At 72.0% G+C, this 57299-nt stretch carries 49 protein-coding genes and 1 tRNA gene (1 of these 50 running past the window's edge); 25 read left to right on the forward strand and 25 right to left on the reverse strand.

The features are described 5' to 3' along the window. Positions 1 to 7: 7 nt before the first annotated feature. On the reverse strand, positions 8 to 1189 hold the full coding sequence (locus ASF23_RS00005) for an IS30 family transposase (protein WP_055948935.1): 1182 nt from the start codon (positions 1187 to 1189) through the stop codon (positions 8 to 10). Positions 1190 to 1475: 286 nt separating this feature from the next. Further along, the gene (locus tag ASF23_RS00010; protein WP_055947235.1) at positions 1476 to 2174 is read right to left on the reverse strand and encodes a YceI family protein; all 699 of its coding nucleotides are present in this window, start codon (positions 2172 to 2174) and stop codon (positions 1476 to 1478) included. A 109-nt stretch (positions 2175 to 2283) separates the two neighbouring features. Here ASF23_RS00010 and ASF23_RS00015 point away from each other — a divergent pair, with 109 nt between their 5' ends. The 4 genes from ASF23_RS00015 (at position 2284) to ASF23_RS00030 (ending at position 5947) form a co-directional block, all read left to right on the forward strand. Beyond that, positions 2284 to 3552: a glycosyltransferase 87 family protein gene (locus tag ASF23_RS00015; protein WP_055948938.1), complete on the forward strand. Its 1269-nt coding sequence runs from the start codon at positions 2284 to 2286 to the stop codon at positions 3550 to 3552. 140 nt (positions 3553 to 3692) lie between these two features. Then, positions 3693 to 4001, forward strand: a complete 309-nt coding sequence (locus tag ASF23_RS00020; protein ID WP_055948941.1) for a thiamine-binding protein — start codon at positions 3693 to 3695, stop codon at positions 3999 to 4001. A gap of 129 nt (positions 4002 to 4130) precedes the next feature. Next, a complete protein-coding gene (locus ASF23_RS00025) occupies positions 4131 to 4325 on the forward strand; it encodes a hypothetical protein (protein WP_055947240.1) in 195 nt (64 codons plus the stop codon). A gap of 317 nt (positions 4326 to 4642) precedes the next feature. Continuing rightward, positions 4643 to 5947, forward strand: coding sequence for an MFS transporter (locus ASF23_RS00030; protein WP_055947242.1), 1305 nt, complete (start codon positions 4643 to 4645; stop codon positions 5945 to 5947). 486 nt (positions 5948 to 6433) lie between these two features. Here ASF23_RS00030 and ASF23_RS00035 read toward each other — a convergent pair whose 3' ends face one another. The 5 genes from ASF23_RS00035 to ASF23_RS00055 all read right to left on the reverse strand — a co-directional run bounded on the left by ASF23_RS00035 (position 6434) and on the right by ASF23_RS00055 (position 12592). Continuing rightward, positions 6434 to 7105, reverse strand: coding sequence for a response regulator (locus ASF23_RS00035; protein WP_082473652.1), 672 nt, complete (start codon positions 7103 to 7105; stop codon positions 6434 to 6436). Positions 7106 to 7203: 98 nt separating this feature from the next. Beyond that, positions 7204 to 8529 carry a hypothetical protein gene (locus ASF23_RS00040; RefSeq protein WP_055947245.1) on the reverse strand — a complete coding sequence of 442 codons (1326 nt, stop codon included), beginning with the start codon at positions 8527 to 8529 and terminating at the stop codon, positions 7204 to 7206. Beyond that, positions 8526 to 9683 (reverse strand): sensor histidine kinase, encoded by a 1158-nt coding sequence (locus tag ASF23_RS00045; protein WP_055947247.1) that lies wholly within the window; start codon positions 9681 to 9683, stop codon positions 8526 to 8528. Before ASF23_RS00045 ends, ASF23_RS00040 begins: the two co-directional genes overlap by 4 nt. Positions 9684 to 9909: 226 nt before the next feature. After that, complete coding sequence (metX, locus tag ASF23_RS00050) at positions 9910 to 11130, reverse strand: homoserine O-acetyltransferase MetX (RefSeq protein WP_055947251.1); 1221 nt, start codon at positions 11128 to 11130, stop codon at positions 9910 to 9912. A 133-nt stretch (positions 11131 to 11263) separates the two neighbouring features. Continuing rightward, entirely contained in the window at positions 11264 to 12592 is a 1329-nt protein-coding gene (locus ASF23_RS00055) for a bifunctional o-acetylhomoserine/o-acetylserine sulfhydrylase (protein ID WP_055948946.1), read from the reverse strand. 248 nt (positions 12593 to 12840) lie between these two features. Here ASF23_RS00055 and ASF23_RS00060 point away from each other — a divergent pair, with 248 nt between their 5' ends. From ASF23_RS00060 to ASF23_RS00085, 6 genes are all read left to right on the forward strand, one after another. Next, entirely contained in the window at positions 12841 to 13617 is a 777-nt protein-coding gene (locus tag ASF23_RS00060; protein WP_055947254.1) for an SDR family oxidoreductase, read from the forward strand. Between the two features lie 42 nt (positions 13618 to 13659). Further along, complete coding sequence (locus ASF23_RS00065) at positions 13660 to 14208, forward strand: phosphoribosyltransferase (protein WP_055947257.1); 549 nt, start codon at positions 13660 to 13662, stop codon at positions 14206 to 14208. Continuing rightward, complete coding sequence (locus ASF23_RS00070; protein ID WP_055947260.1) at positions 14205 to 14930, forward strand: Type 1 glutamine amidotransferase-like domain-containing protein; 726 nt, start codon at positions 14205 to 14207, stop codon at positions 14928 to 14930. The genes ASF23_RS00065 and ASF23_RS00070 overlap by 4 nt, the downstream gene beginning before the upstream one ends. Beyond that, on the forward strand, positions 14927 to 15631 hold the full coding sequence (locus ASF23_RS00075) for a uracil-DNA glycosylase (RefSeq protein WP_055947263.1): 705 nt from the start codon (positions 14927 to 14929) through the stop codon (positions 15629 to 15631). The genes ASF23_RS00070 and ASF23_RS00075 overlap by 4 nt, the downstream gene beginning before the upstream one ends. A gap of 105 nt (positions 15632 to 15736) precedes the next feature. Beyond that, positions 15737 to 16336: a GNAT family N-acetyltransferase gene (locus ASF23_RS00080; RefSeq protein WP_055947266.1), complete on the forward strand. Its 600-nt coding sequence runs from the start codon at positions 15737 to 15739 to the stop codon at positions 16334 to 16336. 11 nt (positions 16337 to 16347) lie between these two features. Then, positions 16348 to 17898 carry an amidase gene (locus ASF23_RS00085; RefSeq protein WP_055947269.1) on the forward strand — a complete coding sequence of 517 codons (1551 nt, stop codon included), beginning with the start codon at positions 16348 to 16350 and terminating at the stop codon, positions 17896 to 17898. A 228-nt stretch (positions 17899 to 18126) separates the two neighbouring features. Here ASF23_RS00085 and ASF23_RS00090 read toward each other — a convergent pair whose 3' ends face one another. From ASF23_RS00090 to ASF23_RS00115, 6 genes are all read right to left on the reverse strand, one after another. Next, complete coding sequence (locus tag ASF23_RS00090) at positions 18127 to 18918, reverse strand: ABC transporter ATP-binding protein (RefSeq protein WP_055947272.1); 792 nt, start codon at positions 18916 to 18918, stop codon at positions 18127 to 18129. Beyond that, positions 18915 to 19775 (reverse strand): ABC transporter ATP-binding protein, encoded by an 861-nt coding sequence (locus ASF23_RS00095; RefSeq protein WP_055947275.1) that lies wholly within the window; start codon positions 19773 to 19775, stop codon positions 18915 to 18917. Before ASF23_RS00095 ends, ASF23_RS00090 begins: the two co-directional genes overlap by 4 nt. Beyond that, the gene (locus ASF23_RS00100) at positions 19772 to 20845 is read right to left on the reverse strand and encodes an ABC transporter permease (protein ID WP_326998982.1); all 1074 of its coding nucleotides are present in this window, start codon (positions 20843 to 20845) and stop codon (positions 19772 to 19774) included. Before ASF23_RS00100 ends, ASF23_RS00095 begins: the two co-directional genes overlap by 4 nt. After that, positions 20842 to 21795 carry an ABC transporter permease gene (locus ASF23_RS00105; protein WP_055947278.1) on the reverse strand — a complete coding sequence of 318 codons (954 nt, stop codon included), beginning with the start codon at positions 21793 to 21795 and terminating at the stop codon, positions 20842 to 20844. The genes ASF23_RS00100 and ASF23_RS00105 overlap by 4 nt, the downstream gene beginning before the upstream one ends. 40 nt (positions 21796 to 21835) lie before the next feature. Then, complete coding sequence (locus tag ASF23_RS00110) at positions 21836 to 23362, reverse strand: ABC transporter substrate-binding protein (protein WP_055947281.1); 1527 nt, start codon at positions 23360 to 23362, stop codon at positions 21836 to 21838. A 108-nt stretch (positions 23363 to 23470) separates the two neighbouring features. Then, positions 23471 to 24454: an alpha/beta fold hydrolase gene (locus tag ASF23_RS00115; protein WP_055947284.1), complete on the reverse strand. Its 984-nt coding sequence runs from the start codon at positions 24452 to 24454 to the stop codon at positions 23471 to 23473. A 58-nt stretch (positions 24455 to 24512) separates the two neighbouring features. Here ASF23_RS00115 and ASF23_RS00120 point away from each other — a divergent pair, with 58 nt between their 5' ends. Further along, positions 24513 to 25355: an ABC transporter ATP-binding protein gene (locus tag ASF23_RS00120; protein ID WP_200919274.1), complete on the forward strand. Its 843-nt coding sequence runs from the start codon at positions 24513 to 24515 to the stop codon at positions 25353 to 25355. A gap of 162 nt (positions 25356 to 25517) precedes the next feature. On the opposite strand, the gene ASF23_RS00125 is transcribed toward ASF23_RS00120, so the two are convergent. The 6 genes from ASF23_RS00125 to ASF23_RS18915 all read right to left on the reverse strand — a co-directional run bounded on the left by ASF23_RS00125 (position 25518) and on the right by ASF23_RS18915 (position 32209). Further along, positions 25518 to 26372: an SDR family NAD(P)-dependent oxidoreductase gene (locus ASF23_RS00125; RefSeq protein ID WP_055947287.1), complete on the reverse strand. Its 855-nt coding sequence runs from the start codon at positions 26370 to 26372 to the stop codon at positions 25518 to 25520. Beyond that, complete coding sequence (locus ASF23_RS00130) at positions 26369 to 26698, reverse strand: hypothetical protein (RefSeq protein ID WP_055947291.1); 330 nt, start codon at positions 26696 to 26698, stop codon at positions 26369 to 26371. Before ASF23_RS00130 ends, ASF23_RS00125 begins: the two co-directional genes overlap by 4 nt. A gap of 101 nt (positions 26699 to 26799) precedes the next feature. Continuing rightward, positions 26800 to 28200: a dihydrolipoyl dehydrogenase family protein gene (locus ASF23_RS00135; RefSeq protein WP_055947294.1), complete on the reverse strand. Its 1401-nt coding sequence runs from the start codon at positions 28198 to 28200 to the stop codon at positions 26800 to 26802. Between the two features lie 133 nt (positions 28201 to 28333). Next, entirely contained in the window at positions 28334 to 29155 is an 822-nt protein-coding gene (locus ASF23_RS00140; protein WP_156364019.1) for an arginase family protein, read from the reverse strand. Between the two features lie 165 nt (positions 29156 to 29320). Continuing rightward, positions 29321 to 30034, reverse strand: a complete 714-nt coding sequence (locus ASF23_RS00145; RefSeq protein WP_055947300.1) for a PspA/IM30 family protein — start codon at positions 30032 to 30034, stop codon at positions 29321 to 29323. Positions 30035 to 30136: 102 nt separating this feature from the next. After that, on the reverse strand, positions 30137 to 32209 hold the full coding sequence (locus ASF23_RS18915; protein ID WP_055947303.1) for a TPM domain-containing protein: 2073 nt from the start codon (positions 32207 to 32209) through the stop codon (positions 30137 to 30139). 642 nt (positions 32210 to 32851) lie between these two features. Here ASF23_RS18915 and ASF23_RS18050 point away from each other — a divergent pair. After that, a complete protein-coding gene (locus ASF23_RS18050) occupies positions 32852 to 33631 on the forward strand; it encodes a 4'-phosphopantetheinyl transferase family protein (RefSeq protein ID WP_055947308.1) in 780 nt (259 codons plus the stop codon). A gap of 126 nt (positions 33632 to 33757) precedes the next feature. Here ASF23_RS18050 and ASF23_RS00165 read toward each other — a convergent pair whose 3' ends face one another. From ASF23_RS00165 to ASF23_RS00180, 4 genes are all read right to left on the reverse strand, one after another. Next, positions 33758 to 35074, reverse strand: a complete 1317-nt coding sequence (locus ASF23_RS00165) for a M1 family metallopeptidase (RefSeq protein ID WP_235510720.1) — start codon at positions 35072 to 35074, stop codon at positions 33758 to 33760. 76 nt (positions 35075 to 35150) lie between these two features. Beyond that, positions 35151 to 39086 (reverse strand): Pls/PosA family non-ribosomal peptide synthetase, encoded by a 3936-nt coding sequence (locus ASF23_RS00170; RefSeq protein ID WP_055947313.1) that lies wholly within the window; start codon positions 39084 to 39086, stop codon positions 35151 to 35153. Positions 39087 to 39168: 82 nt separating this feature from the next. After that, the gene (locus ASF23_RS00175) at positions 39169 to 40200 is read right to left on the reverse strand and encodes a Gfo/Idh/MocA family protein (RefSeq protein ID WP_055947315.1); all 1032 of its coding nucleotides are present in this window, start codon (positions 40198 to 40200) and stop codon (positions 39169 to 39171) included. Between the two features lie 21 nt (positions 40201 to 40221). Continuing rightward, positions 40222 to 40296 (reverse strand) — tRNA-Arg (locus ASF23_RS00180). 81 nt (positions 40297 to 40377) lie between these two features. On the opposite strand from ASF23_RS00180, the gene ASF23_RS00185 reads away from it, so the two are divergent. Continuing rightward, the gene (locus tag ASF23_RS00185) at positions 40378 to 41109 is read left to right on the forward strand and encodes a gamma-glutamyl-gamma-aminobutyrate hydrolase family protein (RefSeq protein WP_055947318.1); all 732 of its coding nucleotides are present in this window, start codon (positions 40378 to 40380) and stop codon (positions 41107 to 41109) included. 56 nt (positions 41110 to 41165) lie between these two features. On the opposite strand, the gene ASF23_RS00190 is transcribed toward ASF23_RS00185, so the two are convergent. Continuing rightward, positions 41166 to 41777: a hypothetical protein gene (locus ASF23_RS00190; RefSeq protein ID WP_055947325.1), complete on the reverse strand. Its 612-nt coding sequence runs from the start codon at positions 41775 to 41777 to the stop codon at positions 41166 to 41168. An 84-nt stretch (positions 41778 to 41861) separates the two neighbouring features. On the opposite strand from ASF23_RS00190, the gene argS reads away from it, so the two are divergent. From argS to prmC, 9 genes are all read left to right on the forward strand, one after another. Continuing rightward, positions 41862 to 43535: an arginine--tRNA ligase gene (gene argS / locus ASF23_RS00195; protein ID WP_055947328.1), complete on the forward strand. Its 1674-nt coding sequence runs from the start codon at positions 41862 to 41864 to the stop codon at positions 43533 to 43535. 91 nt (positions 43536 to 43626) lie between these two features. After that, on the forward strand, positions 43627 to 44403 hold the full coding sequence (locus ASF23_RS00200) for an LmeA family phospholipid-binding protein (RefSeq protein ID WP_055947333.1): 777 nt from the start codon (positions 43627 to 43629) through the stop codon (positions 44401 to 44403). Positions 44404 to 44511: 108 nt separating this feature from the next. Then, the gene (lysA, locus tag ASF23_RS00205; RefSeq protein ID WP_055947336.1) at positions 44512 to 45954 is read left to right on the forward strand and encodes a diaminopimelate decarboxylase; all 1443 of its coding nucleotides are present in this window, start codon (positions 44512 to 44514) and stop codon (positions 45952 to 45954) included. A 33-nt stretch (positions 45955 to 45987) separates the two neighbouring features. Beyond that, positions 45988 to 47307: a homoserine dehydrogenase gene (locus ASF23_RS00210; RefSeq protein WP_055947339.1), complete on the forward strand. Its 1320-nt coding sequence runs from the start codon at positions 45988 to 45990 to the stop codon at positions 47305 to 47307. Then, the gene (gene thrC / locus ASF23_RS00215) at positions 47307 to 48413 is read left to right on the forward strand and encodes a threonine synthase (protein ID WP_055947341.1); all 1107 of its coding nucleotides are present in this window, start codon (positions 47307 to 47309) and stop codon (positions 48411 to 48413) included. The genes ASF23_RS00210 and thrC overlap by 1 nt, the downstream gene beginning before the upstream one ends. Before the next feature lie 14 nt (positions 48414 to 48427). Continuing rightward, on the forward strand, positions 48428 to 49435 hold the full coding sequence (gene thrB / locus ASF23_RS00220; protein ID WP_055948951.1) for a homoserine kinase: 1008 nt from the start codon (positions 48428 to 48430) through the stop codon (positions 49433 to 49435). Between the two features lie 234 nt (positions 49436 to 49669). After that, positions 49670 to 52048, forward strand: coding sequence for a transcription termination factor Rho (gene rho, locus ASF23_RS00225; RefSeq protein WP_055947345.1), 2379 nt, complete (start codon positions 49670 to 49672; stop codon positions 52046 to 52048). Positions 52049 to 52051: 3 nt separating this feature from the next. Continuing rightward, positions 52052 to 53134 (forward strand): peptide chain release factor 1, encoded by a 1083-nt coding sequence (gene prfA / locus ASF23_RS00230; RefSeq protein ID WP_055947348.1) that lies wholly within the window; start codon positions 52052 to 52054, stop codon positions 53132 to 53134. Positions 53135 to 53238: 104 nt separating this feature from the next. Next, entirely contained in the window at positions 53239 to 54072 is an 834-nt protein-coding gene (prmC, locus tag ASF23_RS00235; RefSeq protein ID WP_055948954.1) for a peptide chain release factor N(5)-glutamine methyltransferase, read from the forward strand. Between the two features lie 137 nt (positions 54073 to 54209). Here the strand turns inward: prmC and ASF23_RS00240 are convergent, their stop codons facing one another. Further along, complete coding sequence (locus ASF23_RS00240; protein ID WP_235510721.1) at positions 54210 to 54944, reverse strand: HAD-IA family hydrolase; 735 nt, start codon at positions 54942 to 54944, stop codon at positions 54210 to 54212. Between the two features lie 36 nt (positions 54945 to 54980). Here ASF23_RS00240 and ASF23_RS00245 point away from each other — a divergent pair, with 36 nt between their 5' ends. The 3 genes in view from ASF23_RS00245 to ASF23_RS18615 are tightly spaced (each overlapping or abutting the next) and all read left to right on the forward strand, a layout consistent with a single transcriptional unit that may run on beyond the window. Further along, the gene (locus ASF23_RS00245) at positions 54981 to 55655 is read left to right on the forward strand and encodes an L-threonylcarbamoyladenylate synthase (protein ID WP_055947351.1); all 675 of its coding nucleotides are present in this window, start codon (positions 54981 to 54983) and stop codon (positions 55653 to 55655) included. Then, positions 55652 to 56965: an MraY family glycosyltransferase gene (locus tag ASF23_RS00250; protein ID WP_055947354.1), complete on the forward strand. Its 1314-nt coding sequence runs from the start codon at positions 55652 to 55654 to the stop codon at positions 56963 to 56965. Before ASF23_RS00245 ends, ASF23_RS00250 begins: the two co-directional genes overlap by 4 nt. Beyond that, on the forward strand, positions 56965 to 57299 hold the 5' portion of the coding sequence (locus ASF23_RS18615; protein ID WP_055947357.1) for a hypothetical protein. The gene runs 328 nt beyond the window's last position; 335 of the gene's 663 nt are visible here — the first part of the coding sequence; its start codon is at positions 56965 to 56967; its stop codon lies beyond the right edge, outside the window. Before ASF23_RS00250 ends, ASF23_RS18615 begins: the two co-directional genes overlap by 1 nt.

Below are 57299 nucleotides of genomic sequence, written 5' to 3' on the forward strand. Positions count from 1 at the left end.
GGCGGATTCAAGGGGTCGTTGCAACGGGTGGTTGTTTTGGGTCCGAGAGTAGCTGCTCGAATGATTCTGCCGGGGTGCGGTAGTCCAGTGTCTTGCGGGGTCGGCCGTTGAGTTCAGCAGCGACTTCGAGGAGCCGTTCCGGGCTGTGGACGCTGAGGTCGGTGGACTTCGGGAAGTACTGGCGGAGCAGGCCGTTGGTGTTTTCGTTGGAACCGCGCTGCCAGGGCTTGTGGGGGTCGCAGAAGTAGATCGCGAGGTCCGTGGCGAGGGTGATGTCCTTGTGCCGGGCAAGCTCCGTGCCCTGATCCCACGTCAACGACCGACGGAGATGCACGGGCAGGGTCTGGATGGTGGGGATCATCGCGTCGCGAACCGCGTCGGCGCTGTGCCCATCAGGCAGGTGCAGCAGCATCACGTACCGGCTCGTGCGCTCGACGAGAGTGCCGATTGCACTGCGCGCGTTCGTGCCGACGATCAGGTCCCCTTCCCAGTGGCCGGGCACGGCGCGATCGTCAGCCTCGGCGGGGCGTTCACTGATCAGGATCATGTCGCGGATCTTCGACCACGACGCCCGCCTGGGCTCACCACGATGCCGGCGGATGGCGCGACCGGTCCGAAGGTGTTTGTGCAAGTCAGCGCGCAGGTGCCCGCGGCCCTGCACGAACAGGGACTGGTAGATCGTCTCGTGGGACACGTGCATCTCCGGCCGGTTCGGGAAGGACCTGGCCAGGTCATCACGGATCTGCTCCGGGGACCAGTTCCGCACCAACCGCAGCTCAACCTGCAGAGCCAGCTCGACCCTGTCCAGCTTCCGCGGTTTGGGCCGGCGCGCTCGGACGCGGCACCGCTTCTCAGCCGCGTATGGCCGGTAATCGCCGCTACGGGAGCTGTTCCGGGCGAGCTCTCGACTGATCGTCGATGGCGCCCGCCCGAGCTCAGCTGCGATCTGGCGAATACCGACGCCAGCCAGGCGCAGGTCAGCGATCCGGAGCCGTTCCTCCTCGCTCAAGTACCGGCCAGAACGAGGCGCTCGCTCGAACGGGTTCTTCCCGCGAGCAGCTTTGAACCATCGGTATCCCTGACGTGGATGCACCCCGACAGCATCGCAAGCAGCGGGCCTGCTCACGCCCTGTCCGAGAAGCTCCCAGAATCGCGCCTCCCGGGCACGCTGCTCCAGCCTCGATCCCATCTGCAACACTCCAAATCACGGTGGTGTTGCAACGACCAGCTGAACCCAAGGATCCGCTACCGGGCGCTTGACTTCGAGTTCTCGCTGCAGCACCAGTCGAGCCACCAGCTGTCGACCCCGTCGGCCTTCGATGAGCCGATCGTCAGCACCGGACACCGCGGCGACCGGACCCTCGGTGAGCTCCCAGAATCGCGCCTCCCGGGCACGCTGCTCCAGCCTCGATCCCATCTGCAACACTCCAAATCACGGTGGTGTTGCAACGACCAGCTGAACCCAAGGTTCCCGGTCAGGACTTCGGGGTGGCGTGCACCAGGAACTCGACGGACCCGGTCTTCTCGACCTTGACGAACCCGAGGCTCGGCGCCGTCACCCCGTAGTCCGCGAAGGTGATCGGGATCGACCCCGTGACGTCGGCGCCGTCCCCGGAGAGGCCCGAGGTGATCGTCGCCGTGACGGTCTTCGTGACACCGTGCAGGGTGAGCTTGCCGGTGACCTCCTGCTTCGTCGTCGCCGAGTCGCTCGATGGAACGGCATCGGCGATCGACTCGGTCGTCGTGAACGTCGCCGTCGGGAACGCCTGGGCGTCCATCGCCGAGTCCCGGAAGTAAGCGTCGCGGTTCCCGGAGTCGGTGGCGATGCTCGCGACGTCGACCGTGATGGTCGCCGCGGTGATGTCCGACCCCTCGACGGTGGCGGTGCCCGTCACCTTCTTGGTGCGACCCGTGACGGTGACGGGGGAGCCGTTCAGGACCTCGTCGACGCGGTAGCCGGCGTAGGACCCGGAGCCGACCGTCCAGTCGCCGGACAGCTGCGCGGCATCGAGCGTGGACGCCTCGCGGGTCGCGGCGATCGAGGGCGCCGCGTCGGCTTCGCCCGCGATGCTGTTGCGGTAGATGGCGGGTCCGGCGATGGCGGCGGTGCCGCCGACCACCACGACCACGGCTGCGACGGTGATCCAGAGGGTGCGCTTGCGTCGGCGTTCCATGCCGGAACGGTGACACGTCACTATGCGCGGGTGCTGGGAGCAGGCCATGAGCCGGCCGGGTGCCACCGCCGTCCCGCGGGAGACCGCATCCGCCCGGTACGCTCTCCGGGTGACGAGGAACGGGACCGCGCGGGACATCGAGCGCGCGGGCCTCGTGCTCGCCTTCGCCGCGGTGCACGCACTCCTGTGGTGGACCGGCACGACCGGCCCGAACCTGCCCTTCGGTGACGTGACCATCGCCTACCGCCAGTGGATGGACCAGGGCGGGCTCTCCGGCGGCTGGGTCGGCATCGACAAGCCCTGGGTCTACCCGGTCGTCGCGCTCGTGCCGATGCTGCTCGCCTCCGTCGGCGGCACGGGGTCGATCGAGCTCGGGTGGCTCGTCATGGTCACGGTGCTCGACGGCATCGTCCTCGCGCTGCTCTGGCGACAGCGCGTCGGGCGGGTCCGGGTCGCATGGTGGTGGACGGTGTTCCTGCTCGCCCTCGGGCCGATCGCGCTCGGACGCATCGACACCGTCGCCACCGCGGTCGCCCTCGCCGGGGTTGTCTGGATCGCTCGTCGTCCGGCCGTCGCCTCCGCGCTCTTCACGGTGGCCGCCTGGATCAAGGTGTGGCCGGCCGCGCTGGTCGGAGTGCTCCTGCTGCTCCGTCGCGGCCTGCGGACGCGAGTGCTCCTCGGCGCAGCGATCGTGACGGCCGTCGTGGTGCTGCTCGACCTGCTCGTCGGCGGGGGTGCCCATCTGCTCTCGTTCGTCGGCCAGCAGACGGGGAGGGGCCTCCAGATCGAGGCGCCGCTCGCCACCCCGTTCCTGTGGCGCGCGTCCGCGGGCGTGCACGGCACGTTCGTCTACTACGACGCGCAGATCCTGACCTTCCAGGTCGCCGGGGCGGGGACGTCGATCGCATCGGCGATCTCGACGCAGCTGATGGCGCTCGTCGTCCTGGTCGGCGCACTGCTCGCGCTCTGGGCAGCTGCGTCCGGAGCCCGTCGCACGGAACTCGCACCGGTGCTCGCGCTGCTGTTCGTCGGGGCGCTCATCGCGACGAACAAGGTCGGCTCGCCGCAGTACATCGGCTGGTTGGCCGTGCCCGTCGTGTGGGGACTCCTCGCAGGGCGGCGGAGTGCGCGGCGGTTCGCGCTGCCCGCCGTGCTCGCACTCGTGACGGCGTTCGCGACCCAGCTGATCTACCCCGACTACTACGACCGGGTGCTCGCGCTGCAGCCGCTGCTGCTCGGGGTGCTCACCGTCCGGAACGCGCTCGAGGTGGTGCTGCTCGTCTGGAGCGTCGTCGCGCTGGTCCGGATGGGCAGGGCGGCGCGCATCGCCGCTGCGCACGGCCGGGAGGCACGGCCCGCCCCCGCCGTGCAGGCCTGACCCCGGCGAACGGCCGGGCCGGGTGCGGGCCAGACCCCGGCGAACCGCCGGCCTGGTGCGGCCCGACCGGGCCGGGTGCGGGCCTGGCGGATCGTGGCTCGTCACCCCGTCGTGCGGGATCGAGTGGCAGCATGGGCGACATGATCGTCGCCTTCTCGCTCAGCCCGTCCGGTGGTCCCTCCGAAGCGTCCGACGGGTCGGTGCACGACGCCGTCGCCGCCGCGGTGCGGATCGTCCGGGAGTCCGGGCTGCCCAACCGGACCTCGTCGATGTTCACCGAGGTCGAGGGGGAGTGGGACGAGGTGATGGACGTCGTCAAGCGCGCGACGGAGGCGGTCGGGGAGTTCGGCACCCGGGTCTCGCTGGTGCTGAAGGCCGACATCCGACCGGGCCGGTCCGGCGAGCTCGACGGCAAGCTCGAGCGGCTCGAGGCGGCGCTCGGGTCCTGACACGCCGGCCGGCGTCGCTCGACGACCGTCGCGGCGCGCCTCCCGCGGATGTCGGTGGCCGGGTGTGTGCTGGGTGTCATCGGCAGGAGTCGATGCCAGGAACCACGACCGAGACCTCAGGAGGACCGGATGATCCACGACGGATGGTGCGACGACTGCGACGACCGGACCGTTGTGATCGATGGCGAGTCCGAGTGGGCCACGTGCACGGAGTGTGGGACCGGGTGGGTCTGGCGTGACGACATCGCCGAGCGGGCGGAAGTCGCGGGGTCCCGAGCTCTCCGCGTGTCGTCCGAGGTCGTCCAGGAGCGTCGCGCGGCCTGATCGCCCCGCTCCGCGACGAACCGGGTGGACCCGATCCGGGCTTCCGGTGCCGCGCCGGCGCGGTCTAGCATGGGACTCCCGGCCGGCTCTCGATGATCCGGTCGGCCTCGCTCATCGTCGAGCAGCATCGACGCTTCGGCTCCGATGAGCGAGCACGTGCCCTGCGTGCAGAGTTCCCGCTTGCAGTCCGAGCGAGCAACGCGTCCGTTCTGATCCTGATGCGGTGGATCCGAGCCGGGTGGATGGACGCCCAGCCACGTCGATGACGTCCGTCGCCCTGCCACCGCACACCGTTCCTCCCGTTCGAGAGTCCAGTCATGACCAGCCCACGCCCGTACTCGCCCACCGGGCGTCTGCACGCACTCGGCGGGCTCACGCCGCGTCGCCGTACGGCGGCTCTCCTCGCGCTCGCGCTCGGCGGGTTCGCGATCGGCACGACCGAGTTCGTGGCGATGGGGCTGCTGCCGAACATCGCTGCGGCCCTGCTGCCCGGTCAGTACGCGGCGAACCCGGAGACGGGCATCGCGCAGGCCGGGTGGCTCGTCAGCGCCTACGCGCTCGGGGTCGTCGTCGGGGCGCCGACCATCGCGGCCGCGTCCGCGCGGTTCCCGCGCAAGAAGCTGCTCCTCGTGCTCCTCGTCGGGTTCACCCTCGCCACGATCGCGAGCGCGGTGCTGCCGACGTTCGGGCTCGTGGTCCTCGCGCGGTTCGTCGCCGGGCTGCCCCACGGAGCGTACTTCGGCATCGCGTCGATCGTCGCCGCCGACATCATGGGGCCGGGCAACCGGGGCAAGGGCATCGCGATGGTGATGAGCGGGCTCACCGTCGCGAACATCATCGGTGTCCCCGCCGTGACCTTCATCGGGCAGCTCGCTAACTGGCGAGTCGCCTACGTCGTCGTCGCGCTCCTCTTCGCGGCGACCTTCGTCTCCGTCTTCGCGCTGGTGCCCCCGCAACCCGCCGACGAGACCGCCTCGATCCGGCGTGAACTCCGGGTCTTCACGGTCCCGCAGGCCTGGATCACCATGGGGCTCGGCGCCGTCGGGTTCGGCGGGTTCTTCGCGGTGTACTCGTACATCTCCCCGATCGTCGTGCAGGTCACACACCTGCCCGAGACGACGGTGCCGCTCGTGCTCGTGGTGGTCGGACTCGGCATGACCCTCGGCAACGTCGTCGGCGGTCACCTGGTCGACCGGAGCGTCAAGCGCACGATCTACCTCGGACTCCTGGCGCTCATCGGCGCGCTGCTGCTCATGGTGTTCCTGGCCTCGAACCCGGTCGGGGTGTTCGTCGCGGCGTTCTTCGTCGGGGCGACGTCGTCGGCGATCCCGCCCGCGGTGCAGATCCGGCTGATGGACGTGGCTGGGGAGTCGCGGACGATCGCTGCGGCGCTCAACCACTCGGCGTTCAACATCGGCAACAGCATGGGGGCGTACCTCGGCGGTGCGGCGATCGCGGCCGGGTTCGGGTACCTCGCGCCGGGGTGGATCGGCATCGTGCTCGCGGCGCTCGGTGTCGGCATCACCGGCATCAGCTACGGGGTGCAGCGGCGGAGCGATCGTCGGCACGCGGTGCTCGCCACGTCGACCGGGCCGATCACCGCTCCGGTGCCGACGGCCTGAGGCGGGGCTGGCGGACGGGTCCGGCGCGCGGGCCCGCCGCGCGAGGCGCGCGAGCCCGGCGCGCGAGGCGCGCGAGCCCGCCCGGCTGCCGCGTCGACCGCTCCATCCTCGGCCACTGTCGTGAGACGTGCCCAAGTGTCGGGTCGGAGCACGCAGGCGACAGTTGGGCACGTCTCATCGGGTCGCGCGATGCAGGGCCGAGGCCCGACGCCCGGGCGGACCGGCGCCGGGCGACGCGGCTGCGTCCGGCAGCAGCGCCCGGCTGCAGCGGTCCTGCGCCCGGCTGCCTGCGGTGAGACGTGCCCAAGTGTCGAGTCGGAGCACGCACCCGACAGTTGGGCACGTCTCACCGGGTCGTGCGTCTCACCCGGTCACGCACCGGTCGCGCGGGGCAGAGCCGAGGCCCAGGCCGGCCGCGCCGGGCAGGGCCGGGGCCCAGGCCGGTCGCGGCCGAAGGCGGAGGCCCTGCCCGAGAGCCCGCTCGCGCTACAGCCCGTGCGGCGCGTCCGTCTGGATGATGATGCCGTCGGTGATCGCGCGCTTCCGCAGGGCGACCTTGGTGCCGACGTCGAACCCCGCCACGCGGTACTTCTCGCGGATGCGCTTGAGGTAGCTCTTGGCGGTCTCCTCCGAGATGCCGAGCTGGTACGCCACGCTCTTCACGGGCTCGCCACCGCCGTACAGGGCCATCACACGACGCTCCTGGGCGCTCAGCTTCGGCACACCACCGACGTCCCCGGCGTTCAGCGCGAGGTCGAGCTCCGCTGAGATGTACGGCTCGCCGCGGTGCGCGGACCGGATCGCCTCGACGATCATCTCCGCGCCCTCGCTCTTGACGAGGTACCCCATCGCCCCGGACGCCAGCGCCTCGCGCACGACGTTCGGCTCGGAGTACGTGCTCATCACGACGGTGGTGACCCCGGCGGTCTTCAGCGTCGAGATCTTCAGGGAGATCGGGATGGAGTCCTTGAGGTCGAGGTCGAGGAGCACGACGTCGACCGGGAACTCCGGGTTGGTCAGCAGCTCTGGCCACGTGGTGACGGCTGCGACGAGCGTGATGTCGTCGGCGGCACCGCGGATCCACTCCGTCAGGGCTCCGAGGAGCATGCGGTGGTCGTCGACGAGTGCGAGACGGATACGTTCCTCGGGAGCTGCCACGAGCGGCGTCCTTTCTACGGGGTTCCGGGCCGATCCTAGGTGGATCGGCGGCGGTGGAGGATCAGGCGGTCAGGGTGTCGGGGATGAGTTCGGGTCGGTCACATCGACGGGTGCCGGTCGACGACGCAGTGCACCACGACGTGCAGGACGCCCTCGTGCACCGTGTCGGTGTACGGACCGACCCGCTGGAGCGCGTCCCACGCAGCGGGGCCGAGTCGGCGCCGGGCGACGCCACGCGACTCGATGACGACCGGCACGTCCATGCGGTCGTCGGAGACCGGGTGGCCGGCTGCGCCGACCGGCCCGAGGGTGACCGCGACCGTCGCTGTGCCGTCCGGCGTGACGATGCGGCCGTCGCCGACCATCTGCCAGACGGCCTGGAGGAGCCCGTCGCGCTGGGCGGGGGACAGGTGCCCTGCGAGCGCGGCCGGGTCCGCCACGCTGACCGCGCGGCCGAGGTGGTCCGACTCGGTGATCGCGTGGTACAGCCAGGTCTCGCGGCGCCCCTCGATGAGGTGCAGACGGAGTTCGGTGGCGAGCGAGGCGGCGACCGACGAGGAGTTCTGCGACAGGGGGAGCGGGTCCGATCCGTTCGCGACGGCATCGAGGAGCTTCTCGGCCGCGAGGTCGAGGCGGGCCAGCTCGTCCGAGGCGAGCATGCCGACGGCGAACTGCGGTGCGGTGACGGTGCTCTGCACGAGGACCCGGTCGAGCTCGCGCTGCACGAGCTGTCGGAACCGGTGCACGATGAACAGGCCGACCGACGGCGGCACACCGACGAGCGCGAGCATCGACACCTGCGCGGGGAGCGTCTCCGTCGTGATCGGTGTCGAGAGCAGCGTGACGACGACGAACGCCGCGATGAGCCCCGCGATCGCGATGGCGACCTCTCGAGCGGGGCGGAGCGTCGTCATCGGGAGCAGGGCGAAGGACGCCGCGATCGAGGCCGTCGCGGTGTGCGCGATGTCGTGCTCCGGCCAGATCGCGATGAAGTCGAGGGCGACGACACACGCGAGCACCAGGCAGATGAGTGTGAAGGCCGCCCCGGTGAGCCGCTCGCCGTAGGTGAGGACGGTCGCGGTGACGCCGACGGCCGCGACGATGTACAGCAGCCACGCGGCGGCGGCGGCGTAGGGATCGGTGTAGTCGGGCCAGTGGAACAGGAAGAACGTGATGCCGAAGACCGCCTGCAGGCCGGTGAGCACCGCGGCGCCGAGCCCCAGGTGACCGGTGCCGAGCGACGGCCCCGGCTGTGCCGCCTGGCGGAGGGACCGTGCACCGGTCGACGTCGACGGCAGGCCGCGTGCCTGCCGTCGGTCCGTGCCCCTCGCACGCTCACGGGCTTCGCGTCGGGTGCGCGGGGCGGCGTTCACGGACCTGCCGCTGACCGCATCGCGACCGATGGTGTCTTCGGGGATGTTCATCGGGGAGCCTCCAGCACGACGGTGGTGCCGGCTCCCGGTGCCGAGAACAGACGGGCTTCGCCGCCGACCTCGCGGAGCCGGTTCACGACACTCTCCTTGAAGCCGAGGCGCTCCTCGGAGATCGCACCGATCTCGAAGCCGACACCGGAGTCGGTGACCATCGCGCGCACCATGTCCGCGTCGTGGACGATCGTGACGTGGGCCTCCTCGACGCCCGCGTGCCGACGGACGTTCTCGAGACATTCGGCGAGGGCGAGCAGGAAGGCGTCGAGCACATGGGACGGCAGCAGGACCTGGCCGGTGCCGTGCCAGCTGACCTCGAGGCCCATCCGGCCGAAGCGCTGCTTGACCGATTCGAGCGTCTGCCCGAGCGGCGACTCCTCGGTCTGGGTGAGCGAGTAGCCGTTCGACTCCTGCGGCTGGGGGGTGGCGCCGAGACGGAGGTGGCGGAGGAGCCTGGCGTCCTCGGCGGCCTGTTCGCGCATTGCCTGTTCGCTGACGCCGACGCCGGAGTGCGCGAGGAGCGTCAGCGTCGCGAGGACGGTGTCGTGCAGGAGCCGGGCGCCCTGTCGACGCTGCGCCTCGGTCTCGCTCGCCTGCCGCTCGGCACGGTGCGCGTTGCCGATCGCGAAGATGCGCCTCGCGACGCGCGGGATCGAGAGGGAGACCCAGTAGGTGATGACGCACGTGAGCACCCAGCCGAGGACGACACCGCCGACGGGGCCGGCGACGATCGAGCGGCACGTCCAGACCATCAGCACGAGTGCGGCGGCACCGGCGATCGCGACGAGGGCGAGCATCACCGGCCGCCCGCGCTGCGACATGACGAGGGACGAGAGCGACCCGGCGGCGAGCGGGACGACCGCACTGGCGAGCACGAGTCGGTCGGCGCCGTGCACGGACTGGGTGAACGCCGCGAGCGCACCGAGACCACCGACGATGGCGAGGACGGTCCACACCCGCGCGCCGTTGGCTCCGTGTGCCACCAGTGCGCCGACGAGCACAGCGATCCCGACGAGGCCGGCCAGGAGCCAGAGCCCGGGGACGGCCGCAGCGCAGAGGACCGCCACGACGGTCACGAGCGCGCAGGCGATGCCGACGACGCGCGTCGTCGATCGCAGCAAGCGGTCGCGTTCTTGCGCGATGAGTTCCATCGAGTTCCTGCGTACGGGGCGTGGGATGCGCGGGGTGGTTCCTCCGCGCTGGCTCCATGTTTGCACAGGCGGCACCCGTTCGAGGGGAAGTTCGGATGCCCGTTCCACCCCCCGCGACCGAATCGTTACCGTGTCGCTCCGCCGGTGCCCCCCGAACGGTGGACACCAGGTGTACCCGCGCCAGGCTGCGGAAGTGCGGATCGCAACATGCGGTCCGCCGGGGGTGTCACGCGTCCCGCAGGAGCCGGGTGAGGTGTCCTCCGACCGCCGCGGCCTCGATGAGGAACCCGTCGTGTCCGAACTCGCTGTCGATCACCGTGGCCGCACCACCGTCGAGGGTGTCCGGCACGGAGGCCGCGATCCGGTCCTGGTCCTCGAGGGGGAACAGCCGGTCGCTCGTGATCCCGACGACCAGCGTGCGTGCCGTGATCGTCGCGAGGGCCGCCGCGACGCCGCCGCGTCCGGTCCCGACGTCGTGGGAGTCCATGGCGTGCAGGAGCGTCAGGTAGGAGTCGGCGTCGAAGCGCCTGGTGAACTTGTTGCCGTGGAAGTCGAGGTAGCTCTCCACCGAGAACCGGCCGTCGTCCCCGAGCGGTGAGACCTCGCTCTGCCAGCTCCGCGCGAACCGGCTGTTGAGCTCCGCCGACGCCCGGTAGGTGAGGAGCGCCATCCGCCGGGCGAGCGCGAGACCACGGTGCGGACCATCCCCCGGACCGGCGTCGAAGTAGTCGCCCCCGGCGAACCCGGTGTCCATCTGGATCGCGGCGCGCTGCAGGGAGTTCGCGGCGATCTGGTCCGCCGTGGTCTGCGCCGGCGCGGACAGCACGGCGAGCCGCTCGACCCGTTCCGGCGCTGCGAGCGCGAACTCGAGGGCGTGCATGCCGCCCATCGACCCGCCGATCACGGCCGCGAACCGGTCGAGTCCGAGCTGGTCCATGAGTGCCGTCTGTGCTGCGACCTGGTCCCGCACTGTGACGAACGGGAACCGGGAGCCCCACTCGACGCCGTCCCCGCTCATCGACGACGGACCGGTCGTGCCCTGGCAGCCGCCGAGCATGTTCGGGGCGATGACGAACCAGCGGTCGGTGTCCAGGGGTCGCCCCGGTCCGACGATCTCGCTCCACCAGCCGGCCGTCCGGTGTCCCGGTCCGGCGTCCCCCGTGACGTGGGAGTCCCCGGTCAGCGCGTGGAACACCAGCACGGCGTTCGAGCGGTCGTCGGCGAGCGTCCCCCAGGTCTCGTACGCGACCCGGAGGTCGGGGATGCGGCCGCCACGGACGTCCAGTGGTCCGAGGGAGGCGAACCGCCTGGCGCCGGGGTCGTCACCCGGCCGCCATGCCCCGGTGACCGGCGGCTTGCCGACGATGCCGAGCGCGCCGCCGGGCATCGCGGACCCGGGGACCAGCGTCGACGGGACGGAGTCCTCGGGAGTCGTCTGCCAGTCCATGGTGCGTCCATTCTCCCGTCCCGCGCGCGCGGACCGCGCCATGTTACGGCCGAACGCGTTCTGCCCCAGGGGGCGTCTTCTGCCCCAGGGAGTCCCTCGGCCAGTTGACGCTCCCTGGAGCAGAACGGGGTTCCTAGGCGCGCGCGGCCTCGGAGACCGCCCGTGCGGCGGTGAGGCCCGCCTCGAGGTCGGCCAACAGGTCCTCGACGTTCTCGATGCCGACCGACAGACGGACGAGCCCGGGGGTGACCCCCGTCGTCAGCTGCTGCTCCGGCGTGAGCTGCGAGTGCGTCGTCGACGCCGGGTGGATCACGAGCGAGCGGACGTCCCCGATGTTCGCGAGGTGGCTGAACAGCGTCAGGCTGTCCACGAGGGCGCGGCCGGCGTCGACACCGCCCTTGAGCTCGAACGACAGCACGGCGCCGACGCCCCTCGGCGCGTACTTCGCGGCAGCCGCGAACCAGGGGCTCGTCGGGAGCCCCGCGTAGTACACGGCTGCGACGTCCGGGTGCCGGTCGAGCCACTCCGCGACCTCCTGGGCGTTCTGGACGTGCCGCTCGATCCGCAGCGACAGGGTCTCGATGCCCTGGAGGAGCGCGAACGCCGTGTCCGCCGAGTTCGACGCCCCGAGGTCGCGGAGCAGCTGCACCCGGGCCTTGATGATGTAGGCGAGGCCGTCCCCGACCGCCTGCGTGAACACCGCACCGTGGTACGAGGGGTCCGGCTGGTTCAGCTCGGGGAAGCGCTCGGCGTGGTCGGACCACGGGAAGCGGCCGCCGTCGACGATGATCCCGCCGATGACGGTGCCGTGCCCGCCGAGGAACTTCGTCGCGGAGTGCACGACGATGTCGGCGCCGTGCTCGAAGGGGCGGATGAGGTAGGGCGTCGCGATGGTGTTGTCCACGATGAGCGGCACGCCGGCCTCGTGGGCGACGTCGGCCACGGCCCGGATGTCGAGCACGTTGATCTTCGGGTTGCCGATCGTCTCCGCGAACAACAGCTTGGTGTTCGGGCGGACGGCGCGGCGCCACTCCTCGGGGTCGTCCTGGTCCTCGACGAACGTCGTGGTGATCCCGAGCTTGGCGAGCGTGTACTTGAACAGGTTGTACGTGCCGCCGTAGATCGACGACGACGACACGATGTGGTCGCCCGCGACCGCGATGTTCAGCACCGCGTAGGTCTCGGCGGCCTGACCCGAGGCGACGAGGAGCGCACCGGAGCCACCCTCGAGCGCGGCGACCCGCTGCTCGACGACGTCGTTCGTGGGGTTGTTGATCCGCGAGTAGATGTTGCCGAACTTGGCGAGGGCGAACAGGTCGCGGGCGTCGTCGGAGTTCTCGAACACGTAGCTCGTGGTCTTGTAGATCGGCGTCGCCCTGGCGTGGGTCGTCGGGTCCGGCTGGGCGCCGGCGTGGATCTGGGTGGTCTCGAACCGCCAGGCGGTGGGGTCGGTGTCGCTCATGGTGTGCTCCTGACGGTCGGTGCGGACCGAACGGTCCGGTGAGGGTGTCGCGAACGGACTGGAGGAACGGCGCACCCTCGCGATGCGGCCACGGTAATCCTGTGGACGGGTCCCGACAACGCCCGCTGTCGCCAGGCGTAACACGGTGAGTAGCGTTGGACACGGTCCTGACAGCGAACAGCGAACAGCGAACAGCGAACAGCGAACAGCGAACAGCGAACAGCGAACAGCGGAAGCGGAGAACACCCATGACAGCACGGCGCGCGGTCGTCACCGGAGCGAGTTCGGGGATCGGGGCGGCGACGGTCCGTCTGTTCCGGGAGCACGGCTGGCAGGTGCTCGCCGTCGCCCGGCGCGAGGACCGTCTCCGCGAACTCGCCGCCGACACCGGGGCGGACTGGTTCGTCGCGGACGTCACCGACCCGGCGGCCGTCGAGGCCCTCGCGACGCACGTCGGTGCCCTCGGCGGGGTCGACACGCTCGTCAACAACGCCGGTGGCGCCTACGGGTCCGCGAGCGTCGAGGAGGGCGATCCCGACGACTGGCGCCGGATGTTCGAGGTGAACGTGATGGGCACGAAGCAGGTCACCGCCGCGCTCCTGCCGCATCTGCGGGCGCGGGCGTCGGCGGCAGGCACGGCGGACATCGTCACCGTCACGAGCACGGCGGGCACGGTGTTCTACGAGAACGGCGGCGGGTACAACGCCGCCAAGGCCGCCCAGCACGCCCTCGTCGGGGTGCTCCGCCTCGAGCTGAGCGGCGAGCCGATCCGGGTCGTCGAGATCCTGCCCGGCATGGTGAAGACCGACGAGTTCGCGCTCGTGCGGTTCGCCGGCGACCAGGCGAAGGCGGACGCGGTGTACCAGGGGGTCGAGGCCCCGCTCGTCGCCGAGGACGTCGCGGCGGCGATCGTGCACGCGGTCGAACTGCCCCCGCACGTCAACCTCGACCAGGTCACGATCCGCCCCGTCGCGCAGTCGGCGCAGCACAAGGTTGCGCGGGGTCCGCTCCGGGTGAAGGACTGAGAACGTCGCCGACGACGTCCACGCGACCGGTAGCGTTGTCGGATGCCGACCACGCCTCTCCCGAACGGCGCCGCTTCGTTCGACCCCACCACCGACGTCCCCGCGTCCGCACCGAGCCCGGGGCCCGAGGTCCTCGGGTGGCTCGAGTTCGGTGACGCCGCGCGCCTCCTCGCCCAGGAGGTGGTCGACAGCGGGTTCGTGCCCGACGTCGTCGTGTCCGTCGCGCGCGGCGGGCTGTTGATCGGCGGCGCCGTGGCGTACGCCCTCGGCACGAAGATGTGCGGCTCTATCAACGTCGAGTTCTACACGGATGTCGAGGAGCGGCTCCCGGCCCCCGTCGTGCTCCCGCCGGCGCTCGACGCCCCGAGCCTCGCGGGCAAGCGTGTCCTCGTCGTCGACGACGTCTCGGACAGCGGGCGGACCCTGGCGCTCGTCGTGGACATCGTCCGGCAGGCCGGGGCCGACGTCCGGAGTGCGTGCCTGTACTCCAAGCCCGGCACGGTCCTCGAGCCGGACTTCGTCTGGCACCGGGTGAACGGCTGGATCACGTTCCCCTGGAGCGCGATGGCCCCGGTGGAGGCGAACGCATGAGCATCCACCTGGTGGGCGGCGGTGTCGACGGGTCGCAGGCGTCGGAGATCTACGGCCGGTTCGTCGCCGAGACCGCCGCACGTGCTGCCGGTGTCGGCCGTCCGCGACCGCGCATCGCCGTGCTGTCCGTCGGCGACACGGCGTCCGGGCAGTCGTTCGCCGCGGACCTCCGACGCGCGGGTGACGCCGACGTGGTCCTCACCACGGTCGACGAGGGCGCGACCTTCGAGACCGTCGTGCTCAGCGACGTCGACGGTCTCGCGATCGCCGGGGGAGCGACCCCGCAGTACCTGCACGCCGTCGAGCCGCTCGTCGACCAGATCCGCCTGCTCGTGTCCGACGCGCTGCCCTACCTCGGCTACTCCGCGGGCGCGATGATCGCCGCGGACCGTGCGCTCGTCGGCGGCTGGCGCATCGGCGGCGTCCCGGTCTGCCCCGAGGGCTGGAACGAGGGCCTCGACGAGGTCACGCTCGCCGAGGGTCTCGGGCTCGTCGACCTGACGATCGACGTGCACGCGGTCCAGGCCGGCACGCTCGCACGGCTCATCGCGGCCGCCGAGGCCGGGTTCGTCACCGCGGGGCTCGCCATCGACGAGGACACCGCGCTCATCGTCGGTGAGGGCGCTCTCGAGGTCCGCGGCACCGGCAGCGTCTGGCGGGTCATCGCGGCCGAGGACACCGACGGCGACCAGTTCGTCTCCGTCGCGACGATCGGCGCATGAGCGACCGGGCACCGTCGGGGCCGCACCCGCTCGGGGACCTCGTCGACCCCGGGTGGGCGACCGCGCTCGCGCCCGTCGAGGACGACGTGCACGCCATCGGCGCCTGGCTCCGCGAGGAGACCGCCGCGGGACGCCCGTACCTGCCCGCGGGCACAGCCGTGTTCCGGGCGTTCGAGTACCCGTTCGACGACGTCCGGGTGCTCGTCGTCGGCCAGGACCCCTACCCGACGCCCGGGCATCCGATCGGGCTGTCGTTCGCCGTCGACCCCGCGGTCCGGCCGGTGCCGAGGAGCCTCGGGAACATCTACAAGGAGCTCGCCACCGACCTCGGGGTGACCCCGCCCGCGCACGGTGACCTCCGCGCGTGGTCGTCCCGTGGCGTGATGCTGCTGAACCGTGTGCTCACGGTCCAGCGAGGCGATGCGGGATCACACCGGGGCAGGGGCTGGGAGCGCGTCACCGAACAGGCCGTGCGGGCGCTCGTCGGCAGGGGGACGCCGCTCGTCGCGGTGCTCTGGGGCGCGCAGGCCGCGTCGGTCCGTCCGTTCCTCGGCGACACACCCGTGGTCGCGTCGCCGCACCCGAGTCCGCTCTCGGCCTCGCGGGGCTTCTTCGGGTCGAAGCCGTTCTCGCGGGTGAACGAACTGCTCGCCGAGCAGGGTGCCGAGCCGATCGACTGGTCGCTGCCGGAGTCGGTGTAGCGGTGCCGCAGCCCGTGTGGCGGGCACGACCCGCGCCTCCCGTCAGATCGGAGCCGTAGGCTCGGCTTCGCCGCGCACCGGACGCGGACTGGAGGGACGGCGCAGGTGCTCGAAGAGGAATACCAGCCACGCAGGCGGTTGCCACGGCACCTCCGGCCCGCGATCGCGCAGGAGGCGGCGTTCACGTACGCCATCCGTGCCGCGGAACCGACGGACCTGCCGGACATCCGCGAGATCCACGGCCACTACGTGCGGAACTCCTCGGTGACGTTCGACGCGTCGGCGTTCTCGTTCGCCGCGTGGAAGCAGCGGTACGACGACGTGCGACGCCGTGGGCTCCCGTTCCTCGTCGCGGAGAACCCGTCAGGGCAGGTGCTCGGGTACGCCGTGGTCACGCCCTGGAACGCCAGGGACCGTTCGAACCGGACGGTCGAGGACTCGATCTACCTCGGACCGGCATCCGGTGGCAAGGGCCTCGGGCGCGCGCTGCTGTCGGCGCTCCTCGACGAGTGCCGGGCCGTCGGCGTGCGCGAGGTCGTCGCCGTGATCGCCGACCGGTCCGCCGAGGCCTCGATCCGGTTGCACGCCTCGCTCGGGTTCGTCGAGACGGGGCGCATGGCGCGCGTCGGGTACAAGTACGAGCGGTGGCTCGGAACGGTGACGATGCAACTGCGGCTCCGGAGCGGGCGGCGGCCCCGGAGGTAGGCTCTGGACCCGTGTTCGAACTCCACCACCTCAGCGCGCAGGACATCTGGGACTGGATCCGGCGGGGCGACACGAGCCCGCTCGCGGTGACCGACCACTACCTGGAGCGGATCGCGCGACTCGACCCGGGCCTCCAGGCCTTCGTCCGGGTGACGGCGGACGACGCGCGCGACCGGGCGGCGCACCTCGCGGAGCGGGTGCCGACCTCGCGTGTGCTGTGGGGCCTGCCGAGCGCGGACAAGGACCTCTACGACCGGGCGGGCGTCCCGACGCGCTCCGGGTCGCGGTCGACGCCGGACACGCCCGCGACGGCGGACCACCCGCTCGTCCGGGCGCTCGACGATGCCGGCGCGATCAGCCTCGGGAAGACCGCGACCCCGGAGTTCGGACTCTCCTCGACGACGGAGTCGCTGCTTGAGGGCCCGACCAGGAACCCGTGGGACACCCGACTGAGCCCGGGCGGTTCCAGTGGCGGCGCGGCCGCGGCGGTCGCAGCCGGTCTGGTGCCGGTCGCGGTCGGCTCGGACGGTGGCGGCTCGGTGCGGATCCCGGCGGCGGCGACCGGTCTCGTCGGCCTCAAGCCCTCGCGAGGTCGGGTCCCGTCGATGCCCGGTCGCGCAGGCCTCGGCGGGCTCGTCGTCGCCGGTCCCATCGCGCGGTCGGTGGCGGATGCCGGGCTCGTCCTCGACGCACTCGTTGCCCCGACCGGTGTCCCGGACCGGTCGTCGTTCGCCCTGACGACCCCCTCCGACGGAACGGGTCCGTTCCTGGCGGCAGCCACGCGGGGCGAGGGCCGGTTCACGATCGGTGTGCTCGACGGATCGCCATGGGACGACGTGGTCGACGTCCGAACGCACCCGGCCGCCGCGGACGCCGTCGCGGAGACGCTGTCGCACCTCGAGGCGCTCGGGCACGGGGTCGAGGACGTCGCGATGCCACGGGCGGAGTACGCGCGGTGGTTCCGGGTGGCGTGGCAGGCGTCGGCGGCACGGCTGCCGGACGTCCCGGGGCTCGACCTGACGGAGCTCGAGCCGCTGACGGCGTGGCTCGTCGACCGCGGGCGTGCGCTGTCCGGGGTGCAGGTGCTCGAGGCCATGGCCGGGCTCGACGCGTTCTCCGCCGCGCTGATCAGGGCGCTCGATGCCTACGACGCGGTGCTCACGCCGACCCTGGCGATGCCGCCGCGGCCGATCGGGTGGTACTCCGAGGACCCGGAGGAGAACTTCGCCGACCAGTGCCGGTACTCGCCGTGGACGTCGATGTGCAACGTGTCGGGGCTCCCGGCGATCACCCTGCCGGTGTCCGTGACCGGGCCGGGCGCGGGTGCGGGGTCGAGGTCGGGTGCGGGTGCGGGTGCGGGGTCGGGGTCCGGGCCGGGCGCTGACGCGGGGTCGGGCGCGGGTGCGGGGTCGGGGTCGGGGTCGGGGTCGGGCGATGGTGCGGGGCTCCCGATGGGTGTGCAGCTGATCGGTCGGCCGGGCGGGGAGCGGACCCTGCTCGCGCTCGGGGCGCAGCTCGAGCGCCGGGTGCACTGGCAGCGCAGGCACCCTCCGGGCTGGTGAGGGGGCGGCGGCGCCTCGTGCGTGCGCATGGAGCGACACGTTCCCTAGTCCGCGACGTCGTGTTCCGCGCTCGTTGTCGCCCGATGCCCGTGCATGGAGCGTGCGCGCATGGAGCGACATCGGGCAGAGATTGCGACGTCGCGTGCCGAAGCTCATGTCGCCTGATGAGTGCGCATGGTCCCCGCCGCGACCGCGCACGGACCAGCGGGAGCGTGCGCGGACGAGCGGTCAGTCGGGCAGCGTGGGCGCCGCCGCCACGAGGGCCTTCGTGATCGGGGAGGTCGGCGCGTCGAGGAGCGACACTGGGCCTCGTTCCACGATCCGGCCCGCAGCCATCACGGCCACGCTGTCGCACAGGCGCTGCACGACGCCGATGTCGTGCGACACGAGGACGAGGGTCAACCCGAGGTCGTCGGCGAGCGAGCCGAGCAGGTCGATCACCCGCGCCCGGACGACGACGTCGAGCGCGCTCATCGGCTCGTCCCCGACCAGGATGCTCGGCGAGTGCACCACCGCCCGGGCGATCGCGATGCGCTGCCGCTGGCCGCCGGAGAACTCGTGCGGGAAGCGATCCACCGTGTCCGCGGGCAGGTCGACGCGGGCGAGTGCCTCCCGCACCAGGGTCCGGTGATCGCCCTCGACGCCGAGGGCCCGGAGCGGTTCGGCCACGATCGCACCGACGCGCATCCGGGGATCGAGCGACGCGTAGGGGTCCTGGAACACGATGCCGGTGGTCGCTCGGAACCAGCGCATCGACCTGGTGGACGCTGTCGCCGACACGGGGCGCCCGAGCGAGGTCACCGTGCCCGAGCTCGGCGCCTCGAGGCCGGTGAGCAGCCGGACGAGCGTCGACTTGCCGGACCCGGACTCGCCGACGATGCCGAGCCTGGCACCGACCGGGACGACGAGGTCCACGTCGTCCACCGCCGTCCGGACGGCACCCGGCTCGAACGGGCTCCGCCGGGGGAGCCGGTAGACGCGGGAGACACCGTGCGCCTCGAGCGCGGCCGCCTCGCTCATGTGGTCCTCCGGGTGGTCGGTTCGGCGGTCTTCGAGCCGGGGTCCGTCGGGCGTGCCGCAGTCGCTCGGGCGGCGGTCGCCCGGGCTGCGTCGACGAGGGCGGCGGTCGCGGGGTGGGCCGGCGCCCGGAGCAGATCGGCCACCGGCGCGGTCTCCACCACGCGCCCCGCGTCGAGCACGATCGCGGTGTCGGCGATCTGCGCGAGCACGGCGAGGTCGTGCGTCACGAACAGCAGGCCCGTACCGCGGTCTGCCGCGATCCCCCCGAAGAGCTCGAGGATCCGCGCCTGCGTCGTCACGTCGAGGGCGGTCGTCGGCTCGTCGGCGACCAGGAACGACGGTTCTCCGGCCAGTGCCATCGCGATGCACACCCGCTGCCGCTGTCCGCCGGAGAGCTGGTGCGGGTACTGCCGGAGGAGGCTCTCCGGGTCCGGCAGCCCGACCGACCGAGCGAGGTCGAGGGCCGCGCGGAGGGCTGCCCGCCGATCGAGCCCGCGGTGCAGACGCAGGGGCTCGACGATCTGGGTACCGACCCTCCGGAGCGGGTCGAGCGCGGTGCCCGGTTCCTGGAACACCATCCCGATGCGACTGCCCCGGGTCCGTGCACGATCGCGGTCCGGCAGCCCGACGAGTTCGGCGTCCCCGAGGCGGATGCTGCCCGTCACGACGGCGTCGGGCGGGGTGAGACCCATGATCGCGAGCGCCGTCATCGACTTGCCGGATCCGGACGCTCCGATCACGCCGACGCGGCCGCCGACCGGCACCGAGAACGAGACGTCGTCGAGGATCGTCCGGTCGCCGATCCGGACCGAGAGCCCCTCGACCCGGAGGTCGTCCTGCGGGAGAGTCGTCGTCATTGCAGAGCCCTCCCCACACCGGACGTGCCGGCGACCCCGGACGCGCCGGCGACCCCGGACGTGCCGGCGACCCCGGACGCGCCGGCGCCCCCGGTCGGAGCAGCGACCCCGCCCCCGGACGCGGACGGAGCAGCGAGCCCGCCCCAGGACGCACCGGCCGCGCCGTTCGTACCGGCTCCGCCGTCGGTGCCGGAGGGACGCGTCGGAGCCGCACCGGGCCTCCCGGCCGTCGCCCGACCAGCCAACCGCGGGTCCGCAGCGTCCCGGACCGCGTCACCGAGGAGCGACAGCGCCACCACGACGATCGCGATCGCGGCGCCCGGCCACGTCGCACTCCACGGGTGCACGCCGATGTAGGTCTGCAGGTCGCTCAGCAGACTGCCCCACGAGGCCGTCGACGACGACGCGCCGTAGCCGAGGTAGGAGAGCCCCGCCTCGGCGAGGACCGCGGTCGCCATCGCGAGCGAGAGCTGCACCGTGAAGAGCGGCGCGGCGTTCGGGATGAGATGTCGGAGCAGGATCCCGCCGGGACCGACCCCGGAGGCCCGCGCTGCGACGACGAAGTCCGAGCGTGCGATGCGACGGATCTCCCCGCGGGCGACCCTGGCGATCGTCACGCCGAAGGCCAGTCCGACCGACACGACGACGACGCCGAGCGACCCGCCGAACACGGCGGTCAGGAGCATCGCGGTGAGGAGCGTCGGGAACGCGACGAGGATGTCGAGGAGGACCGCCGTGCCCTCTCGGACCCATCGCGCCGTGAGTGACCCGATCGCCGTCAGCACGATGCCGACGACCGACGCGATGAGCCCGGAGCCGACCGCGACGATGACCGTCGTCCGGCTGCCGGCGAGCACGTAGCTGGCGATGTCGCGGCCGATGCCGTCCGTGCCGAACCAGTGCGCAGCGCTCGGGCGTTCCCACTGCCGGAACGGGTCCGCCGCGAAGGGGTCGTACGGCGTCCAGAACGTCGAGACCACCGCGGCGACGACGAGCAGCAGGAGCACCACCGCGGCGAACGCTCCCGCCGGACGTCCGACGAGCCGCCGGAGGAACGAGCCACGCGTCACGACGCCACCTCGCGCTGCCTCGGGTCGAGGGCACGGTGGGCGACGTCGACGGCGAACCCGACGAGGAGCACCAGGCCGGTCAGGACCAGCAGCTCGGACTGCACCTTCGTGAGGTCCCGCCGGCCGACGTCGGTCACGAGCATCCGACCGATGCCGGGCAGGGAGAAGAGCTGCTCGACGACGACCGCGCCGACGAGGAGCCCGGCGATCTGCACCCCGAGCACTGCGAGCACCGTCAGTGACACCGATGGCAGACCGTGTCGGACGAGTGCCCGGCGACGGGTGAGCCCGATCGCCGCCGCGGTCCGGAGATGATCGGCGTCGAGGACGGACAGGGTCGCGGACCGGGTGAAGCGGAGGATGACGGCACCCTCCACCGCGCCGATCGTCAGTGCCGGGAGCACGAGTGCGGCGAACGCGCGCCCCGGGTCGGCCCAGCCGTCGAGCGGGAAACCCTGCGTCGGCAGCAGGTGGAGTGTCACGCCGAAGAGCGCGACGAGCAGCATGCCCGCCCAGACGACGGGGATCGCGGCGACTGCCTGCGCGACGAACGAGATCGCCACGCCGGCGGGACGGCGTCGGAGGACTGCCGCGACCACGCCGAGCGGGACGCCGATGACGAGCGCGAAGAGCAGGGACATCCCGGCGAGCGGCAGCGTCACGGCGAGCTTCTGCGCGATCTGCGGCGCGACGGCACCCCTGGTCACGAGGGAGCGTCCGAGGTCCCCACGGACGAGTCCACCGATCCAGTCGAGGTACTGCACGACGACCGGGCGGTCGAGGCCGAGCTCGCGGCGGATCGCATCGATCTGCGCCGGGGTCGACTGGGTCCCCGCGACGACCTGTGCGACGTCGCCCGGCAGGACCCGCAGCGCCGCGAAGACGATGATGCTGGCGACGAGGAGGCCGAGCGCGAGCAGCAGCAGCCTGCCGATCAGGAACCGGGTCACGGGAGCAATGCTACGGGCCCCGAGTGGCGGCGGCTGCCCGTCAGCCCGTGACGGCCAGGTTCGCCAGGTTGAGGCGCGTGGTCGTCGAGTTCGTCGGGAAGCCCGTGACGCCGCCGCGCACCGCCGTGATCGTGGACGCCGTGTAGAGCCACTCACCGGCGGCGTCCTCGCTGACGATCTTCGCGGCCTTCGCCAGGTCGGCGGCCTTCTGGTCCGCGTCGGTCGTGGCGAGCGAGTCGGCGTAGAGCTGCTGGACCGTCGGGTTGTCGTAGCCGAAGTAGTACTCCGGGTTCGCCCAGTTGCCGAAGTCCCTGGCCTCGGTGTGGTTCACCATGCTGAGCTCGAAGTCCTTCTTCGTGAACACCTGGTCGAGCCACGTCGTGAAGTCCACGCGCTTGACCCTGAGTGTGATGCCGACCTTGGCGAGCTCGGACGTCAGCACGTCCCCGATCGTCGCGGGGTAGATGTTCGCGTACGTCAACGTCAGCGTCAGGTTCTCCGCCCCTGCCGCAGCGAGCAGCTTCTTCGCGCTCGCGGGGTCGTACGCGTCGATGTCCGTCAGGTCCTGGTACCCCGGGTCGAGCGCCGGGATCGGTCCGCCCTGGGCGACTCCCGCGCCGCCGATGGCCTTGATGAGCGCCTTCGAATCGATCGCCTGCCGGATCGCCTGCCGCACCCGCTTGTCCGTGAACGGCGCCGTCTGGTCGTTGAACGCGAGGGTGTACTTGTCGGTCGTCTTGCCGGTGTGCAGCGTGATGCCGGACGCGCCCTGCAGCTGCCCCTTGAGCGTGCCGTCGACCGCGGTCTCGACGTCGAGGTCGCCGTTCGCCATCGCGTTGACGGCGGTGGAGGGCTGCGTGATGTACCGGAAGACGACCTTCGCCACCTTGGCCTTCGTGCCCCAGTAGTCCGTGTTCCGGCCGAGGGTGAGCGCGTCGCCCTGCTTCCAGCTCGTGACGTCGAAGGGTCCGGTGCCGTTCGCGGTGTCCGACATGTCGTTGTCCGCGCCCTGCTCGAGGACCACCCCGGCTCGGCCGGTGAGGGTGAACAGCAGGTCGGAGTCGGGCTTCGCGAGGGTGATCACGACGGTGTGGTCATCCGGCGCGGTGATGTCCGACACCGACGACAGGTCGCCCGCGTCGACGTAGGTCGAGCTCTTCCGGAAGTCGTCGAGGCTCCACACGACGTCCGCGGCGGTGAGCTTCGTGCCGTCCTGGAACGACACGCCCTGCTGCAGCGTGAACGTGTAGGTCAGCCCGTCGTCGGACACGGTGTGTGCGCTCGCGAGGACGTTCCGGACGCCGCCGCTCTGGGTGCGTCCGACGAGCCCCTGGTACACGTTGTCGATGAGGACCTGGTCGAGTGCGTTGCCGGCCTGCGTGCGGATGTCGAGGCTCGTCGGCTCGAGCACGAGCCCGACGCGGACCGTGGCGTCCCTCCCGGTGTCGCCGCCGGTGCCGCCGTCCTTCGACGCGCCGGAACAACCCGCGAGCACGAGTACGCCCGCGGTCGCGACGGCGAGTGCTGCCACGAGGGTCTTCGGGCGGCGCGGGGATGTCGGACGCATGCGACGGGTTCCTTCCAGGGGCACGGCAGCGGTGACTGCGTGGTGCTCGGCTGCGATGCACCGCGCGACGATGCTGCCGGTGCTCGGACGAGCGTAGCGGAGCGGGGGTCAGACGCCGTGAGTGAGTCGGAATGCGGCGATGGCGGCGGCGAGTTCCCTCGGTGCCTGCGTCTGCACCGAGTGTCGTGCGGTGACCGTCACGATCTCGGCGCGGGGGAGGCGCTCGGCGAACCCCCGGACGAGCTTCGGGGACACGTACCCGCGATCGCCGCGGACGAGCAGGACCGGGACCTCGAGCCGCTCGAGGTCCGCCCACGCGTCGACGAACTGCCCGACGTCGGCGGTGACCCCGTCCGCGAGGTGCGGGAAGTGGTGTCGGCGGACGCGCCTCCCGGCACGGTCCACGTGGGTGGCGTGACGTGCCTCGCGCTCGAGTGCGGCTCGCTCCTCGCCGAGGCGTGCCTCGAGCGCGTGCTCGACGACGGCGTCGAGGTCCGCGTGGTCCGGTTCGAGCTCGAGCGCCCGGACGATCCGGTCGACGGCCCGCTGCGTGAAGTCCGGGGACATGTCGACGAGGACCAGCCCCGTCACGCGCTCCGGGGTGGTCGCGGCGATCCTGGCGGCGATGATCGCGCCGAGGGAGTGCCCGACCAGGAGTCCACGGGGCACCTGGAGCGTCCTCATGACCGCGAGGAGGTCGGGCGCGACGGTGTCCGCCGAGTACCGCGCGTCGTCCCGCCACGACGAGCGGCCGTGCCCGGGCAGGTCGAGGACCACCGCGGGCTCGCCGAGGGCGATGATCGTCTCGTCGAAGCTCCTGGCCTCGATCCCGACGCCGTGCAGGTAGGTGGCGGTGGCGTCCGCCGCGGTCGCGTCCGCCCCGGTCGCGTCCGCCGCGCTCGCGTCCGCTGCGCTCGGCTCCGCAGCGGTCCAGCGCACCGCCGAGACGGTGCGTCCGTCATGGGTCGGGACGGACAGCCTGGAGGGACGGGGCGGGTCCGACACACCCAGTCGCGTCGCGAGTGCGGGGACGTCCGCGAACTCGTCCGGATCGTCCGTCGCGTCGGGATGCTCGGTCGTCACCTGCTTCATCCTGCCAGTTCCTCGACGTTCCGAGGACCGGTGCCCTCGGCCGTGGAACACTGGAAGGGTGGCTCCCGCTCCCGATCGTCGCCCGACCACGCGTGGCCGAGGCACCGCGTCCCCGACGGCGTCCTGCACCCTGTCCGCGCGGGGGCTCCGGCTCGCGTACGACGACCGGGTCGTGATCGACGACCTCGACGTCGACGTCCCGGACGGCGGTCTCACGGTGATCGTCGGCCCGAACGCGAGCGGCAAGTCGACGCTCCTCAAGGCCCTCGCCAGGACGCTCACCCCGACCGCCGGGACGGTCTTCCTCGACGGTCACCCGATCCGCTCCTACCGGCCGAAGGCGGTCGCACGCCGGGTCGGCATGCTCCCGCAGAACCCGATCGCACCCGAGGGCATCACCGTCCGCGACCTCGTGTCCCGCGGGCGCTTCCCGCACCAGGACCTGTGGCACCCCTCGAGCGGCGACGACCGGCGTGCCGTGCAGGACGCACTCCGGCAGACGAACACCCTCGACCTCGCGGACCGGAGCGTGGACGAGCTCTCCGGTGGTCAGCGGCAGCGGGTGTGGATCGCGATGGTGCTCGCACAGGATACCGACGTGGTGCTCCTCGACGAGCCCACGACGTTCCTCGACATCGCGCACCAGTACGACGTCCTCGACCTCGCCGCGGCGTTGCACGCGGCCGGGCGCACGGTCGTCGCGGTGCTCCACGACCTCAACCAGGCGGCACGGTACGCCACGAACGTCATCGCGATGGAGCAGGGGCGGATCGTGGCCGAGGGGCCGGCGTCGCTCGTCGTGACCGCGGAGCTCGTCGAGCGGGTGTTCGGACTGCCGTGCGTGGTCATCCCCGATCCGGAGACCGGCACGCCCCTGGTCGTCCCGCGCCGGGCAGCCTGACCCGTCCGGGCCCGTCCGGTCCCGTCCGGTCCCGTCCGGTCCGGTCCGGTCCGCAAAACACGAAGTCGACCGCATCGCGCAGGGGTATTTCCCTGCGAGACGCGGTCAACCTGGTATTTTGCGGAGGAGCAGCCGGCCCGTCAGGGACGGGACCGGTCCCGATCAGTCGACCCGGGCCTCCCGGCCGTCGATGCGCGACGCGAGTCGCTCCCAGAGCGCGGATCCGAGACCGTCGTCGCGTGCCTCACGGCTGAGCACGCCCGGGTTGAGCCCGTCGAAGTAGGTGCCGCTCTTCGCGTCGACCTCGGCATCGCCCGCGAGCCGGACCAGCCCGACCGCCCCGGCCTCGGGGGAGATCCCGTAGCTCCCGCCGGTCACCACGGAGGCGACCCGCATCGTCGCCGACTCGGACCCGAAGTTCGTCACGACGATGCCCGGGTGGAACGAGTACGCGTCGATGCCGGTCCTGGCCGAGAACTGCCGGGTGAGGAGGATCGCTCCGAGCTTGGCGGCACCGTACGCCGGCCATCCGCCGAACCACGGCCGCCGCTTCCGGTCGAGGTCGTCGAGCGCGAGGTGGCCGAACCGGTGCGCAGCACTCGACGTGACGACGACCCGCCCCGCATTGCCGTCGGGTCCGCGGTCCGTCCCGAGCACGTCGGCGAGTTCGTTCGCGAGCAGGAACGGCGCGACCACGTTGCGCTGCAGGGTCGTCTCGATGCCGTCGGCGGTGCGCTCCCGCGTCGACACGAGTCCGCCGGCGTTGTTCGCGAGCGTGTCGAGTCCCGGTTCGTCGCGCCGGATGCTCGCTGCGAGCTCCCGGACCGAGTCGAGCGAGTCGAGGTCCGCGACGTAGCGAGGCATGTCGAGCTCGTCCGCGACACGGTTCGTCCGCTCGGAGTTCCGCCCGATGACGATGACCCGGTGGCCGTCGGCGACGAGGTTCCTCGCCGCGGACGTGCCGATCCCGGAGCTCGCGCCCGTCAGTGCGATGGTGCGTGGTCGTTCGGCTCTCATCGGTATCCTCCGTCGTCGAGCCCGGCTTCGATCTCGAACCGGTTCTTGGTCGCGTCGCGTCCTGCGATCGCGTACAGCATGGGCATGAGCATCCCGTAGCGGCGCCACTGGTCGACGTGCCTGCGCTCGTGCCGGAGCACGCGGTCGCCGTCGTTGTCCCGTGTCAGGTACACCGATCCGACACAGGTGCCGCCGCGGCGGAACACCCAGCGGGGGAGTCCGGTGCAGACGACGAGGCCGTCGACCACCCGCACGGGGCCGGTCGACAGCGGGAGTCCGATCGCCAGGCCGACGAGGGTCGCGAACAACCAGCCCGCCCATGACACCGGGGAGTCGAGGAGCGGGTTCCGGCCACGACGAGGCCGGCCGGACGCCCCGGAGCGCGGACGCCCGGGGCCCTCCGCCCGCTCCCGTCGGGGCCGGTCGGTCACGGACGACCGTAGGTCTCGAGCAGTCGCAGCCAGATCTCGTTCATGGTCGGGTAGGCGGGGACGGCGTGCCAGAGGCGGTCGATCGGCACCTCGCCGACGACCGCGACCGTCGCCGCCTGGAGCATCTCCGCGACGTCCTGGCCGACGAACGTCACACCGACCACGACCTTCCGGTCCTCGTCGACGACCATCTTCGCGCGGCCGGTGTAGCCGTCCGCCTGGAGTGCCGATCCGGCGATGGCACCGAGGTCGTACTCGACCGCGCGGACGTCCAGCCCCTGCTTGCGTGCGGCGTCCTCGGTGAGGCCGACGCTCGCGACCTCGGGGTCGGTGAACGTCACCTGGGGGACGGCGGCGTGGTCGGCGGTCGCGACGTGCGCACCCCACGGCTCGGTGTGGAGATCGGTGCCCTGGAGCCGGGCGGCGATCGCCTCGCCGGCGGCACGGGCCTGGTACTTGCCCTGGTGGGTGAGCAGGGCGCGGTGGTTGACGTCGCCGACGGCGTACAGCCAGTCGGTGCCCTCGACGAGCATGGTGTCGTCGACGTGCAGCCAGTCGCCGGGGGTGATCCCGACGTTCTCGAGGCCCAGGTCGCCGGTCCGAGCAGTCCGACCCGTCGCGACGAGGATCTCGCTCGAGACCACGGTGGTGCCGTCGTCGAGGGTCGTCGTCACGAGGCCGTGCTCGTCGCGGTCCACCCGGGTCGGGCTGACGCCGACGCGGACGTCGATCCCGAGCTCGCGCATCGAGTCGGCGACGAGCTCGCCGACGAAGGGCTCCTGGCTGCCGAGCAGACCGGAGCGAGCCACGAGGGTGACCTTCGTGCCGAACGACGCGTACGCGGTCGCGAGCTCCGAGCCGGCGACACCGCCGCCGACGACCATGAGGCTCTCCGGCACGGACTGCGCGCTCGTCGCCTCACGGGTGCCCCAAGGGGCTGCGTCGGCGAGACCCGGGACGTCCGGAAGCATGTGCACCGATCCGGTCGCGACGGCGATCGCGCCGCGGGCGGTGTGCGTCTCGCCGTCGATGGAGATCGTCTTCGGGCCGGTGATCGTGGCGTGGCCGCGGAGGAGCGTGATGTCGGCCGACTCGAGCCACGACACCTGGCCGTCGTCCTTGTAGTCGCTGGTGAACGAGTTGCGCCGGGCGAACACGGCCGCGGGGTCGATCGACCCCGTCACTGCCTGCTTGGCGCCGTCGAGGCGCTGGGCAGCGCGCACGGCGTGCCCGCTCCGGAGGAGCGCCTTCGAGGGCATGCACGCCCAGTAGGAGCACTCGCCGCCGACGAGCTCGGACTCCACGATCGCGGTGCTCAGTCCGCGCTTGTGGGCGTAGTCCGCCACGTTCTCGCCGACTGCGCCGGCGCCGATCACGATGAGGTCGAATTCCGTCATGCCGTCGAGCGTACGCGGGGGTGCCCTGACACCGGCCGGGAGGCCCGGGGGACGTCCGACGGTGCGCTCCGGTCCGCGGGACGGTCGCGTTCGACGGCCACTTCCGCCATCGGTTCCGCGGTCCGTTCCGCCGTCAGGACACGCGGGACGCCGCCGAGAGGGCGCCGACGATCCGGAGGATCACCCCCATGTCATCCACCGCCCGCGACGGATCGACCGGCGCGAAACCGGTGATGGCGGCGCCGGCGAGGGGACGTCCGGCGGTCGCGGCCGCGAGGGCCGCGAGCAGTTCTGCGCCGTCGAACCCGAAGGGAACGGGTTCGAGGAGGCCGTCGACCTCGCCGGGATCGAGGACGTCCAGGTCGACGTGGACGAAGACCCCGTCGGGCCCGGTGGCGTCCACGGCTGCGCGGATCGAGTCCGGGTCGGCGGCATCCGCGTCGAGGAGCCGGATGCCGGCGCGGTCGAGAGCGTTCCGTTCGGCGTCCTCCACACCCCGAGGCCCGACGACGAGCACGTGGTCGGTCGCGAGCGTGACGAGGCCGGGGAACAGGTCGGTCGGTCGTTCGGTGAGGATCCGGACGGCGGCGTTCTCGGCGGCGACCGGCTGCGCGCGGTTCAGTGCCCGGAACCCCGCGGAGCCGGAGAGTCGGACGAACGTGGTCGCGGGGGTGCACGCCGCGGCGGCCCCGAGCACGACGGCGCCGTCGCCGCCGATCACGAGCACCGGCTCGGACGCGACACGGACCTCTTCGGACACGGCCTCGGCGACGCTCCGGACGGACGTGTACCGGGCGATGGCGGTCTCGAGCCGGTCGCCCGCACCGGCCGGGACGTCCACGGTGGTCGTCGCGCTGCGGGGGAGGTCCGCCGCGATCGCCTGGGCGCCGTCGCCGAGCCGCATCGCCCGCGACGACGCCGAACCCTGCCACTGGCCGACGACGATGAACTGCACGGGCACAGTCTGTCAGGTCCGGGACCGCACCGCCCCGGTCGGCGGACACTGCTCAGGCAGCGGGACACCGCCTCGGCCGTCGCGACACCGCCTAGACAGCGAGACACCGCCGTCCGGAGCGGTGTGACGCTCGGAGGGCGGTGTCTCGAGGACGTGACGCCGGTGTCAGCTGCCGGACTTGAGCGCCGCGAGCCGGGCCTCGACCTCGGCGTCCTTGCCGACGTCGGCGAGGCTCTCGAACTGGGCGTCGAGGCTCGACGACTGCAGCTCGGTCTGTCCCATGACCTTCGCCTCCTCGCGGCGGACCTTCTCCTCGAAGCGGCCGAGGTCGCTCGTCGGGTCCAGCACATCGATGTTGCCGACGGCGTCGTTGACCTTGGTCTGCGCCTCGGCGGTCTTGGCCCGGGCCACGAGCTGATCGCGCTTGGCTTTCAGGTCGACGAGCTTCTGCTCCATGCCCGCGAGGCCGCTCTTGAGCTTCTCGACGGACTCGTTCTGCGCGGCGAGCGTCGGCTCGGCGTCCTTCGCCTCTTGTTCGGCGGCGATCTGCTTGCCGATCGCGACCTTGGCGAGGTTGTCGAACTTGTCCGCCTCGACGGTCTTGCCCTCGGTGCGGTACCGGTCCGCGGCGGCCGAGGCACTGGCGGCCTTCTGACCCCAGTCAGCGGCTGCGGAGACGTCCTCGGCGTGGTCCTGCTCCATGAGCCGGACGTTGCCGATGGTCTGCGCGATCGCGGTCTTGGCGTCCGCGATGTTGTTCGAGTAGTCGCGGACGAGCTGGTCGAGCATCAGCTGCGGGTCCTCGGCGTTGTCGATCAGCTGGTTCACGTTCGCCCGGACGAGCGTCGAGATCCGGCCGAAGATGGTTTGCTTCGCCATGATGTGTCCCTTTCTGGTGGAACGGTTCTGGATGGATCGGTACTGCGTTGGATGGTCTGGTCGTCGGAGGTGCCGGTCAGCGCCGGGTGGTCAGGAGGGTGCTCAGAAGCGACCACCCCCGGAGAAGCCGCCGCCCCCGCCGCCGCCCCCGCCGAAGCCGCCACCACCGCCGAAGCCGCCGCCACCGCCGAAGCCGCCTCCGCCGAAGCTGCCGCCGCCGTAGCTCCCACCACGACCGCCGAGCAGACCGCCGAGCACGAGCCCGGTGACGAGACCGCCGAGCTGCGCGCCGCTACCGCCGTTGCCACCGCCGCCCTGACCGGGCCAGCCGCCCATGTCGTTGTTCGCCTCGTCGATCGCTGCCGCGGCGTACTGCTCGGCAGCACGCGCCGCCTGCAGTGCCCTCGCGGGATCGGTCGTGGCCATGCCGACCGCGTCGTCGAGCGCGCGTTCCGCCTCGGAGAGCCGGGTGCGCGCCGTCGAACCCACGCCGCCACGGCGCATCGAGATGTACTCCCGCGCCTGGCTGATCCGCGAGCGGGCGTCTCGGAGTGCGGCGTCGAGGGCCGCCGCGGCGCGCTGCGACTGCTCGGCCGCACTGCGCGCCGTGGCGAGTGCTGCGTCGATCTGCGTGTTGACCTGCGTCAGCCGATCGAGTGCCGCCAGCGGGTCCTTCGGGTCGAGCTCTCGACGGAGCAGCGTCTCCGCGACGGCGATCGCGGCGGTGACGTCGGTCGAGCCGTTCGCCGGACCTGCGTCCTGCAGACGTCGTCCGGCGGCGACGTCGCCGTCGACCTCGGCGCGCAGGGTCTCGACGCGGGCGGCGGTCTCCTCGAAGGCCGGCCCGGCCGCGGTGACCGCACCGGTGAGCTGCGCGACCTGGGCGAGTGCGTGCTGGGCGTCGCGGACCGCGATCACCGCGGCACCCTTGTCGCCGGCGGTGAGCGCCGCGGTCGCCGCCTCGGTGCGTTCCGTGGCGAACCCGAGGACCTCGCGCGCCTGGTCGACGTTGCCCTCGACCGAGCCGATGGTCCGTCCGGTCCAGCGACCGCGGAGCGCACCGAGCGCGGCGTCGGCAGCGGAGATGCTGGCCGGGGCCGCGGCGACGGCGTTCTGCAGCTCGACGGCGGCCCCGTCGACGCCGTCCTCGAGCGCACGGAGCTGATCGAACGAGTCGGTCTGCTCCTCGATCGCGGCATGCGCCTTCTCGCAGATGTCGACGATCTGCCGGGACCAGGTCGCACGCTGCTCGGCGGTGTCCGGGATCTCGTCGTCGAGCTGCTGCTGGTAGGTGAACGCCTTCCGCACGGACTTCTTGGCGGTGTCGAGCGCTTCGACGAACGGCTTCGCGGCATCCGCGCCGAACTGGGCGACGACGAACCCGACCTCTTGGTCGGCGGTCCGGAGCTCGTCGTCGATCGTGACGAGGGCGCCACCGGCGCGGCGTTCGAGCTCCGCGAGCTCGGCGGCCTCGGCTTCTGACGACTCCGCTGCTGCGCGACGCCGACGTGCCCGGATGACGAGGACCACGACGACCACGGCGACCACGATCACGGCGAGGAGGATCCACAGCCACGTCAGGTTCGGCGGGTCCTGCGTCGCAGAGAGCCCGGCGGCGAACGCCGTCGCGGCCCCGGACCAGTCGTTCGCCCGGAGCTTCGGGACCAGGTCCTGCTCGGTGGCCTCCTGGACGTCGGCGGACGTGAGGGTGCTCGACGAGTCGGACTGCGTGACGTTGTAGACGCGGTCGTCGGTGGCCACGGAGAGCAGCACGCTGTCGGTGTCGAGCTGGTTGAGCTCGAGCGCCTGGCGCCCCCACGCCGCCTGGTCCGACGGGTTCGTGAACGACGGCACGTAGATGACGAACAACCGCGTGCGGGTCTTGGCGTAGAGGTCGTCGAGCGACTTCTGGATCGCCGACTCCTGCGATGCACTGAGCACGTTCGACTGGTCCACGACGTACTTGCCGTCGAGGTCGACCGGCGGCGTCGCGGAAGCGGCTGTCGTCGGGAGCAGGACGAGCGCAGCGCCGACCAGGGTCGTGACGATCGTCGCGACGAAGCGCTGCACCGTCGGACCCCATCGCGTGTCGGTCGAGCGTCCCGTCGTCGAGCGCCGCCCGCCCGTGCCGTGCCCCCGCCGCTGGGTGGTCGATCCACCGCGGATCGCTGCCATGCGTCCTCCTGTCGCGCACCGGGTGGACGAGGATCCGCCTCCCGGTGCACGGAGTCTATCGACGGCGCATGGCCGGACGGCAAGAGGATCCGGTGCCTGTGGAGAACGTCGGGCGCAGGTGCACGACGAGGCGCCGGGGCTCGGTCCCGCGACACCGGTGGTGTACCCCGAGCATTCCCTGCGGATCGGCGCGCAACTGCGGATCCACGCATGCTCTGTCCCCCTCGCGAGGAGTATGGTGGTCCAACGGTCAACGACGAAGGGAGTCGCAATGGAGCGAGCGACCAGGACGGAAGTCGTGCCCCTCGAGGACGGATTCCACAGGGTCTCGACACCTGCGAGCGGGGTGATCGGGTTCGTGCGCGAACGCGACGGCCGCTACGAGGTGCTTCGGGGTCGGGTTCGGCAGGCGACGCGGTCGGAGGGCATGTACTCCACCATGAACGTCGCCCTCATCGCGCTGACACACGCGTAGCGCGATGCGCTGACACACGCGGAGCGCGCCGGACTGACACACGCCCAGCGCGACGCGCGGCGAGTGGAACCGGTCAGTGAGCAGGATCGTCACCGCAGGTGACAGAACGCCCGTCGGGTCCCCATGACCTGACGGGCGCTCCTGTGCTGCGGGCGTACGGTTCCTGCATGCGTGCACCGCGCCTCCAGACCGTCGTCGTCATCCGTCGACGCGACTCGCGGACTGCGGACCACGACCGCCTCCGGCTGCTGGCGGCGGAGCTCGCCGACTCGTCGCCCGATGCCGTCCGGCTCGGACAGCGGTGCGGACACTGCGGCCACGACGGGCACGGCCCGCTGACGGTCTCGGGGACGACGGTCGCGGTGCGGGTCTCGCTCGCGCGGTCCGGCGAGGTGGTCGTTCTCGCTGCGACCACCGGGCCTGTCCTCGGCATCGACGCGGAGTGGGTCGGCCGCGTCGCAGCGGCACCGCTAGACGCCTGGTCGGCGACGGAGCGCCGGTTCCTCGGACGGACGGGAGGCACGACCACGCCCGCACCGCGGGCTGCGGGGGCATCCGGTGCAGGTCAGATGAAGGTGGTCCGGTCGGACGCGGAGACCACCGCGACCGCGAACCGGTGGGGCGGGGCCGCGGCGGCGCTCTGGACCGCGAAGGAGGCGGTGCTGAAAGCCGATGGTCGGGGCCTCCGGGTCGACGTCCGCCAGGTGTCCGTGCGGTACCGCGGTCCGACCGGCCGTGTCCGGTGGGCTGGACGACCCCGCTGGGCGCGGTCGCTGCGGATCCGGCGTGTCGAGCTCGACGTGCGCGAGCGGGACGAGGGCGCGCTCGACGGCGGTCCGCGGGACGACGGTGCACTCGACGGCGGCCCGCTGGACGACGGTGCACTCGTCATCGCGATCGCGACCGCTGGACGGTCCGACGTGCTGCTGCGCGACGAACGGGCCTGAGTACGGACCGACGGGCCTGAGCACGTGCCGATGGGCCTGAGCACGGACCGACGGGCCTGAGCACGGACCGACGGGCCTGAGCACGGACCGAGGTTCGGGCCGATCCGTGTCCAGCAGGTCGCCCGGTCAGCGTTCCGGGACGGTCCTCGCGTCGACCCACTGCGCGATCGCGGACCGCACGGCAGCTCCGTCGCCGGGCGTCGTCGTCCCGGCGAACGCCGCGATGACGTCGGTCGTCGAGACCGTGCCGTGCCGGTGCCGGGCGGTCAGCGCGCGGAGCCCGGTGAAGAACCGGTCGTCCCCGATGAGACGGCGGACGGCGTGCAGTGCGAGCGCGCCCCGCTTGTAGACACGATCGTCGAAGAGGTCGTGCTGGCCCGGGTCCGCGACGACGAGGTCCAGCGGCTCACGGGCGATCCGCTCGCGGTGCTCGCGGGCGTTCTGGTCGGCGGGGACGCCGTCGTGTTCCTCGGCCCAGAGCCACTCCGCGTAACAGGCGAACCCCTCGTGGAGCCAGATGTCCTGCCACCGGCCGAGCGTCAGGGAGTTCCCGAACCACTGGTGCGCGAGCTCGTGCGCGATCAGCCGATCCGACCCGTGGTGGCCGTCGACGTGGTTCCGGCCGAACACGGCCAGCCCGTGCGCCTCGAGCGGGATCTCGAGCTCGTCGTCCGTCACCACGACGGCGTACTCGGCGAACGGGTAGGGACCGAAGCGGTCGATGAAGAGCGTCAGCATGTCCCGGAGACGGCCGAAGTCCACGCGCGAGGAGTGCTGCAGGTCCGCCGGGTGGTGCAGCGTCGTCGGGACGGGGGTGTTCCGCAGCCGGTGCGTGCGGTACCGGCCGATCTGCACCGTGGCGAGGTAGGTCGCCATCGGTTCGGTCACCTCGAACACCCACCGGGTCCCACCGCGCGCCGACTCCCGGCCGACCAGGGCGCCGTTCGCGAGGACGTCGTACTCGGACTCGCACGTCACCTGGATGCGGTAGGTCGCCTTCTGTGTCGGCAGGTCGTTGCACGGGAACCACGACGGCGCGCCGACGGGCTGGCTCGCGACGATGACGCCGTCGGCCAGCTCCTCCCACCCGAGCGTGCCCCACGGACTGCGGACCGGCTTCGGTGCCCCGCGGTACCGCACCGCGATGGTGAACGGGGCCCCGGCGTCGACGGGTGTCTGCGGTGTGACGGTGAGCTTGTGCGTCGAGGTGCTGTACTTCCGGGCGCGGACACCGTCGACCGTGACACCGTCCACCGTGAGACCGTGCAGGTCGAAGGCGAAGGCGTCGAGCGGTCCGTCGGTGTCGGCGGTCGCGGTGATCGTCGCGGTCGCGGTGAGACGGTTCGTCGCGACGCGGTACTCGATCGCCAGGTCGTACCGTTCGGCCCGGTAGCCGGAGTCGCCGCTGTGCGGGGTGTAGGGGTCGATCGCATCGGTTCTCACGGTGCCGTCCAGTGTGCCATGCGGGGCGCACCCTCATCCGATCCACGCAGCGATCCACGCAGCGATCGGTGCGGGGTCAGCGCTGCCACGGCGGCCGGACCCACGGCGTGATGGGGTTGCCGGACCACACCGACCCGGCGGGGACCCGCTCGCCGCGCATCACGAGTGAGGCCGGCCCGACCGTCGCCCCGTCGTCGATGGCCGCGGCGGGCAGGATCACGCTGTGCGGCCCGAGCGTCGCGCCGGCGTCGAGACGGACCCCGTCGAGCTGCATCACCCGGTCGTGGAACAGGTGGGTCTGCACGACACACCCGCGGTTCACGGTCGCCCCGTCGCCGAGCCGCACGAGGTCGGCCTCCGGGAGCCAGTAGGACTCGCACCAGACACCGCGGCCGATCGACGCCCCGAGTGTGCGCAGCCACGCGGCGAGCACCGGCGTGCCGGCCGCGTTCGTGGCGAACCACGGCCGCGCCACCATCTCGACGAAGGTGTCCTGCACCTCGTTCCGCCACACGAACGAGGACCACAGCGGGTGCTCCTCGGCGCGGATCCGCCCGACGAAGGCCCATTTGGCGGCCGTCGTGATCGCTGCAGCCACTGCGCCGGCGAGGACGAGGACGACCCCGGAGAGCAGGATCGCCCAGCCGAGACCGACCTCGGTCCAGACCCACTCGAGCACGACGACGACCGCGAGCGCGATCCAGCCGGAGACCATCACGGGCAGCAGGCGGAGCAGCTCCCAGAGACCGCGTGCGACCCGGAGACGGGTGGGCGGCGAGAAGGTCCTCGACTCGTCGAACTCCGCCGTCGCGCGGCGGAGCCGGACGGGTGGGCTCCCGAGCCACGACGATCCACGCTTCGCCTTCCGCGGCACGGCGGAGAGGACGGCCACGAGCGCCTCGCGGGGGACCGACCTCCCGCCGGCGGTCATGCCGCTGTTGCCGAGGAACGCCCGTCGTCCGACCTTCGACCGGCCGATGCGCATCCGGCCACCACCGAGCTCGTACGTCGCGACCATGGTGTCGTCCGCCAGGAACGCGCCCGGTGCGATCGCGGTCAGCTTCGGGACGAGGAGCACGGTCGAGATCTCCGCGTCGGCGCCGACCCGTGCACCGAGCAGCCGCAGCCACACGGGTGTCACGAGGCTCGCGTACAGCGGGAAGAGGAGGGTCCGCGCCGCGTCGAGGATGCGTTCGGTCGACCAGACCTGCCATCCGATCCGGCTCCGGACGGGATGCCGACCCTCCGCGAGACCGATGCCGAGCAGGCGCACGGCGACGACGACGAGGAGGGCGTAGGTCGCCCCGGCGGCGATCGTGGCGAGCGGGACGGCCGCGGCAGCGGTGCGCGCGGCCGCGCCGAGGTCCGGCGCCCGGCCGACGAGCGCGACGACGACGAGCACGCCGACGGCGACCCCGACCACGGGCAGACCGGCGGCCACGAGCGATCCGACGCCGTACGCGACGAGCCATCCGCGACCCCGGGGCGGGCGGCCGAGCTTGTCGCGCCGTGCCGAGCCGACGCGGTGGGCGGGGGAGCCCGCCCACCGTTCGCCGGCCGGAACGCGTCCGGCGACGGCGGAGCCCGGTTCGATCTCGGCCCCGGCACCGACGCGTGCGCCGGGGAGCAGGGTGCTCCGGCTCCGGACGATCGCGTCCGACCCGATGTGCATCGCCCCGATCCGGAAGACGTCGCCGTCGACCCAGTGTCCGACGAGGTCGACCTCGGGCTCGACGGCCGCGTGGCCGCCGATGGTGAGCATGCCGGTGACGGGCGGGAGCGTGTGCAGGTCGACGCCCGGGCCGATCTTCGCTCCGAGGGCCCTGGCGTAGTAGGCGATCCACGGGGCCCCCGAGAGACTCGGGCCGTCGACGAGGTGTGCGATCTGCTCCGCGAGCCACACGCGGATGTGGACGGACCCACCGCGGGGGTGCGCACCGGCACGGACGCCGAGGAGCAGGACCCTCGCGCAGGCGACCGTGATCGCCATCTTGCCGGGCGGGCTCACGAACACCACGATGCCCACGACGAGCACCTGCCACGGCACGGTCGGCAGGAACGGCAGTGTGGTGGCCTGCAGGACGTCGTTCGCGATGGCGACGAACGTCAGGATGCGGAGGCCGACGAGGATGTGCAGGGGGAGCCCGAGGAGCGCCATCGCGAACCCGGTCGCGGGTGGGACCGGCAGGACCGATCGAGCCTCGGCGGCGGTCTCGCCCCCGTCGACGTCGATCGCCTCGGCGAGCGCACCGATCCGCGGATGGTCGTAGACGTCGGCGACGGTGGTGTTCGGGAAGCGCTCCCGGATCGCCGAGACGAGCTGCGCCGCCGTCAGGGACCCGCCGCCGTGGGCGAAGAAGTCGTCGTCGGGGCTCGTCACGGGCGCACCGAGGATCGCGGACCACCGCTCGGCGATCCACGCGACGGTCGGCGGCAGCACGGCGCTCTCACCGGGTGCGTCGTCGAGCGGCCAGGGGAGTGCGGCGCGGTCGACCTTGCCCGAGGTCCTGGTCGGCAGGTCGTCGACGACCGCGAGCAGGGGGACGAGGGCGGCCGGCAGGTCCTCGCGGAGCCGCGCAGTCGCTGCCGCACGGTCGAAGTCGGCCGGCTCGCCCGACACCGCGACGTACCCGACGAGCACCTGGTTGCCGGCTGCGGTCCGCTGCACCACCGCGGCACCACCGGCGACCCCGTCGAGGGACCGGAGGGCTGCGTCGACCTCCCCGAGCTCGATGCGGCGACCGCCGAGCTTGACCTGGTCGTCGGCGCGTCCCTGGAACACCAGACCGGCGGCCTCGTACCGGACGAGGTCACCGCTCCGGTAGGCGCGGTCCCATCCGAGCTGCGGGAACGATGCGTACTTCTCGGCGTCCTTCGCCGGGTCGAGGTACCTGGCGAGGCCGACCCCGCCGATGATGAGCTCGCCGACCTCGCCCTCGGACACCCGTGCGCCCGACGCGTCGACGACCGCGAGGTCCCAGCCGTCGAGCGGCAGGCCGATCCGGATCGGGGTCCCACCGTCGAGCGGCGCGCCGCACGCCACGACGGTTGCCTCGGTCGGGCCGTAGGTGTTCCAGACCTCGCGGCCGCGCGCGGTGATGCGCGCGGCGAGCTCCGGGGGACATGCCTCGCCGCCGAAGATGACGAGCCGGACGAGTTCGAGCGCGTCGTCGGGCCAGAGCGCCGCGAGGGTCGGCACCGTCGAGACGATCGTGATGCCGTGTGCGATGAGCCACGGGCCGAGGTCGACCCCGCTCCGGACGAGCGCACGCGGGGCCGGGACGAGGCAGGCACCGTGGCCCCAGGCGAGCCACATCTCCTCGCAGGACGCGTCGAACGCCACGCTGAGCCCGGCCAGGACACGGTCACCGGAGCCGATCGGCTCGCGCTGCAGGAACATCCGGGCCTCGGCGTCGACGAACGCAGCGGCCGAACGGTGCGTCACCGCGACGCCCTTCGGGACCCCCGTGGAACCCGAGGTGAAGATGATCCACGCGTCGTCGTCGAGTCCCGGACCTGGCCGCGCGGTGTCCACGGCGTCGTCGAGCACCGGCATCCGCGATCCGTCCCGCGCCCGCAGCACCCCTCCGTCGCCGATCACCCCGACGACACCCGCCTCGCCGAACACGAGGTCGGCGCGCTCCTCCGGGTCGTCGGCGTCCACCGGCACGTACGCGGCACCCGCGGCCAGCACCGAGAGCACGGCGACGGAGAGGGTCCGCGTCCCCGAGGAGATCCTGATGCCGACGCGGTCACCGACGCCGACACCGCGGGAGGCCAGGTCGTCAGCCCCGTGCCGGACGAGTGCGAGGAGCCGACGGTAGCTGATGCCGCCCTCCGGGTCCTCGAGCGCCAGGGCATCCGGGTGCTCCTCGGCCGTGCTGGTCAGGACGTCGAGCAGGGTGCGCGGGCGTGGTGCGCGGGACCCGGCAGAGAGCTCGGGCTGCGCGTGGTCGGCGAGCACCGTTCCTGCCGCACCGTCCGTCGGACCGTCGCTCGACCCTGCTGCCATGCACGTGCCTCCAGTCCGCGTCCGGCGCCCGCCGGGGTGCGGCGATCCTAGGGGACCGATGTGACGTGTCCGGAAACTCCCGTCAGCCGGCGACGGCGTCGACGGCCACCTGTCGACGGACCTCGTCGAGCGTCGTCATGAGCGCCACCGTGTCGTCGAGCGAGTGCAGCGCCGACTCGGTCCGGCCGGCGCCGACGTCCGCCGCCAACGCTGCGGCCTGCCAGACGAGGCCCTCCCGTCCGGAGAGTCCGGACGGGTCCTGCCATGGGTGCCAGCCGTCGCCGTCGCGGAGGACGAAGGACGCCGGGAAGACGAAGTGGTCGGTGAACCGGACCGAGGCGGCGGTGCCGCCGATCGTCGCGAGTCCGTCGGTGGCGGTGAGGATGCTGGTCGCGACGGTCGCGTGCGCACCGTCCGCGGTCGCGAGCGCGGCGACGGACTGGAGGTCCACCCCGCGTTCCGTCGAACGCCCCGTGGCGCGGATGGTCACCGGTACCCCCGTCGCCCACTGTGCGAACCAGAGGCCGTACACCCCGGCGTCGAGGAGCGCTCCGCCGCCGGCGTCCGGATCGACCATCCGACTGCCGGGCTCGAGCGGGTTCTTCCACCCGACGTCGACCGTCGCGAGGATGACATCGCCGAGGTCGCCGCGGGCGCGGAGCGCGTCGATCGTGCGGGTGTGGGGGAGGAAGCGCGTCCAGAGTGCCTCCATCGCGAAGACGCCGGCGGCGCGGGCATCGGCGGCGATCCGGACGGCGTCGGCGGCACTCGTGGCGAAGGGCTTCTCGACGAGGACGTGCTTGCCGGCGGCGATCGCGAGGAGGGCGTGCTCGGTGTGCTGCGGGTGCGGGCTCGCGACGTACACGACGTCGACCTCGGGGTCGGCGACGAGGGCCTCGTACGAGTCGTGTGCACGCTCGACGCCGTGCTTCCGGGCGAACGCCACGGCGCGGTCGTGGGAGCGGGACCCGACGGCGACGACGCGCTGGTCGGAGTTCGCATGCAGGGTGGCGGTGAAGTCACCAGCGATCTCGCCGGGCCCGATGACACCCCAGCGCAGCCGGTTCCCCCCGCGGAGAGGAGCGGTCTCGGGCTGCGGGAAGGCGAACGTCATGCGCCGAACGCTACGCGTTCCTGGTGCCCCCTGTAGGATTCGAACCTACGCCCCTGCCTCCGGAGGGCAGTGCTCTATCCCCTGAGCTAAGGGGGCTCGTGGGTCGTCCAACCGTAGCAGGTCCGAGACGTCCTCCCCGACACAGCGGTCGCCGCCGTCGTCTGCCAGGATCGGGTCATGACCGACATCCGTCGCCCGGTGCTCGCCGTCGTCGACGTCAGCGACTCCGGCCGCACCGACCCGGTGTTCCACGGCGTCCTGACGACCCTGACGACCCGTGTCGCCCTGGCGGCGGAGCAGGTCGGGTTCGAGCCGGTGCTCCTCGCGGCCGAGCAGCTCGGCGCGGACGGCCTCCTCGCCGCGACGGCCGACGCGGACGCCGTGGTCGTCACCGGCGGCGAGGACGTCGCGCCGGAGTTCTACGGCGGCCGGCCCGACTACCAGGACGCCGGGCAGTTCTTCCGGGCCGCCGACGCCGCGCAGATCGCCCTCGTGCGTCGGGCGGTGCGTGACGGTCTCCCGACGGTGGGCATCTGCCGGGGGATGCAGGTGGTGAACGTCGCGCTCGGCGGCGACCTCGTGCAGCACCTCGAGGCAGGCGGGCACGTCCGGGCCGGTGTCCCGACGGAGAGCATGGTGGACCACGCCGTGACCCTCCGGCAGGGCAGCGCGGTCGCCGAGGCCCTCGGCGCGACGTCGTTCACGGTGCGGTCGTCGCACCACCAGGCCGTCGGGGCACTCGGGGCGGGACTCGTCGCGGTCGGTGCCGCTCCCGACGGCACGGTCGAGGCGATCGAGCACGAGCGCGCGCCGCTCTGGTGCGTGCAGTGGCACCCCGAGGACACCGGTGCGGTGGGCGACGTGCTCGAGGACCTGCTGCGCGCGGCCCTCCGGGCGTCCACGCGCTGAACCGCGGCGGACCTGCGCCGGACCGGTGTCGGACCGGTGTCGGACCAGGGTCGCCCCTACGGGGTCGTGGAGGCCGTCGCGCTCGGTGACGACGACCCGGCGAGTGCCGCACGGACGCTGTCGACGACCGGTTGTGCGGTCCCGGGTTCGGTGAAGAGGGCCGACTCGACGTTCACCCAGTACGGGGCGACGAATGCGTCCGCACGACCGAGCCCACCGGTCACGTCGAAGTAGCCCTCGACGGTGTAGGTCGGCACGCTGTTGCTGTCCTCGAACAGCGAGTCCTCGAGCTTCGTGATCGCTGCGTCCGGCAGGTCGGCCACCGCGAGGGTCACCGTCGTGTCGCGGCCGCCGTTCCGCCAGACGCACACCTGCCCGCGCTGCGCCGCGATGTCGGCCGCGGGGGTGTCCTTCTGAGGAGTGGCGTCGGTGACCAGCGTGAACGTCTCCCCGTACGCGGCGAACACGGACTGCGGCACGAGCACGTCGCAGTCGATGTCGACGCGGCTCCCGACGGGCTTCGGAGCCGCTGAGCCGCTGCCGGAGCCCTGGCCGGAGCCGCTCGGTGACCCGCCGGCCGCGTCGTCCGTGCAGCCTGCGAGGACGACGGCACCGACGAGTGCGATGGTCACGGCGGTGATCGCCCTGCGGGTCGTGCGGGTGGTCATGGGACCCATGATGTCGCATGCCGACGGCGGGATGCTCCACGTGCGCGGCGGTCCGGTACCCCTCGATCCCCGTACAATCGGCGGGTGACCCCTGCCGAACTCTCCACCGCGTACCTGTCGATCCTCGCCGGGATCGTCGAGCGACGCGGCGCGAGCGACACCGTGCCGGTCTCCGAGACCCACGTGGTGCTCGACCGTCCCCGGAACCGTGCCCACGGCGACTGGGCCTCGAACGCCGCGATGCAGCTGGCCAAGCGCCTCGGCACGAACCCGCGGGAACTCGCGACCGAGATCGCCGGGGAGCTCACCGAGCTCGACGGCGTCGCGTCGGTGGACGTCGCGGGCCCCGGGTTCATCAACATCACGCTCGAGGCCGCTGCCGCCGGTGAGATCGCCCGCACGATCGTCGAGACCGGCACCGCGTTCGGGAACGGCGACCTGTACGACGGTGTCCGGATCGACCTGGAGTTCGTCTCGGCGAACCCGACCGGACCGATCCACATGGGCGGCGTCCGCTGGGCGGCCGTCGGCGACAGCCTCGCCAGGGTCTTCGCGGCCCAGGGCGGGCTCGTCACCCGCGAGTACTACTTCAACGACCACGGCGGGCAGATCGACCGGTTCGCCAGGTCGCTCCTCGCGAGCGCCCTCGGTGAGCCGACCCCGGACGACGGCTACGGCGGCGGGTACATCGCCGAGATCGCCGCACGGGTCCTCGCGACCCGTGACGCGGGTGCCACCGACGTCAGGGACATGCCGCGTGACGAGGCGCAGGAGCTGTTCCGGCGCGAGGGCGTCGAGTTCATGTTCGCGGACATCAAGGCGTCCCTCCACGACTTCGGCGTCGACTTCGACGTCTACTTCCACGAGAACTCGCTGCACGAGTCGAAGGCGGTCGAGCGTGCCCTCGCGCGCCTCCGGGAGCTCGGCCACGTGTACGAGGCCGAGGACGCCACCTGGCTCCGGACGACGACCTTCGGGGACGACCGCGACCGCGTCGTCATCAAGTCCGACGGGCAGCCGGCGTACATCGCCGGCGACCTGGCCTACTACCTCGACAAGCGCGAGCGCGGGTTCGACCGGAACCTCATCATGCTCGGCGCCGACCACCACGGCTACATCGGCCGGATGATGGCGATGTGCGCGGCGTTCGGCGACGAGCCAGGAGTGAACCTCGAGATCCTCATCGGGCAGATGGTCAACCTCCTGAAGGACGGTGAGCCGGTCCGGATGTCCAAGCGCGCGGGCACGGTCGTCACCATGGAGGACCTCGTCGACGCGGTCGGCGTGGACGCGGGCAGGTACTCGCTCGTCCGGTTCGCGTCCGACACCGCGATCGACATCGACCTCGACCTGCTCGTCAAGCGCACGAACGACAATCCCGTGTTCTATGTCCAGTACGCCCACGCCAGGACCTGCGCGGTCGACCGGAACGCCGCGGCGAGCGGCGTCGACCGGTCCGTCTTCGACGCATCGCTCCTGACACACGAGACCGAGGGCGCGCTCCTCGGGGCCCTTGCCGAGTTCCCGCGGATCGTCCGGCACGCCGCGGAGCTCCGGGAGCCGCACCGGATCGCCCGGTACGTCGAGCAGCTCGCCGGGCTCTACCACCGCTGGTACGACGCCTGCCGGGTCACCCCGCTCGGCGATGCGTCGGTGACGGACGTCAACCGCACGCGGCTGTGGCTGAACGACGCCACCGGGCAGGTCATCCGGAACGGGCTGACGATGCTCGGCGTGACGGCTCCGGAGCGCATGTAGCCGTGCGCGAGGTGCGTGCAACTGCACGTCCGTGCGGGTCGGCGTGGGCGGAACCCCACGAACGTGCGGGATCACCTGCCAGGATCGATGGATGAGCACCGTCACCCCCGAGCAGCCCGCCCGGACGAAGCACACCGGCCGCACCGCCCTCATCTGGGTGATCGCCGTCGTCGTGGTCCTCGCGGTCCTGGTGGTCGTCGCGGAGTTCGTCCTCCGCGGGGTCGTCGACCGGATGGTCGCGGACCAGGTCGAGCAGGCGCTGCCGGAGGGCACCACCGGGCAGGTCGATGCGCACGCCGACGGTGTGGTCATCCCGCAGCTGCTCGCCGGTTCGCTCGACGACGTCACGATCACCTCGAAGCGGATCACCGTCCAGGGCATCCCGCTCGCCGTCGACGCGCGGGTCCGCGACGTGCCGGTCGACGGGCAGGGCTCGACCGGGGCGATCGACGGGCGCGTGACCCTCGCCGGCTCGTCGATCAAGGACCGCGGTGTGCTCGACCAGGTCTCCGGCGACATCACCCTCCGGAAGGGCGGCGTCGCCTACAGCGGGTCGACGAAGTTCCTCGGGTTCGCGATCGACTACCGCGTGCTCGCCGACCTCGCCGCGGCGTCGAACGGGCAGGGTGTGACGGTCACCCCGCAGAAGGTCAGCGTCACGAACAGCAAGCTCGGCATCGACGTCGGGGGGAACATCCCGGGCGTGTCCGGCAAGGCGATCGACGTCTGCACCGCCAAGTACCTGCCCGAGGCGCTCCGGCTCCGGTCGATCGACATCGGTGCGACGACCGCGGCGGTCCGGGTGACGGCGTCGCACCTGCCACTGTCCGAGCAGGGTCTCCGGAAGACCGGGACCTGCCCGTCCTGACCGGTGGCGGCCGGTGGCCGCGCGTCGGACGCGTGTCGTGCCTCCCGGCCCGCGTCGCGGACGTCACATCGGACTGGAGGGACGGCTCGGCTCGGTAGGCTGGCGCGCGTGACCGAGAACCCCCTCGCCCCCGCCCGGCTCGCGGTCCCCGCGGATGCGAACGCCCTGGTGACCAGGATCTGGCCCGCGTCGGCCACCCGCACGGACGACGGTGCCCTCGTGCTCGGTGGCATCACCGCCGACGACCTCGTCGCCCGGTTCGGGAGCCCGCTGTACGTCGTCGACGAGCGCGACGTGCAGTCGCGCGCGGTCCGGGTCCGGAACGCGTTCGAGGACGCCTTCGCCAGGATCGGCACGACCACGCAGGTGTACTACGCCGCCAAGGCGTTCCTGACGACCCAGGTGGCCGCGTGGATGGCGGAGGCCGACCTCCGTGTCGACGTGTGCACCGGGGGAGAGCTCGCGGTCGCCCTCGCCGGGGGTGTCGATCCCGGCCGACTCGGGTTCCACGGCAACAACAAGTCCGACGCCGAGATCGCCGAGGCCGTGCGGGTCGGGGTGGGCACGATCGTGGCCGACAGTCACGAGGAGATCGAGCGGCTCGCCGCAGCCGCCGCGGCAGCCGGGGTCGTGCAGCGGATCCGGATCCGGATCAACAGCGGGGTGCACGCGTCGACGCACGAGTACCTCGCGACCGCGCGCGAGGACCAGAAGTTCGGCATCCCGTTGGCCGAGGCGGTCCGGGCGGCGACGGCGGCGCGTGCGCACGCGTCGTTGGCGTTCGTCGGGCTGCACTCGCACATCGGGTCGCAGATCTTCGACGAGTCCGGGTTCCGCGAGGCCGCCAAGCGCCTCATGGAGGTGCACGCCGCCCTGCTCGCCGACGGCCCGGTCCCCGAGCTCAACCTCGGCGGCGGCTGGGGGATCGACTACACCGAGGCCGACAGTGCGTTCGCGCCGGAGGACATCGCCGAGGCGCTCGCGCGGATCGTCGGCGCGGAGTGTGCCGACCGGGGCATCGACGTGCCGGTGATCGCCGTCGAGCCGGGTCGGTACATCGTCGGGCCGGCCGGCGTCACCCTCTACTCGGTCGGGACGATCAAGCCGGTGGAGGTCGCGCTGCCGGACGGTGCGGCCGGGGGTGGCTCGGCGACGGGGGGCTCAGCGGTCCGCACGTACGTGAGTGTCGACGGTGGGATGAGCGACAACGCCAGGCCCGCCCTCTACGACGCCGCGTACACCGCGCGCCTCGCCAGGAGCTCGTCAGCGGACCCGGTGCTCGTGCGGGTCGCCGGCAAGCACTGCGAGAGCGGTGACATCGTCGTGCACGACGAGTACCTGCCCGGCGACGTCCGTCGTGGCGACGTGCTCGCGGTCGCCGCGACGGGCGCGTACTGCTGGAGCCTGTCGAGCAACTACAACCACGTCGGACGCCCGCCCGTCGTCGCCGTGGCCGACGGGACAGCCCGTATCCTCGTGCGGGGCGAGACGATCGACGACCTGCTCGCCCGCGACACCGGCATCGTCGCGCACCCGACCGCGGCACGCTGACCACCACGACCCGACCCGAGGTACCTGCACGACATGATCGAATACCGCAACGTCCGCGTCGCCCTGCTCGGAGCCGGATCCGTCGGCTCGCAGGTCGCCCGTCTGCTGCTCGAGCACGGGGACGAGCTCGCATCGCGCGCCGGCGCCGGGCTCGAGCTCGTCGGGATCGCCGTCCGCGACCTCGAGGCCCAGCGTGACGTCGACCTGCCGCGCGAGCTGTTCACGACGGACGCGGAGTCCCTGATCCTCGGCGCGGACATCGTCGTCGAGCTCATCGGCGGCATCGAGCCGGCCCGGACCCTCGTGCTGCAGGCGCTCGGCTCCGGCGCCGACGTCGTCACCGGCAACAAGGCACTGCTCGCGACCCACGGCCCCGAGCTCTTCGCGGCGGCCGAGCAGGTCGGCGCACAGCTCTACTACGAGGCTGCCGTCGCGGGTGCGATCCCGATCATCCGGCCGCTCCACGACTCGCTCGCGGGCGACCGCATCGAGCGCATCATGGGGATCGTCAACGGCACCACGAACTTCATCCTCGACCTGATGGACCGCGAGGGTGCGACGTTCGACGACGCGCTCCGCACGGCCACCGAGCTCGGGTACGCCGAGGCCGACCCGACGGCGGACATCGAGGGCTACGACGCGGCGCAGAAGGCCGCGATCCTGGCCTCGATCGCGTTCCACACCGCGGTGCCCCTGGTCGCCGTGCACCGCGAGGGCATCACGAACGTCACGATCGAGCAGGTGCGCGCCGCCCGGAAAGCCGGGTACGTCGTCAAGATCCTCGCGCTCTGCGAGCGGCTCACCGACAGCGACGGCGTCGAGGGCGTCAGCGCGCGGGTCTACCCGGCGCTCGTGCCGGAGGGCCACCCGCTCGCCTCGGTGCACGGTGCGAAGAACGCGGTGTTCGTCGAGGCCGAGGCCGCCGGCGACCTGATGTTCTACGGCGCGGGTGCCGGAGGCGTCGAGACGGCGTCCGCGGTCCTCGGCGACCTCGTCTCCGCGGCACGACGCCACGTCATCGGGGGACCGGGGATCGCCGAGTCGACCCGGTCCAACCTCCCGGTGTTCCCGATCGGGGCGGTGTCCACGAGCTACCAGATCACCCTGCACGTGGCGGATGCACCGGGTGTGCTGTCGGCGGTCGCCGGAGTCCTCGCGCACCACGGCGTGAGTGTCGAGACGGTCGAGCAGACCGCCGCGACCGTCGGCGCCGACGGGGGAGCGGCCACCGCTACGCTGGTGATCGGGACGCACCGCGCCCGAGAGTCCGACCTCGCAGCGACCGTCGCGGCGCTGCGCAACGAGTCCGTCGTGACCGAGGTCACGAGTGTCCTGAGAGTAGAGGGAGCCTGATGGCCCACCAGTGGCAGGGTGTCCTGCGCGAATACGCCGACCGTCTCGACGTCACCGACGCGACCCCGATCGTCACCCTGGGCGAGGGCGGGACCCCGCTCATCCCGGCCCGAGCGCTCTCGGAGCGGACCGGTGCGGACGTGTACGTCAAGTTCGAGGGCATGAACCCGACCGGCTCCTTCAAGGACCGCGGGATGACCATGGCGATCTCGAAGGCCGTCGAGCACGGCGCAAGGGCCGTCATCTGTGCCTCCACGGGCAACACGTCCGCCTCTGCGGCCGCGTACGCCACACACGCGGGCATCACCGCCGCGGTCCTGGTCCCCGAGGGCAAGATCGCCATGGGCAAGCTGAGTCAGGCCGTGGCCCACGACGCCCAGCTGCTCCAGGTCCAGGGCAACTTCGACGACTGCCTGGACATCGCGCGCGACCTCGCGGCGAACTACCCGGTGCACCTCGTCAACTCGGTCAACAACGACCGCATCGAGGGGCAGAAGACCGCGGCCTTCGAGGTCGTCGACGTGCTCGGCGACGCCCCGGACTTCCACTTCCTGCCCGTCGGCAACGCCGGCAACTACACGGCGTACTCCCGGGGTTACCGCGAGGACCTCGCTGCCGGACGCACGACGAAGCTCCCGCGCATGTTCGGGTTCCAGGCCGCCGGGTCCGCGCCCATCGTCCGCGGCGAGGTCGTCAAGCACCCGGAGACCCTGGCCAGCGCGATCCGCATCGGCAACCCGGCGTCCTGGGCGTTCGCGCTCGAGGCCAGGGAAGAGACCGACGGCTACTTCGGTGCCATCGACGACGACGGCATCCTCGCTGCGCAGCGCATCCTCTCGGCGGAGGTCGGCGTGTTCGTCGAGCCCGCCTCGGCGATCAGCGTCGCCGGGCTGCTCGAGCGCGCGGACGCGGGTCAGGTGCCGAAGGGCGCGACGGTCGTGCTGACCGTCACCGGCCACGGCCTGAAGGACCCGCAGTGGGCGCTCAAGAACGCCGACGGGGGCGAGGTCGCACCGACCGTCGTGCCGGTCGACACCCGTGCCATCGCGGACGTCCTCGGGCTCGTCTCCGCCACCCCGAGCGGCACGGCCGGGGAACCCCGGTGACCATCGGCCGCCCGGTGTCGAACCTCGACGCCGCACCGGAGCGGCCACATCGCGCCGCGAGTGCTGTACCGACCGGACGGGCCGTCCGGGTCCGCGTCCCCGCCACCACGGCCAACCTCGGCCCGGGGTTCGACACGCTCGGCCTGGCGCTGTCGCTCTACGACGACATCGAGGTCCGCGTGCGTGCCGAACCCGGGGCGACCGTCGTGGTGCACGGCGTCGGCGAGGGCGAGGTCGCGACCGACGACGAGAACCTCGTGGTGCGCGCGATCCGACGGGGGTTCGAGGCCGTCGGCGTCCCGCAGCCCGGGCTCGACCTGGTCGCCACCAACACCATCCCGCACGGTCGCGGCCTCGGGTCCTCCGCCGCGGCGATCGTGGCGGGACTGATGGCGGCCCGCGGGCTCGTTGCGGGGATCGCCGACCTGTCCGCGTCGATCATGCTCGGCATCGCGACCGACATGGAGGGGCACCCCGACAACGTCGCACCGGCGCTCTTCGGGGGTCTCACCATCGCGTGGATGACGGACGAGGGTCCGGCGTACAAGCGCCTGCTCGTGCATCGCGGCGTCTCGCCGGTGGTGTTCGTGCCCGCCTCGACCCTGTCCACGAAGCTCGCCAGGAGCCTGCAGCCGGCGCAGGTGCCGCACGAGGACGCGACCTTCAACGTGTCACGGTCGGCACTCCTCGTCGCAGCCCTCATCCAGAGCCCCGAGCTGCTGCTCGCCGCGACCGAGGACCGGCTGCACCAGAGCTACCGTGCGAGCGCGATGCCCGAGACGGACTCCCTCATCCGGCTGCTCCGGTCCGAGGCACTCGCGGCCGTGGTGTCGGGCGCCGGACCGAGCCTCCTCGTACTCGGCAGCGACCCGGCGCAGCGACTCACCGCCGCCGCGCTCGTGGAGCAACACGCGGACTCGGTGTGGACGCCGCTCATGCTGGCCGTCGATCTCGGAGGTGCTACAGTTGTGCCGCACCCGCCACAGTCGGAACTCCCGCAGGTCGTCCTCCCGCAGCACTGATCGACACCGGTCGAGATCCACCAGGATCCAGATCGACGTCGGACTCGCTGCACCGGGGAAGCCTGCAGGTCCCATGGTTCCGGTGCTCGGGGCACATCTCTTTCAGAACCCGTTTCCCAAGCCGTCGTCCTATCGACGGTCACGTTGCCGCGTGGGTCATCCCGTCCCGCGTGCGGAACCGCCAGGGAAACGGTGAAACTCTCCGCGTTCTGCGGTCCGAAAGGAACACCACTCTTGACCGACGTCACCACTGCTGCGGACGCCGCAGCAGACCCCACGATCGACCTGCGTTCGCTCCGTCTCCCGGAGCTCCAGCGCATGGCGGTCGAGTTCGGCATCACCGGACTCTCCAAGCTCCGCAAGGGCGACCTCATCGCCCTCATCGAGGACAAGCGCGCCGCAGCGAACTCCGCCGCCGCGAGCCCCGCCGCGACGGACACGACCGCTGCCGCCCCCGCGAGCGCAGCGCCGGTCGAGGCACCCGCTGTCCCGACCCAGGCAACCTCCGCTCCGGCCACCGACGACGCCCCCGCGGCCTCCGTCGAGGCGCCCGCCAAGTCCTCCGGTCGTGGCCGCTCGCGCCGTGTCCAGAGCGGCGGCAGCGTCACGCCGTCCGCCGACACCACGTCCGCCGACACCGCGGCCACCGCGCCGACCTCGGCAGCCGCCCCGACCTCGGCGGCCTCGCACACGAACGCCGGCCAGACCGGCACCGAGGACCTGCTCGCCGGGCTCGACGCTGTCCGAGCCGACAAGGACAAGCAGGAGCAGGACGGTGCGCCCGCAGCCGGGCAGCGCCGCCGCGGGCGTCAGGCCCGCACCGAGGCTCCGGCAGCGTCCGAGGCTGCGGCGACCGATGCCGCAGCAGCCGGCACCGACGCAGCAGCCGGCACCGACGCGGCACGGTCGAGTGCCGATGCCCCGGGCACCGACCAGACCAGCGCCGACGCCACCGGCACCGACGTCTCGGGTTCCACCGAGGGCTCGGACGCCGAGAACACGTCCGGCGACGACCAGCAGGGCGAGCGTCGTGGCCGCCGCAGCCGTGGCCGCGGCCGTGGGCGCGACCGCAACAACGGCGAGACCGGCGACCAGCAGGCAGCCAAGGACGGCGGTCAGCAGGCCGGTGACAAGAACCAGCAGGGCAAGGCCCCGCAGAACGGCCAGAACCAGGGTCAGGCGCAGCAGAACGGCCAGGCCCAGGCCAAGCAGAACAACGGCCAGCAGAACGGTCAGCAGGACAAGGCCCAGCAGAACGGCCAGCAGAACGGCCAGCAGGACAGGGCCCAGCAGAACGGCCAGCAGGACAAGGCCCAGCAGAACGGGCCGCAGAACGCGGGCGGCCAGAACGGCGACCAGCAGGACGACGGCCGTGGCTCCCGCCGCCAGCGCGACCGCAAGCGCGGCCGTGGCACGCAGAACGACGACCTCGAGCCGGAGATCACCGAGGACGACGTCCTCATCCCGATCGCCGGCATCCTCGACGTCCTCGACAACTACGCCTTCGTCCGCACCACGGGCTACCTCGCGGGTCCGAGCGACGTCTACGTCTCCCTCGGCCAGGTCAAGAAGTACAACCTCCGCAAGGGCGACGCCGTCGTCGGCTCGATCAAGCAGCCGCGCGAGAACGACCACCAGGGCCGTCAGAAGTACAACGCCCTCGTCAAGATCGACTCGATCAACGGTCAGACCCCGGACGAGGCGGGCGCCCGCGTCGAGTTCGGCGACCTGACGCCGCTGTACCCACAGGAGCGACTCCGCCTCGAGACCGAGCCGGGCAAGCTGTCGACGCGGATCATCGACCTCGTCGCCCCGATCGGCAAGGGTCAGCGCGGCCTCATCGTCTCGCCGCCCAAGGCCGGCAAGACCGTCGCGCTCCAGGCCATCGCGAACGCGATCTCGAAGAACAACCCCGAGGTCCACCTGATGGTCGTCCTCGTGGACGAGCGTCCCGAAGAGGTCACCGACATGCAGCGGACGGTCAAGGGCGAGGTCATCGCCTCGACGTTCGACCGCCCTGCCGAGGACCACACGACGGTCGCGGAGCTCGCCATCGAGCGTGCCAAGCGCCTCGTCGAGCTCGGCCACGACGTCGTCCTGCTCCTCGACTCGATCACCCGCCTCGGTCGCGCGTACAACCTCAGCACGCCGGCCTCCGGTCGTGTGCTCTCCGGCGGCGTGGACTCGGCGGCCCTGTACCCGCCGAAGCGCTTCTTCGGTGCGGCGCGCAACATCGAGAACGGTGGCTCGCTCACCATCCTCGCGACGGCGCTCGTCGAGACCGGCTCGAAGATGGACGAGGTGATCTTCGAGGAGTTCAAGGGCACCGGCAACATGGAGCTCCGCCTCAACCGTCACCTGGCGGACAAGCGGATCTTCCCGGCGGTGGACGTCAACGCGTCCGGCACCCGCCGCGAGGAGATGCTGCTGAGCAACGACGAGGTGAAGATCACCTGGCGTCTCCGCCGTGCCCTGGCAGGCCTCGACCCGCAGCAGGCGCTCGAGATCGTGCTGCGGAACCTCAGGGAGACGCAGTCGAACGTGGAGTTCCTCGTCCAGGTCCAGAAGTCGGTGCCCGCCACGGGTGCCGGTCACAACGGACACTCGGAGTAGCGCGTGTTCGAGTCGGTAGCCGTGCTGCTGGCCGAACACGAGGATCTGACGCAGCAGCTGTCCGATCCCGCCGTTCACGCGGACGCGGCCAGGGCGAAGAAGATCAACCGTCGGTACGCCGAGGTGAGTCGTATCAAGGCGGCCCACGAGGCGTGGACGGCGGCGGGCGAGGACCTCGACGCTGCGAAGGAGCTCGCCCGCGAGGACGAGGCCTTCGCGGCGGAGGTCCCGTCGCTCGAGGAGCACCTCGCGGAGACGCAGGAGCGCCTCCGCCGACTGCTCATCCCGCGCGACCCCGACGACGGCCGCGACGTCATCATGGAGATCAAGGGCGGCGAGGGCGGTGCCGAGAGCGCACTGTTCGCGGCGGACCTCCTCCGGATGTACACGCACTACGCGGAGTCGAAGGGCTGGAAGGTCGAGCTCCTCGACAAGACGGACTCCGACCTCGGCGGCTTCAAGGACGTCCAGGTCGCGATCAAGTCGAACTCGACCGACCCCGCGCAGGGCGTCTGGGCGAACCTCAAGTACGAGGGTGGCGTGCACCGCGTGCAGCGTGTCCCGGCGACGGAGTCCCAGGGCCGGATCCACACGTCGACCACGGGCGTGCTGGTGTTCCCCGAGGTGGACGAGCCGGAGGAGGTCGAGATCAACCAGAACGACCTCAAGATCGACGTGTACCGATCGTCGGGTCCCGGCGGCCAGTCGGTGAACACGACGGACTCCGCGGTCCGCATCACCCACCTGCCGACCGGCATCACGGTCGCGATGCAGAACGAGAAGTCGCAGCTGCAGAACCGTGAGGCCGGCATGCGGGTGCTCCGTGCCCGGATCCTCGCCAAGCAGCAGGAGGAGATCGACGCGCTGGCGTCCGACGCCCGCAAGTCGCAGATCCGCGGGATGGACCGGTCGGAGCGGATCCGCACCTACAACTTCCCGGAGAACCGCATCGCCGACCACCGCACCGGGTACAAGTCGTACGACCTCGACCGCGTGATGGACGGCGCGCTCGAGCCCGTCGTCGAGTCCTGCATCCGTGCCGATGAAGAGGCACGGCTCGCCGTCATCGGCGACCAGTCCGCGTGACCGGTCCCGGCGTGCCGGGCGCGGGTCCGGCGGACGCTCCTGACGTCGGACGGGAGGCGCGGCACCAGCCCGCACCGTCCCTCCAGTACGGCGCATCGCAGCTCCTGCAGCAGGCGGCCGCGGCGCTGGCCGCCGCGGGTGTGCCGTCCCCGGACGTCGACGCCGAGCTGCTCCTCGCGTGGGCGACCGACACCTCGCGGGGAGCCGTGCAGGCGCGCGCGATGACCGGGGGAGCGATCCAGCCGTCGCACGTCGACGCCTTCCGGACCGCCGTCGCCCGGCGCGTCACCCGCGAGCCGCTCCAGCACATCACCGGGCAGGCGCACTTCCGGCTCCTGACGCTCGCCGTCGGGCCCGGGGTCTTCGTGCCGCGCCCGGAGACCGAGTCGGTGGCGCAGTTCGCGATCGACGCGCTCCGGGCCGTCGCGCTGCCGGAGCCGATCGCGGTCGACCTCGGCACCGGCAGCGGCGCGATCGCACTCGCGATGGACACCGAGGTGCCGAACGCCCTCGTGTACGCGGTCGAACGCTCGGCCGAGGCGATGCCGTGGACGCGTCGGAACGTCGACGCGCACGGGGGCACGGTCCGGCTGGTCGAGGGCGACCTCGCGGACGCGTTCCCGGAGCTCGACGGTCTCGTGTCCGTCGTGGTGTCGAACCCGCCCTACGTGCCCGACGCCATGGTGCCCCGTGATCCCGAGGTCCGCGACCACGATCCGGCGATGGCGCTCTTCGGCGGTCCGGACGGGCTCGACGCCGTCCGCGCCCTCGCGGTCACCGCGCGGCGGTTGCTCGTGCCCGGTGGTGCGCTCGTCGTCGAGCACGCCGAACACCAGGGTGCGGACGTCCGCGCGGTCCTCGTCGAGCACGGCTTCCGGAGCCCGGAGACGCACGCCGACCTCACCGGGCGCGACCGCACGACCACCGCGACGCGCTGAGGCGGGCGTGCACCGGGCCTCCCGTCAGGCGGAGCCGAGGTGTTCTGAACACGCGCGTCCGTCCGGAACACCCGCATCCGCGTGTTCGCGGCGGACGTCGGTGTTCAGAACACCCGAGGCGTCAGCGCGTCAGCGCGTCAGCGCGTGTGCGCCGCGATGAACTCGGCCACCGCGCCGCGCATGTCGCACGACTCGGTGACGTGGAACGCCGTGATGCCGACCGACCGCGCACCCTCGACGTTCTCGATGCGGTCGTCCGCGAAGAACGTCCGCGCCGCCGGCACACCGTGGTGCTCGAGCACCCGGCGGTAGACGAGCGGGTCGGGCTTCCTCGCCCCGAACAGGCTCGTCGTGTCGAGGTGCTCGCCGAACACGTCGACGAGCTCCGGCGCCCAGGTCGGCAGGTGCCGGTGCGCGAGCGGACCGTTGTTCGTCAGGAGGGCGACCCGTCCGGCGGTGGCGGCGTGTCGGACCGCCTCGATCGCGCCGGGGATCGGTGTCATGGCATCGGCACGGATCCGCGCCCACTCGAGCTCGTCGATCTCGCACCCCAGGGCGTCCTCGACGGCGCGGAGGTACTCGTCGGGGTCCGACCATCCCCCGGCCTCGGCCAGCCACTCGCCCCGGTCGTTCCACCAGCGCCGCCGGAGCTCGTCGAGGTCGTGCCCCGTCATCGCCGTCATGCCGGCCATGCGCACCCGCCAGTCGTAGCGGTACAGCACCTCGTCCATGTCGAAGAGGAACAGCAGCGGCGGATCCGCGCGGTCGACGGCGGTGTCGTTCCCGGCGGGGGCGGTGGTGTCGTCCCCGGTGGGGACGGTGGGGTCGTGCCCGGCGGGGACGTTCGGGGCGTCGCTGGTGTCATGGTCCACGGTGCACCTATTGTGACGCACTACGATGGGCGGGCCATGGCATCTCGATTCGACTGTTCCGACGCGGACGAACTCCTGACCGGAATGCGGCTCGCCCGCGCAGCGCTCAGTCGTGGGGAGCTCGTCGTCGTCCCGACCGACACCGTCTACGGCGTCGCCGCCGACGCCTTCTCCGCGGCCGCCGTCGCCGGACTGCTCGACGCCAAGGGTCGGACGCGGCAGTCGCCACCGCCGGTGCTCATCCCCGGCGTCGCGACCCTCGACGCCCTCGCCGCAGAGGTCCCGGACCAGGTCCGCGCCCTCGTCGCCGAGTTCTGGCCGGGCGGCCTCACCGTCATCCTCCGTGCGCAGCCGTCGCTCGACTGGGACCTCGGCGAGACCCGCGGCACCGTCGCACTCCGGATGCCGGACTCCCGGATCGCACTCGAGCTCCTGCAGGAGGTCGGGCCGCTCGCGGTGTCGAGCGCGAACGCCACGGGGGAGCCGGCCGCGATGGACGTCGATGCCGCCGAGTCGATGCTCGGCGAGCACGTCGCCGTCTACCTCGACGGTGGTGTGCTCGAGCCGCACGAGGGTGCCGCGGCCTCCACGGGCTCGACCATCGTCGACGCAACGGGCCTCGCGACGGGGGGCGGCATCCGCATCGTCCGACACGGCGTGATCTCCGACGCGGAGATCGAACGGGTCGTCGGGGCCGACCTCGTCACGTGAGGTACTACCTCCTCGCGGGGCTCATCTCCGCGGTGGTGAGCTTCGCGCTGTCCTGGGTCGTCTGGAAGCTCGGGCTGAAGTACCACTGGTACCCCAAGGTCCGACAGCGGGACGTGCACCGCACACCGACCCCGCGACTCGGCGGGATCGCGATGTTCCTCGGGATCATCGTGTCGCTCCTCGCCGCGTGGTTCGTGTTCCCGCACATCGCCGGGGTCGACTACTTCCGGCTCGTGTTCGCCGAGCCCAACCGGGTCCTCGCGGTCCTCGCGGGCGCGACGATCATCGTCGTGCTCGGTGTGGCCGACGACATCTGGGACCTCGACTGGATGACGAAGCTCGCCGGGCAGATCATCGCCGCGGGCATCCTCGCCTGGCAGGGCGTCGCGATCGTTGCCCTGCCGATCGGCAACACGCTGACGGTCGGGTCGAGCTACATGTCGCTCATCTTCACCATCCTCGCGGTGGTGCTCGTGATGAACGCGGTGAACTTCATCGACGGGCTCGACGGGCTCGTGGCGGGTGTCGCGATCATCGCCGGGGGAGTGTTCTTCCTCTACAGCTTCTTCGTGAACCGCATCGTCGTGCAGACGGACTTCTTCTTCAACCTGCCGTCGCTGCTGACGGCGGTCCTGGTCGGCGCGTGCTTCGGCTTCCTGCTGCTGAACTGGCACCCCGCGAAGCTCTTCATGGGTGATGCCGGAGCGCTCCTCGTCGGCTTCCTGATGGCGACGAGCGCGGTGTCGCTGACGGGGAACATCGACCCGGCCGCCGTGACGAACCGACAGCAGCTGCTCCCGGTGTTCATCCCGATCCTGCTGCCGTTCGCGATCCTCGTGGTCCCGATGCTCGACTTCGGTCTGGCGGTGTTCCGGCGGCTGGCGGCGGGCAAGTCGCCGTTCTCGGCCGACCGGAAGCACCTGCACCACCGGCTGCTCGACATGGGGCACTCGCACTTCCACGCCGTGCTCATCTTCTACGGCTGGACCGCCGTCGTGGCGGTCGGTTGTCTGCTGTTCCTGTTCTGGCCGTGGTTCTGGGTGCTCGCGTTCGTCGCGGTCGGCTTCGTCGTCTGCGCCGTGGTGACGTTCGCCCCGCTCGGACGCACGAAGCGCGCCGAGATCGCCGCGCAGACCGCCGGTGCCCGCGGGCCTCGGCTCGACGGTACCGACGCACGGCACGACCCGCTCGACCGCGCCGCCGCCGGACACACCGCGGACGGCGGCCGGACGGACCGCCGCGTGACGAGACCGCCGACGACCCCACCGCGAGCCAACCCGCCGCACACGACCCCCGGAGACCCGCGCTGATGACCACCCCCGCCCCGAACGCCCTCGACCACATCGGGCCGCTGTTCCGCCGCATCCTCCTCCAGGGGGCGATCCTCGCCGTAGGGCTCGCCGTCGTCGGTGGCGTGGTCGGCTGGTTCGTCGCCGACGCTCCCGGTCTCGTCGGCGGTCTCGTCGGCGCCGTGATGAGCGTGGTCTTCCTGAGCCTCACCGCGGCGAGCATCCTGCTCGGGTACCGGGCGTCGGGCGGCCAGATGATCAGCGGCGCGTTCTTCGGGATCGTGATGGGGACGTGGTTCCTCAAGTTCGTGCTCTTCATCGTGGTCCTCGTCGTGCTCAAGGACCGCCCGTGGGT

Source organism: Curtobacterium sp. Leaf261, assembly GCF_001422205.1.
Lineage (GTDB): Bacteria > Actinomycetota > Actinomycetes > Actinomycetales > Microbacteriaceae > Curtobacterium.

Excerpts from the sequence above, each read along its gene's own strand:
- ASF23_RS00005 (WP_055948935.1), bottom strand. The coding sequence starts at position 1,189 with ATGGGATCGAGGCTGGAGCAGCGTGCCCGGGAGGCGCGATTCTGGGAG.
- ASF23_RS00010 (WP_055947235.1), bottom strand. The coding sequence starts at position 2,174 with ATGGAACGCCGACGCAAGCGCACCCTCTGGATCACCGTCGCAGCCGTG.
- ASF23_RS00020 (WP_055948941.1), top strand. The coding sequence starts at position 3,693 with ATGATCGTCGCCTTCTCGCTCAGCCCGTCCGGTGGTCCCTCCGAAGCG.
- ASF23_RS00025 (WP_055947240.1), top strand. The coding sequence starts at position 4,131 with ATGATCCACGACGGATGGTGCGACGACTGCGACGACCGGACCGTTGTG.
- ASF23_RS00030 (WP_055947242.1), top strand. The coding sequence starts at position 4,643 with ATGACCAGCCCACGCCCGTACTCGCCCACCGGGCGTCTGCACGCACTC.
- ASF23_RS00040 (WP_055947245.1), bottom strand. The coding sequence starts at position 8,529 with ATGAACATCCCCGAAGACACCATCGGTCGCGATGCGGTCAGCGGCAGG.
- ASF23_RS00045 (WP_055947247.1), bottom strand. The coding sequence starts at position 9,683 with ATGGAACTCATCGCGCAAGAACGCGACCGCTTGCTGCGATCGACGACG.
- metX (WP_055947251.1), bottom strand. The coding sequence starts at position 11,130 with ATGGACTGGCAGACGACTCCCGAGGACTCCGTCCCGTCGACGCTGGTC.
- ASF23_RS00055 (WP_055948946.1), bottom strand. The coding sequence starts at position 12,592 with ATGAGCGACACCGACCCCACCGCCTGGCGGTTCGAGACCACCCAGATC.
- ASF23_RS00060 (WP_055947254.1), top strand. The coding sequence starts at position 12,841 with ATGACAGCACGGCGCGCGGTCGTCACCGGAGCGAGTTCGGGGATCGGG.
- ASF23_RS00065 (WP_055947257.1), top strand. The coding sequence starts at position 13,660 with ATGCCGACCACGCCTCTCCCGAACGGCGCCGCTTCGTTCGACCCCACC.
- ASF23_RS00070 (WP_055947260.1), top strand. The coding sequence starts at position 14,205 with ATGAGCATCCACCTGGTGGGCGGCGGTGTCGACGGGTCGCAGGCGTCG.
- ASF23_RS00075 (WP_055947263.1), top strand. The coding sequence starts at position 14,927 with ATGAGCGACCGGGCACCGTCGGGGCCGCACCCGCTCGGGGACCTCGTC.
- ASF23_RS00090 (WP_055947272.1), bottom strand. The coding sequence starts at position 18,918 with ATGAGCGAGGCGGCCGCGCTCGAGGCGCACGGTGTCTCCCGCGTCTAC.
- ASF23_RS00095 (WP_055947275.1), bottom strand. The coding sequence starts at position 19,775 with ATGACGACGACTCTCCCGCAGGACGACCTCCGGGTCGAGGGGCTCTCG.
- ASF23_RS00110 (WP_055947281.1), bottom strand. The coding sequence starts at position 23,362 with ATGCGTCCGACATCCCCGCGCCGCCCGAAGACCCTCGTGGCAGCACTC.
- ASF23_RS00115 (WP_055947284.1), bottom strand. The coding sequence starts at position 24,454 with ATGAAGCAGGTGACGACCGAGCATCCCGACGCGACGGACGATCCGGAC.
- ASF23_RS00125 (WP_055947287.1), bottom strand. The coding sequence starts at position 26,372 with ATGAGAGCCGAACGACCACGCACCATCGCACTGACGGGCGCGAGCTCC.
- ASF23_RS00135 (WP_055947294.1), bottom strand. The coding sequence starts at position 28,200 with ATGACGGAATTCGACCTCATCGTGATCGGCGCCGGCGCAGTCGGCGAG.
- ASF23_RS00145 (WP_055947300.1), bottom strand. The coding sequence starts at position 30,034 with ATGGCGAAGCAAACCATCTTCGGCCGGATCTCGACGCTCGTCCGGGCG.
- ASF23_RS18915 (WP_055947303.1), bottom strand. The coding sequence starts at position 32,209 with ATGGCAGCGATCCGCGGTGGATCGACCACCCAGCGGCGGGGGCACGGC.
- ASF23_RS18050 (WP_055947308.1), top strand. The coding sequence starts at position 32,852 with ATGCGTGCACCGCGCCTCCAGACCGTCGTCGTCATCCGTCGACGCGAC.
- ASF23_RS00170 (WP_055947313.1), bottom strand. The coding sequence starts at position 39,086 with ATGGCAGCAGGGTCGAGCGACGGTCCGACGGACGGTGCGGCAGGAACG.
- ASF23_RS00175 (WP_055947315.1), bottom strand. The coding sequence starts at position 40,200 with ATGACGTTCGCCTTCCCGCAGCCCGAGACCGCTCCTCTCCGCGGGGGG.
- ASF23_RS00185 (WP_055947318.1), top strand. The coding sequence starts at position 40,378 with ATGACCGACATCCGTCGCCCGGTGCTCGCCGTCGTCGACGTCAGCGAC.
- ASF23_RS00190 (WP_055947325.1), bottom strand. The coding sequence starts at position 41,777 with ATGACCACCCGCACGACCCGCAGGGCGATCACCGCCGTGACCATCGCA.
- ASF23_RS00200 (WP_055947333.1), top strand. The coding sequence starts at position 43,627 with ATGAGCACCGTCACCCCCGAGCAGCCCGCCCGGACGAAGCACACCGGC.
- ASF23_RS00210 (WP_055947339.1), top strand. The coding sequence starts at position 45,988 with ATGATCGAATACCGCAACGTCCGCGTCGCCCTGCTCGGAGCCGGATCC.
- thrC (WP_055947341.1), top strand. The coding sequence starts at position 47,307 with ATGGCCCACCAGTGGCAGGGTGTCCTGCGCGAATACGCCGACCGTCTC.
- ASF23_RS00245 (WP_055947351.1), top strand. The coding sequence starts at position 54,981 with ATGGCATCTCGATTCGACTGTTCCGACGCGGACGAACTCCTGACCGGA.